Source organism: Actinophytocola sp. (assembly GCF_035634895.1).
Lineage (GTDB): Bacteria > Actinomycetota > Actinomycetes > Mycobacteriales > Pseudonocardiaceae > Actinophytocola.
In genome coordinates this window covers 1-57671 of the sequence record NZ_DASQCC010000173.1, presented here as the reverse complement: position 1 = coordinate 57671, position 57671 = coordinate 1, and the positions used below count along the sequence as shown (strand labels likewise).

At 68.7% G+C, this 57671-nt stretch carries 55 protein-coding genes, 2 tRNA genes, 1 pseudogene and 1 riboswitch (1 of these 59 running past the window's edge); of the genes and pseudogenes, 45 read left to right on the top strand and 13 right to left on the bottom strand.

Features of this window, described 5'->3' with window-relative positions; all coding sequences use genetic code 11:
• Window positions 1-444 carry the 5' portion of an SDR family NAD(P)-dependent oxidoreductase gene (locus VET29_RS25900; protein ID WP_324924979.1) on the bottom strand. The gene continues 312 nt to the left of window position 1, outside the view, so only the first 444 of its 756 coding nucleotides appear in the window; the start codon lies at window positions 442-444; the stop codon falls past the left edge of the window.
• 429 nt (window positions 445-873) lie between these two features.
• Here VET29_RS25900 and VET29_RS25895 point away from each other — a divergent pair, with 429 nt between their 5' ends.
• The 4 genes and pseudogenes from VET29_RS25895 (at window position 874) to VET29_RS25880 (ending at window position 5666) form a co-directional block, all read left to right on the top strand.
• Complete coding sequence (locus VET29_RS25895) at window positions 874-1290, top strand: helix-turn-helix transcriptional regulator (protein ID WP_324924977.1); 417 nt, start codon at window positions 874-876, stop codon at window positions 1288-1290.
• Window positions 1291-1446: 156 nt separating this feature from the next.
• Window positions 1447-2049, top strand: a pseudogene (locus tag VET29_RS44140) (hypothetical protein); the annotation flags it as partial.
• Between the two features lie 1134 nt (window positions 2050-3183).
• Window positions 3184-5001 (top strand): GmrSD restriction endonuclease domain-containing protein, encoded by a 1818-nt coding sequence (locus VET29_RS25885; protein WP_324924974.1) that lies wholly within the window; start codon window positions 3184-3186, stop codon window positions 4999-5001.
• A gap of 113 nt (window positions 5002-5114) precedes the next feature.
• Complete coding sequence (locus VET29_RS25880) at window positions 5115-5666, top strand: HD domain-containing protein (protein ID WP_324924972.1); 552 nt, start codon at window positions 5115-5117, stop codon at window positions 5664-5666.
• Here the strand turns inward: VET29_RS25880 and VET29_RS25875 are convergent.
• Entirely contained in the window at window positions 5657-6127 is a 471-nt protein-coding gene (locus tag VET29_RS25875) for an NUDIX domain-containing protein (RefSeq protein WP_324924970.1), read from the bottom strand. The genes VET29_RS25880 and VET29_RS25875 overlap by 10 nt on opposite strands.
• A 7-nt stretch (window positions 6128-6134) precedes the next feature.
• Window positions 6135-6878 carry a DUF5919 domain-containing protein gene (locus tag VET29_RS25870; protein WP_324924968.1) on the bottom strand — a complete coding sequence of 248 codons (744 nt, stop codon included), beginning with the start codon at window positions 6876-6878 and terminating at the stop codon, window positions 6135-6137.
• 154 nt (window positions 6879-7032) lie between these two features.
• On the opposite strand from VET29_RS25870, the gene VET29_RS25865 reads away from it, so the two are divergent.
• The 9 genes from VET29_RS25865 to VET29_RS25825 all read left to right on the top strand — a co-directional run bounded on the left by VET29_RS25865 (window position 7033) and on the right by VET29_RS25825 (window position 13433).
• Complete coding sequence (locus VET29_RS25865; RefSeq protein ID WP_324924966.1) at window positions 7033-7449, top strand: plasmid replication, integration and excision activator; 417 nt, start codon at window positions 7033-7035, stop codon at window positions 7447-7449.
• Window positions 7446-7673, top strand: a complete 228-nt coding sequence (locus VET29_RS25860) for a hypothetical protein (RefSeq protein WP_324924964.1) — start codon at window positions 7446-7448, stop codon at window positions 7671-7673. Before VET29_RS25865 ends, VET29_RS25860 begins: the two co-directional genes overlap by 4 nt.
• A 3-nt stretch (window positions 7674-7676) precedes the next feature.
• Entirely contained in the window at window positions 7677-7970 is a 294-nt protein-coding gene (locus VET29_RS25855) for a hypothetical protein (RefSeq protein WP_324924962.1), read from the top strand.
• On the top strand, window positions 7967-8224 hold the full coding sequence (locus tag VET29_RS25850; RefSeq protein ID WP_324924960.1) for an AMED_5909 family protein: 258 nt from the start codon (window positions 7967-7969) through the stop codon (window positions 8222-8224). Before VET29_RS25855 ends, VET29_RS25850 begins: the two co-directional genes overlap by 4 nt.
• Window positions 8225-8592: 368 nt before the next feature.
• Window positions 8593-10014, top strand: coding sequence for an FtsK/SpoIIIE domain-containing protein (locus VET29_RS25845; RefSeq protein ID WP_324924958.1), 1422 nt, complete (start codon window positions 8593-8595; stop codon window positions 10012-10014).
• Window positions 10014-10424 (top strand): hypothetical protein, encoded by a 411-nt coding sequence (locus VET29_RS25840; RefSeq protein WP_324924956.1) that lies wholly within the window; start codon window positions 10014-10016, stop codon window positions 10422-10424. Before VET29_RS25845 ends, VET29_RS25840 begins: the two co-directional genes overlap by 1 nt.
• Window positions 10421-12016 carry a replication initiator gene (locus VET29_RS25835; RefSeq protein WP_324924955.1) on the top strand — a complete coding sequence of 532 codons (1596 nt, stop codon included), beginning with the start codon at window positions 10421-10423 and terminating at the stop codon, window positions 12014-12016. Before VET29_RS25840 ends, VET29_RS25835 begins: the two co-directional genes overlap by 4 nt.
• A gap of 11 nt (window positions 12017-12027) precedes the next feature.
• Window positions 12028-12243, top strand: coding sequence for a helix-turn-helix domain-containing protein (locus VET29_RS25830; RefSeq protein ID WP_324924954.1), 216 nt, complete (start codon window positions 12028-12030; stop codon window positions 12241-12243).
• A 134-nt stretch (window positions 12244-12377) separates the two neighbouring features.
• Entirely contained in the window at window positions 12378-13433 is a 1056-nt protein-coding gene (locus VET29_RS25825) for a tyrosine-type recombinase/integrase (RefSeq protein WP_324924953.1), read from the top strand.
• 49 nt (window positions 13434-13482) lie between these two features.
• On the opposite strand, the gene VET29_RS25820 is transcribed toward VET29_RS25825, so the two are convergent.
• Window positions 13483-13553: transfer RNA gene (locus tag VET29_RS25820), tRNA-Gly, on the bottom strand.
• A gap of 71 nt (window positions 13554-13624) precedes the next feature.
• Between VET29_RS25820 and VET29_RS25815 the strand changes: the two genes are divergently transcribed.
• From VET29_RS25815 to clpX, 5 genes are all read left to right on the top strand, one after another.
• A tRNA-Pro gene (locus VET29_RS25815) sits at window positions 13625-13698 on the top strand.
• 118 nt (window positions 13699-13816) lie between these two features.
• Entirely contained in the window at window positions 13817-15187 is a 1371-nt protein-coding gene (tig, locus tag VET29_RS25810; protein WP_324924951.1) for a trigger factor, read from the top strand.
• A gap of 110 nt (window positions 15188-15297) precedes the next feature.
• Complete coding sequence (locus tag VET29_RS25805; protein ID WP_324924949.1) at window positions 15298-15915, top strand: ATP-dependent Clp protease proteolytic subunit; 618 nt, start codon at window positions 15298-15300, stop codon at window positions 15913-15915.
• 31 nt (window positions 15916-15946) lie between these two features.
• A complete protein-coding gene (locus tag VET29_RS25800; protein WP_324924948.1) occupies window positions 15947-16576 on the top strand; it encodes an ATP-dependent Clp protease proteolytic subunit in 630 nt (209 codons plus the stop codon).
• A gap of 232 nt (window positions 16577-16808) precedes the next feature.
• A complete protein-coding gene (gene clpX, locus VET29_RS25795; RefSeq protein WP_324924947.1) occupies window positions 16809-18110 on the top strand; it encodes an ATP-dependent Clp protease ATP-binding subunit ClpX in 1302 nt (433 codons plus the stop codon).
• 58 nt (window positions 18111-18168) lie between these two features.
• Here clpX and VET29_RS25790 read toward each other — a convergent pair whose 3' ends face one another.
• Window positions 18169-18975, bottom strand: coding sequence for an alpha/beta hydrolase (locus VET29_RS25790; RefSeq protein WP_324924945.1), 807 nt, complete (start codon window positions 18973-18975; stop codon window positions 18169-18171).
• Window positions 18976-19009: 34 nt separating this feature from the next.
• On the opposite strand from VET29_RS25790, the gene VET29_RS25785 reads away from it, so the two are divergent.
• The gene (locus VET29_RS25785; protein ID WP_324924943.1) at window positions 19010-19591 is read left to right on the top strand and encodes an RBBP9/YdeN family alpha/beta hydrolase; all 582 of its coding nucleotides are present in this window, start codon (window positions 19010-19012) and stop codon (window positions 19589-19591) included.
• Between the two features lie 20 nt (window positions 19592-19611).
• On the opposite strand, the gene VET29_RS44135 is transcribed toward VET29_RS25785, so the two are convergent.
• Together VET29_RS44135 and fdhD are read right to left on the bottom strand one after the other, a co-directional pair.
• Window positions 19612-20052, bottom strand: coding sequence for an excalibur calcium-binding domain-containing protein (locus VET29_RS44135; protein ID WP_414636604.1), 441 nt, complete (start codon window positions 20050-20052; stop codon window positions 19612-19614).
• Window positions 20053-20123: 71 nt separating this feature from the next.
• Window positions 20124-20948, bottom strand: coding sequence for a formate dehydrogenase accessory sulfurtransferase FdhD (gene fdhD, locus VET29_RS25775; RefSeq protein WP_324924941.1), 825 nt, complete (start codon window positions 20946-20948; stop codon window positions 20124-20126).
• Window positions 20949-21032: 84 nt separating this feature from the next.
• Between fdhD and VET29_RS25770 the strand changes: the two genes are divergently transcribed.
• From VET29_RS25770 to VET29_RS25760, 3 genes are all read left to right on the top strand, one after another.
• The gene (locus VET29_RS25770; protein ID WP_324924939.1) at window positions 21033-21605 is read left to right on the top strand and encodes an ArsR/SmtB family transcription factor; all 573 of its coding nucleotides are present in this window, start codon (window positions 21033-21035) and stop codon (window positions 21603-21605) included.
• A gap of 69 nt (window positions 21606-21674) precedes the next feature.
• The gene (locus VET29_RS25765; RefSeq protein WP_324924937.1) at window positions 21675-21845 is read left to right on the top strand and encodes a hypothetical protein; all 171 of its coding nucleotides are present in this window, start codon (window positions 21675-21677) and stop codon (window positions 21843-21845) included.
• 18 nt (window positions 21846-21863) lie between these two features.
• Window positions 21864-23381 (top strand): NAD(P)/FAD-dependent oxidoreductase, encoded by a 1518-nt coding sequence (locus tag VET29_RS25760; protein WP_324924935.1) that lies wholly within the window; start codon window positions 21864-21866, stop codon window positions 23379-23381.
• Here VET29_RS25760 and VET29_RS25755 read toward each other — a convergent pair.
• Together VET29_RS25755 and VET29_RS25750 are read right to left on the bottom strand one after the other, a co-directional pair.
• Window positions 23362-23619 carry a mycoredoxin gene (locus VET29_RS25755; RefSeq protein ID WP_324924933.1) on the bottom strand — a complete coding sequence of 86 codons (258 nt, stop codon included), beginning with the start codon at window positions 23617-23619 and terminating at the stop codon, window positions 23362-23364. The two genes, VET29_RS25760 and VET29_RS25755, sit on opposite strands and share 20 nt — an antisense overlap.
• A gap of 46 nt (window positions 23620-23665) precedes the next feature.
• Window positions 23666-24640 (bottom strand): hypothetical protein, encoded by a 975-nt coding sequence (locus VET29_RS25750; protein WP_324924931.1) that lies wholly within the window; start codon window positions 24638-24640, stop codon window positions 23666-23668.
• Window positions 24641-24782: 142 nt separating this feature from the next.
• On the opposite strand from VET29_RS25750, the gene VET29_RS25745 reads away from it, so the two are divergent.
• The 5 genes from VET29_RS25745 to VET29_RS25725 all read left to right on the top strand — a co-directional run bounded on the left by VET29_RS25745 (window position 24783) and on the right by VET29_RS25725 (window position 30643).
• The gene (locus tag VET29_RS25745) at window positions 24783-27419 is read left to right on the top strand and encodes a valine--tRNA ligase (RefSeq protein WP_324924929.1); all 2637 of its coding nucleotides are present in this window, start codon (window positions 24783-24785) and stop codon (window positions 27417-27419) included.
• Window positions 27412-28761, top strand: coding sequence for a bifunctional tetrahydrofolate synthase/dihydrofolate synthase (gene folC / locus VET29_RS25740; RefSeq protein ID WP_324924927.1), 1350 nt, complete (start codon window positions 27412-27414; stop codon window positions 28759-28761). The genes VET29_RS25745 and folC overlap by 8 nt, the downstream gene beginning before the upstream one ends.
• Window positions 28758-29138: a DUF4233 domain-containing protein gene (locus tag VET29_RS25735; protein WP_324924925.1), complete on the top strand. Its 381-nt coding sequence runs from the start codon at window positions 28758-28760 to the stop codon at window positions 29136-29138. The genes folC and VET29_RS25735 overlap by 4 nt, the downstream gene beginning before the upstream one ends.
• Before the next feature lie 54 nt (window positions 29139-29192).
• Window positions 29193-29600 carry a nucleoside-diphosphate kinase gene (gene ndk / locus VET29_RS25730; protein WP_324924923.1) on the top strand — a complete coding sequence of 136 codons (408 nt, stop codon included), beginning with the start codon at window positions 29193-29195 and terminating at the stop codon, window positions 29598-29600.
• A gap of 125 nt (window positions 29601-29725) precedes the next feature.
• Window positions 29726-30643: an ABC transporter ATP-binding protein gene (locus tag VET29_RS25725; protein ID WP_324925032.1), complete on the top strand. Its 918-nt coding sequence runs from the start codon at window positions 29726-29728 to the stop codon at window positions 30641-30643.
• Between the two features lie 5 nt (window positions 30644-30648).
• Here VET29_RS25725 and VET29_RS25720 read toward each other — a convergent pair whose 3' ends face one another.
• The gene (locus VET29_RS25720) at window positions 30649-31374 is read right to left on the bottom strand and encodes a hypothetical protein (RefSeq protein ID WP_324924921.1); all 726 of its coding nucleotides are present in this window, start codon (window positions 31372-31374) and stop codon (window positions 30649-30651) included.
• 185 nt (window positions 31375-31559) lie between these two features.
• Here VET29_RS25720 and VET29_RS25715 point away from each other — a divergent pair, with 185 nt between their 5' ends.
• From VET29_RS25715 to VET29_RS25705, 3 genes are all read left to right on the top strand, one after another.
• Entirely contained in the window at window positions 31560-32348 is a 789-nt protein-coding gene (locus tag VET29_RS25715) for an ABC transporter permease (RefSeq protein WP_324924919.1), read from the top strand.
• Complete coding sequence (locus tag VET29_RS25710; protein WP_324924917.1) at window positions 32345-33148, top strand: ABC transporter permease; 804 nt, start codon at window positions 32345-32347, stop codon at window positions 33146-33148. Before VET29_RS25715 ends, VET29_RS25710 begins: the two co-directional genes overlap by 4 nt.
• A 160-nt stretch (window positions 33149-33308) precedes the next feature.
• On the top strand, window positions 33309-35231 hold the full coding sequence (locus tag VET29_RS25705; protein ID WP_324924915.1) for a TIGR03960 family B12-binding radical SAM protein: 1923 nt from the start codon (window positions 33309-33311) through the stop codon (window positions 35229-35231).
• Between the two features lie 145 nt (window positions 35232-35376).
• Here VET29_RS25705 and VET29_RS25700 read toward each other — a convergent pair whose 3' ends face one another.
• Entirely contained in the window at window positions 35377-36843 is a 1467-nt protein-coding gene (locus VET29_RS25700; protein ID WP_324924913.1) for a S8 family peptidase, read from the bottom strand.
• 218 nt (window positions 36844-37061) lie between these two features.
• On the opposite strand from VET29_RS25700, the gene VET29_RS25695 reads away from it, so the two are divergent.
• The 7 genes from VET29_RS25695 to VET29_RS44130 all read left to right on the top strand — a co-directional run bounded on the left by VET29_RS25695 (window position 37062) and on the right by VET29_RS44130 (window position 45620).
• A complete protein-coding gene (locus VET29_RS25695) occupies window positions 37062-37799 on the top strand; it encodes a TIGR03936 family radical SAM-associated protein (RefSeq protein WP_324924911.1) in 738 nt (245 codons plus the stop codon).
• Between the two features lie 225 nt (window positions 37800-38024).
• Window positions 38025-41582, top strand: a complete 3558-nt coding sequence (locus VET29_RS25690) for an Rne/Rng family ribonuclease (RefSeq protein WP_324924909.1) — start codon at window positions 38025-38027, stop codon at window positions 41580-41582.
• A 156-nt stretch (window positions 41583-41738) separates the two neighbouring features.
• On the top strand, window positions 41739-42050 hold the full coding sequence (rplU, locus tag VET29_RS25685; RefSeq protein ID WP_324924906.1) for a 50S ribosomal protein L21: 312 nt from the start codon (window positions 41739-41741) through the stop codon (window positions 42048-42050).
• 13 nt (window positions 42051-42063) lie between these two features.
• Window positions 42064-42321: a 50S ribosomal protein L27 gene (gene rpmA, locus VET29_RS25680; RefSeq protein WP_324924904.1), complete on the top strand. Its 258-nt coding sequence runs from the start codon at window positions 42064-42066 to the stop codon at window positions 42319-42321.
• A gap of 86 nt (window positions 42322-42407) precedes the next feature.
• Entirely contained in the window at window positions 42408-43859 is a 1452-nt protein-coding gene (gene obgE, locus VET29_RS25675) for a GTPase ObgE (protein WP_324924902.1), read from the top strand.
• An 8-nt stretch (window positions 43860-43867) separates the two neighbouring features.
• Complete coding sequence (proB, locus tag VET29_RS25670; RefSeq protein WP_324925030.1) at window positions 43868-44977, top strand: glutamate 5-kinase; 1110 nt, start codon at window positions 43868-43870, stop codon at window positions 44975-44977.
• A 271-nt stretch (window positions 44978-45248) separates the two neighbouring features.
• Complete coding sequence (locus tag VET29_RS44130) at window positions 45249-45620, top strand: FAD-dependent monooxygenase (protein ID WP_414636606.1); 372 nt, start codon at window positions 45249-45251, stop codon at window positions 45618-45620.
• Between the two features lie 377 nt (window positions 45621-45997).
• Here VET29_RS44130 and VET29_RS25665 read toward each other — a convergent pair whose 3' ends face one another.
• Window positions 45998-48106, bottom strand: coding sequence for a RecQ family ATP-dependent DNA helicase (locus VET29_RS25665; protein ID WP_324924900.1), 2109 nt, complete (start codon window positions 48104-48106; stop codon window positions 45998-46000).
• Between the two features lie 124 nt (window positions 48107-48230).
• On the opposite strand from VET29_RS25665, the gene nadD reads away from it, so the two are divergent.
• The 7 genes from nadD to VET29_RS25630 all read left to right on the top strand — a co-directional run bounded on the left by nadD (window position 48231) and on the right by VET29_RS25630 (window position 55003).
• Window positions 48231-48821, top strand: a complete 591-nt coding sequence (gene nadD / locus VET29_RS25660; RefSeq protein WP_324924898.1) for a nicotinate-nucleotide adenylyltransferase — start codon at window positions 48231-48233, stop codon at window positions 48819-48821.
• 77 nt (window positions 48822-48898) lie between these two features.
• The gene (gene rsfS / locus VET29_RS25655; RefSeq protein WP_324924896.1) at window positions 48899-49291 is read left to right on the top strand and encodes a ribosome silencing factor; all 393 of its coding nucleotides are present in this window, start codon (window positions 48899-48901) and stop codon (window positions 49289-49291) included.
• Window positions 49288-49902, top strand: a complete 615-nt coding sequence (locus VET29_RS25650) for a histidine phosphatase family protein (RefSeq protein ID WP_324924894.1) — start codon at window positions 49288-49290, stop codon at window positions 49900-49902. The genes rsfS and VET29_RS25650 overlap by 4 nt, the downstream gene beginning before the upstream one ends.
• A 5-nt stretch (window positions 49903-49907) precedes the next feature.
• Window positions 49908-50627, top strand: coding sequence for a diglucosylglycerate octanoyltransferase (octT, locus tag VET29_RS25645; RefSeq protein ID WP_324924892.1), 720 nt, complete (start codon window positions 49908-49910; stop codon window positions 50625-50627).
• Between the two features lie 35 nt (window positions 50628-50662).
• Window positions 50663-51520 (top strand): DegV family protein, encoded by an 858-nt coding sequence (locus tag VET29_RS25640; protein WP_324924890.1) that lies wholly within the window; start codon window positions 50663-50665, stop codon window positions 51518-51520.
• A gap of 107 nt (window positions 51521-51627) precedes the next feature.
• Window positions 51628-52491: a ComEA family DNA-binding protein gene (locus tag VET29_RS25635; RefSeq protein WP_324924888.1), complete on the top strand. Its 864-nt coding sequence runs from the start codon at window positions 51628-51630 to the stop codon at window positions 52489-52491.
• 166 nt (window positions 52492-52657) lie between these two features.
• On the top strand, window positions 52658-55003 hold the full coding sequence (locus tag VET29_RS25630) for a DNA internalization-related competence protein ComEC/Rec2 (protein ID WP_324924886.1): 2346 nt from the start codon (window positions 52658-52660) through the stop codon (window positions 55001-55003).
• 147 nt (window positions 55004-55150) lie between these two features.
• On the opposite strand, the gene thrC is transcribed toward VET29_RS25630, so the two are convergent.
• Entirely contained in the window at window positions 55151-56410 is a 1260-nt protein-coding gene (thrC, locus tag VET29_RS25625; RefSeq protein ID WP_324925028.1) for a threonine synthase, read from the bottom strand.
• 11 nt (window positions 56411-56421) lie between these two features.
• Window positions 56422-56552, bottom strand: a riboswitch (SAM riboswitch).
• A gap of 148 nt (window positions 56553-56700) precedes the next feature.
• Between thrC and holA the strand changes: the two genes are divergently transcribed.
• Window positions 56701-57671: DNA polymerase III subunit delta (holA, locus tag VET29_RS25620; protein WP_324924884.1), on the top strand; the 971-nt coding region annotated here is incomplete at its 3' end.

Here is a 57671-nt window from a genome sequence, read left to right as displayed (position 1 = left end):
GGTGGCGTTGTAGAGCGAGGAGGCAGGGTTGGCGGTCTTCCCCGAGAGGGAGGAGATGAAGACCACGTGGCCGCTGGCGCGCTGGAGCATCCGCTCCCCAAGCTCCCGAGCCAGCGCGAGCGGAGCGCGCAGGTTGACGTCGATCACCCGGTCAAGCGCGTCGAGGGAGTAGTCGGTGAGCTCCCCGCTCCCAGGCACCCCAGCATTGGCGACGAGGATGTCAACGTCCTGACCAGCATCGACAAGACGCCGAAGATCACCCCGAGAGGCGAGATCGGCAACGACCGCTCGGGCCTCGAGCTCCTCGGCGAGGGAGTTGAGAACGTCCCCCCGCCGCCCGGTGAGCGTGAGCTGACACCCCTCAGCCCGAAGCCGCCGCGCGATGGCCTGCCCCAACCCGCCGGTCGCACCGGTGACAAGAACCGACCGCCCGTGAAGTTCCATGGCCGGATGGTAGTGCGGGACCGCCAGGGGTGAGGTCGAAGGACCTGGTCCCTGGAGGGGGCGCTGACTTCCCTCCCCGGACGCGGACGTGACGTGGACTCGAATGTCTGGAGGTACGTGAACAACCGTGTGAGGTTGACGAAGAGCGCCTGGGGCATAGGTCCCTTGTCCTCGTCGACGTGACGGGTGCTCAGTTCACGTACGAGCGCGTCGCTCACCATATGACCAGAGGCGGGCACGCGGATGCTGAGCGCGGCCATGCACCGCTTCGTGAACTCGGCACGATCGCCGCACTTCCCCTTATTTCCAGCGAATGTCTCGCCGTCGGTGTCAGCCGTGGTGCAGGTCATCGTTGCTGAGGGGTGCAAGTATGCGGTCAATGCGTAGCATTTGTGATACGCATGTTGATCTGAGACGGAGGTGGGTGCCATGGCGGCCGCGCCGACGACCTACTGGGACGACCTGGTCGAGGATCTGAAGGATCCGGAGTTCCTTCGTGCCTACCTCACCGAAAGTCTTCGGGTAGAGACCATTGACCGCCTGGTCAACGCCCTGGACGAGGCCAGGGAGGAACTGGGCTTGTCGAAGGCAGATCTGGCGCGGGCGATCAGCTCGGAACCCGCCGTAATCCGTCGTCTCCTGTCGTCGGGTCATCGCAACCCGACGATCGGCACGATCGCCGAGGTAGCCGCAGCGTTGGGCCTGCGGGTCGCCCTTGTTCCCATGAGTGACGACGAGCGTGAACAGGTCGCTGAAACGCTGCGTGCCGGCGTAGCGAAGGACGTCGACGCCTTGGCTCGGAGCGTTGAGGCCAAGCGACCGTCACCGGACATGGCGGGGGTCTGACTCGACGTCAGCCAAGCGAGCGAGGATTCCGCCGCCGGCCAGGCGTCGCATCGGCCGCATCGTCGTCGGGATGACGCCGAAAGAACACGATGTCGTGCTCATCGTCAGGAGAAGGCCCTTTTCTGACCTTATTTGGTGGCGTTCGTCGGCCTTTGCGTGAAGGCATTGAACGATTTGACGGAATCGCGCGTCGTCATCACCGCGACCGCCGAACAACACGGCGTGTGCGTACGGCCGTTCACAATGGAGGTTGGGGATCTCGACACCGGAGAACCAGCCACGGCAACGTCCCCTGTGGCTCCACTGTGGAGTCACAGTGTGGGCGTGTGCCCGGAAAGCTCGGGACGGTTCCGGCCCTCGATGCGTCACGCTCACCTGCGACAGCTACGGGCGGGTGCGTGATGACGGGACGCCGGTTGATCTGTCCACCTACGACGACCGGCGCGTGGCACGAGATGCCATGACGGTGACCACCACCCGGCCTGGGACGGCGAACAGTTCGTCGATCCAGACACGCGACGGCCAACTCATGACATGGGCTGAGGCGCTTGAGGACGTGGCGGAGCCGGCGCATGTGGCCACCTTCGGGCGGCAGGTGAGGTCGTCGAGGCGGGTACCGACCGGCAGCGTGCCCACCACGACCGGTTACACGCTGAGCTGGCCGTGACGCCGTGCTCGCCCCGCCGCACCTGGTGGCCGCCCTACGGCGTCCAACCGCTCGGAGTGAGCAGTCGGACACAGCCGGTTCACTGCAAGGGGCACTGATGCACCGGACGGGACACGGCGGCATGCTGGCCGCCTTCATCCACCGGCACGCCACGAGCAAGAGGGACCACGACCTCGCCGAACCGGTGAGCCGACAGACACGCAAGAAGGCCAAGAAGACCAAGGACAAGCCCACTGACCAGGGCGAGGACGGTGCGGCCGAAGAACCGGGGCCGGTGGCCCAATGGCCCGTCAATGGCCCAAGCGACCACAAGAGGGGGTCCGGGGGCGGAGCCCACCGGGCGGGGTTTGGGGGCTGCGCCCCCAAGAGACATGGCGAGTGAGCTGGGCGAATGCTCTCCATGCGCAAGGGAGTCCCACGAACGAGCGGGTGACGGGAATCGAACCCGCATGACCAGCTTGGAAGATCTGGCGGTGATCTTGGCTCCGACCTGGCAACCTCCTGACCTGCGGCAGAGCGGGATTGCGGTGCGCTGAGTACCCGTGATTGACCGCTGTTGACCACCACGAAGGGCACGCGAGGGGCACGACTCGTCGCGTGCTTCGTCGTGCCGTCGGAGGAGCATAAGCCTCGGTCAGCTCGTACCTGGCCCAGAGCACGACCTGATGAGGACTGACCGGGAACTGCCTAGCCATCGTGTGCGCCTCCTGACCGCCGGCCGACGAGATCGGCTGAGATCTCCGGCCCCTATTCGCTGCCGTTACCCTCGCCCTGGCTGCAGTTAACGCCGGGTCGACGATGTCAAGGGTCGAACGAAGTGAGATCGCGCCAGCGACGCCGTCAGGCGCCCTTGATAGCGGCGGCCCGGCGTTAACTGCAGCCAGGCGTGTGAGGGGCCGGTCTGGGTGACACAAAGTCACAAAGTCAGACGATGTGATGTTGCATGAGGCGGGGATCACTCGCGCCGTCGCTGGTGGCGCTGCCGTCGCGGGCCGTGGGCTGCACCGCGCAGGCCGGCCGGCGTGAGCGGAGCGGTAGCCGGCCGTGCCGCGATGGATGCAGGCCACATTGCCAACGCGACGGGCCAAGCGCGCCGCCGGCGGCGGCGCGCCTTGATCTCATAGAGCCAAGTTCGACAGCTAGCGGAGTGTTAGGGGGCTATGGTGGCTCTACCCATTGGCAGTGAGGGTGTAGATGCACCCGTGGTTGAACGGAGGTCGGAACAGGTGAGTTCGCCGAGCGGAAATGAGCTTTCAGTTCGCAGCGAGCCTGTTCAGACTCTTTATGGCTACTATTTGAAGGATCGCTTCCGCGTCAATCGACGCTATCAACGCAAGTTGGTTTGGAGCGTTGAGGAGAAACAGCGGCTGATAGACTCGATCCTGAAGGGGATGCCGATACCTCTGTTTCTGGTGGCGGAAATCGGTTCTCCCCCGGATGCGCCGTATGAGCTGATAGATGGCCTGCAGCGGTTGAATGCCATATTCTCCTTTCTGGAAAATGAGTACGCTGTCGGAGGAAACTATTTTGACCTAGATTCTCTTGCTGACACAAAATATCTCAAAGACAAGAATTTGCTTGTTCAAAAGACCCCCGTGCTTGAGCGAGTCGATTCAATCAGAATTGCAAACTATGCGATTGCCCTGTCGGTATTCCGCTCGCTAGACAGCGCTAGCGTTGAGGATGTGTTTCGTCGAATAAATTCTGGCGGACGGCGTTTGTCGCGGCAGGAGTTGCGTCAAGCTGGGACTATTTCGAAACTCGCTGACCTCGTGCGCGTAATATCGTCGCGCATTCGAACGGATACGTCTCCGGGTGACGTGGTTCCGCTCAAGCGGATGCCTCTGCTGAGTATAACGAACCGCGAACTTGCATATGGCGTAGCTTCGGACGACATATTCTGGGTAAAGCAAGGTATTTTGAGACGAGAAGATGTACGTGAGTCTCTCGATGAACAAGCGGTTCTGGATCTGCTCCTTGACTGCCTCTTGGATCCGATGGCGAACTCTGGTACCCGTCATCGTGATGCCTATTACAACTTTAGTGATCTCCAAGTAGATGACACTCCGAGTAAGGAGTCTATCTCGATAGACGCGCTTATTGGCGCTTATGGCCAAGAGAAGTTGGAGCGTGATTTTCTTCGAGTGTATGATGAACTTCGGGCTGTCTTGGAGACTCAAGACCTACGTTTCTCGGCTTTGATCAACGCGGGAAGTGGCGGTCGATCGCAGCGCTACTTCCACGTCGTATACATGGCATTCTACGAGTTGATGTTTCGCGCGCGAATGCAGGTTAAGAATCGTGCCGAAGTGGCCGGGAAGTTGAAGAATATCGGACAAGGAGTGTTGAATGTTCCGGCGGGCGGAGGAGACTGGAATCGGGAGACGAAGAGGCGCTCGATAGATGCGGTTAAAGGTGTGCTGATTTCCTGTTTCGAGCAGGCGGCGGAAGTCGAAGACTTTAGTCAATTTAGCTGGGCTAGTGAACTTGAGACACTTCTAGGTAATGCTGTTATTGAGCAGCAGATGTTCGACTGCAAGCAGGGTTTCTTGGTGCTCAACCAAGGAAGGAACTTTGATGAGCGTTCCTTCGAAAAGATCTGTAAGACGCTCGTGGCTATGGCTAATCGTGGTCCCGGAGCTGTCGGTCACATCGTGGTGGGTATCACAGATAATGAGAACGACGCGGCACGCGTTGCGCAACTCGACGGAATATCGGCTGTCGAGTATCGAGGGTTTGGTATAGTTGGCATAGATCGAGAGGCAGTTGTTGAGCAGAAGTCGCTTAATGACTACTTCGCATGGCTGATCCAACGTATACGAAGTGCAGTAAGACTTGACGAGAGTGTTTCTCAGCAAGTGGCGAGCGACGCGAGAATAGTTGGTTATCATAATCGGGGCGTCTTGGTACTTCGAGTCAGTGGGCGATCAGAGCCAACCTTTTTCGACGGAGCTCTCTACGAGAGGTCAGGATCAGAAACACGTGAGGTTCCGCAAGCGGAGTATATGCGCATATTTAGCCGATTTGCGGGAGGTGGGAGTTGATTCGGGTTGCAGACTTGTCGTTACCTACAACGGTGGATGGCGACTGCGGGGATATTCCTCTGGCATGTACGGACTAGGCTTGCTGTCGATTTGGCTGCGAGGGGAATAATCCAATGGCATCGGCGCGTCAACGGGCGCAAGATCTTCTGAGGGTATCGCTGCCGCGCCGATGGGAACATGTGCAAGGTGTGGCAGAGCGGGCAGAACTAACTGCGCTAACTTTCAATTCTGCTGACCGTGAGCTATTGTACGCGGCTGCCATTCTTCATGACATTGGGTACTCTCCAGCCATCGCGTTGACCGGGTTTCATCCTCTAGATGGCGCTCGCTATCTGCGGGACACCGGAGCGGACCAGCGGCTTTGTGCGTTGGTAGCTCATCATTCGTGCGCTTACCGTGAGGCGGAGTTGCGTGGGCTGTCGGCGGAGCTGACCGAGTGGGTGGACGAAGAGACGCCGCTGCGGGACGCACTGTGGTGGGCGGACATGACCACGTCTCCTGACGGGTTGCCGGTGGCGTTCGATGAGCGGATCAAGGAGATTCAGGACCGTTATGGGCCGCAGGATGTGGTGACGTTCTTTATCCGCCAGGCTGCGCCGGAGCTGCGCGGCGCGGTTGAGCGTACAGAGGAGCGGTTGCGGGCTGCGGGGATCGCTTACGAGTAGTACGGCTCGGCTCGTTGTTCGAGGCCGTGGCGGATGCGTAGGCGGATCGTGGGGTGGATGTTCAGCGCCTCCAGGTCGGTCGGCGCTACCCAGAGGACTTCCTTGCTCTCGTCGCTGGTGCGTAGGTCGCTCCCGGTGGGGTCGGCGCGGAAGCAGATGGAGAACTCTTGTCGGACCTCGCCGTCTGTGAATTCGATCACGTGTTCGGGGTCGCTGTAGACGCCGATCAGGCCGGTGACCTTGACCGCGATGCCGGTTTCTTCCATGACCTCGCGCTGCACCGTTTGGGTGAGGGTGTCGCCGAGTTCGAGTGCGCCGCCAGGGATGGCGTAGAGGTCGTTGTCGGTGCGGCGGATCATGAGGATGCGGCCGGTCTCGTCTTGGGTGAAGGCGGTGACGGCTACGACGATGCTGTTCGCGGCGGGTGCATCGGGGCTGCGGTAGTGATCGGTGCGGGCCATGATCTCCCTACCAGTTCGGTGGCTTGGCGGTGTTCCACACGTTGTCGAAGCTCTCCGAGTAGGTCTCGAACAGGTCGCCGCCGGAGAGCCGGCGTAGGTGCATGAGTGGGGCGTGAGCGGCCATGAAACCGTAGACGTGGGTGTTGACCAGCATGTCGTCGTCGAATCGGTAGATCGAGTTGTAGAGCGTGGTGCCATGACACCGGATGCTCACGCCGGCCACGTCGTCGAGCGGTTTCATGAACGCGAGCATGTTTCGTACTTTGGCTGCGAGGGTGCCTTTGCCGATGCCTTCCTCGTCGCTGCGGCGGGCCACGGCTCGGCTCGCGGGGTCGCCGACCAGGAGCCGGATCTTGACGCCGGCCTCGGCCTTGGCGCGGAGCTTCTTGATCAGTACGGGGTTGTCGGTGAGGAACATGCCGGAGTAGTTCAGTAGCTCGATGTGGGATTCGGCGGCTTCGATGAGGCGTTCCCACAGGTCGGCGGGCACGTCGTAGCGGTGTGGGTAGAGCTTGACCAGCTCGGAGCCGCCGATCTCGGCTTTGCGTTCGGGTGCGATCGCGTCTGGCCAGAGGTAGGTCTCGGTCTCGCGGACCATTGCGGCGATGGTGCGGCGGTGACGCGGGTAGGGGATGCGGCCTTTCGTGATCCAGCGTTCGACGGTCTTGGGGTCGACCTTGGTCGCGGTGGCTACCTGGTCCAGGTCGAGACCGTTGCGTAGCATCGCGTCGCGTAAGCGTTCGTTGGCCATTCTGGCTCGTTTTCCCAGGTGTTGTGACGAGTAGGGACGTCTTCAACGTAGCAGAGACGTCCTGAGAAGTCCCACTGTGTGGTGTGTGCGTCCTGCGTTTCGGACGAGATTGGTAGATGCCCGGAACAGGCCGGGCACTACCCAGGAGGCAGACATGCCGCTCATCCCGACCCGCTTCTCGGTCGACTTCGGGGAGGTGTTTCCCTTCGGCGCGTTCGTGCTCGGTGTGGAGCCATCCATGGCGTTCTCGGCGGACGCCGCCGCCCCCAAGGTGCAGGAGCGGGACAAGGAGACCGGTCAGCTCGTGTGGACCGTCCGCGCGCTGGACGCCAACGAGGACGCGGCCCGGTTCGGCGCGGAGTTCAAGGTCAAGGTCACCGCGGACCATCAGCCGGTGCCACCGGCCAAGATCGCCGGGTTTCCGTTCGCGCCGGTCGAGTTCGACGGGCTCACCATCACGCCTTACGCCAACAACAAGGGGCGGATCGCGCACAGCTTCCGGGCCACGGGCCTTCACGCTCCGGCTGCTGCCGGTCGTGGGAAGTCGACGACTGAGAAGTCGGCGGCGTGAGCGCGGAGGAGGCGGGGGTGCGCGACATCGTGCAGGTTCACATCAGGGCTGACCTGCCGATCCGGTCGCAGGCGCTGCCCTTCGCCGACCGGGTGGAGATACGGCTCGGCAAGGCGTTCCCCGTCGCGTTGATCGTGGACCGTCCCGCCCTCGACCAGCTCGGTGACGCCATCGCCGCTGGGCGGGCCGAGTTGGAGCAGTCCGACAACACGAGGCGGGGCTGAGGCATGGGATTCAACGTCACGTGCACACCAGGCAAGGACGCAGCGGTCGCGTTCATGCGGGTGACTGAGCACCTGCCGGCGCTGGTGATGTACCTCGACCCGGTCAACGTCGCGATCCAGCTGCCGCCGTTCCCCGGTGGTGACGTCATGCTGGCGAAGTTCTGTCGGGAGTTGTCGCGGGAGGCCGCGAAGCTCGCAGCAGCGATCGACCCCGGCCACGAGTCGGCTTCGGGAGGCCCTCGTCACGGCCTACGTGAGGGAACGGTCGGGGAGTTCAGGGACGGTGAGGCGCGGTGAGCCGGGGGCGGTGCGCGGTGCCGGTCACGCTGGAGGAAGCGCACGACCTGCTGTGGCGACAGCGGCCGGCGCAAGACGCCTCCCCAGGGGACTGGGCCGCGTTCCACCGGCACAGTGCCTCGGTCTACACCCAGACGTCCGAGGTGGACCAACGGCACCACTACGAAGCGTTGCAGTGTGCCGGACTGGAGATCCGCAAGGCAGAGGACATTGAGCGCGCCACGCGCGGCGAGGAAAGCCCGCGACCTGAGTAGACCTATTCGTCCACAGTAGACAAACACGCACGCGGGGTCGTGTGGCGATGACGCACGCCCTCGTTGTGCTGCAAGAAGTCCATAGACGCAGAAGCGGAACCCTGGCTACCAACCTGTTCCCGCTTCTGCGCTGCTCACCCCGGAAGGTAAGCAATGACAAGGCTAGAACCTCGTCAGGTGTCAGCGCTAGGTGGGGTCACCCGAACGCGCTGCACCAAGTGCAAACGATTCGCCCGGCTGCTGGCCGGTGAGACCCTGTGCGGCCGGTGCGTCGGCGCACTCCCTCTCGACTTCGGGCGGGGTGGTCGGTGATGGTGCGCGATTCGCGGTGGATTGACCCCGCACCACTGGAAGTCTCCCGGCCTCGGTTGCCGTGGTGGACCCTGCTCCCCGGCTGGGTCAAGCTCGTTCTCTCCCCGGCCGCGCTGGTGGTGCTGCTGTGCTGGACCAGCTACCAGTTCGGCCGGGTCGTGTACCGATACCCACTCTCGCTGACACTGCTGGTCGCCGGGTGGTGGTCATACTCGGGATTCGGGCCGTGGTGGTTCTGCACCCTCCTGGCGGTGCTGCTCGGCGGGCTGGCGTTGTGGTGGTGGCGTCGGCGGGAGTCGTTCGCACGGTTCGCTCTTCCCCGTATCCGCACGGAGTTCCGGCGGCTGTTCGTCTACGCGTTCGAGTGGCGCTCGGTGATGCGGCTCTCGGAGCTGACCAAGGACAAGCGTGGTCGGGAGTACCGGCCCAAGCTCGGCCGGGTCCGTGCTGAGGGCTGGCGGGACCTGGTGCGGGTGAAGATGGTCAAAGGCCAGGCACCAGAACAATGGGAACTACACGCCTCCGGGCTGGCGCACTCGTTCAACGCCGAGTCATGCCGGGTACGGGTAGTCAAGCCCGGTCGGCTGGAGCTGGACTTCATCCACTCCAACCCCCTCGCCCACGCCATCCCCGCACTGGACCTCGCCGACGATCCGAGCGCGGTGGACCTGCGGCGGGTGGTGATCGGTCGGACCGAGACCGGTAAACCCCTGCGTCTGCAACTGCTCGGCACCCACGTGCTGACCGTTGGTGTGTCGGGGGCGGGGAAGGGGTCGCTGGTGTGGTCGGCGGCCTGGGCGCTCGCCCCGGCGATCAAGGCGGGCCGGGTGAAGCTGTACGGGATCGACCCGAAGGGCGGTATGGAGCTGGGGCAGGCCCCGGAAGTATTCGAACAGGTCGTCTACGACAACGGCTCCCACGCCGTGACCCTGCTCGAATGGCTGGCGCAGGAAGTGAAGCGGCGCGCAGTGTCCTACCGTGGCCGGCGTCGCATGTGGACACCCGAGTCAGGTGATCCGTTCATCGTGCTGGTGGTCGACGAGCTGGCCGACGTGATCGCCTACCAGACCGACAAGAACCTTCGGGACCGCGCTACCCGAGCGGTGCAAGCGATCACCTCTCAAGGGCGTGCGCCCGGCGTGTGCGTGCTCGGGCTCCTGCAGGACCCGCGAAAGGAGATCGTCGCGTTTCGACACCTGTTCTCCACCCGGATCGCGATGCGGCTGGACGAGCCGGCGCAGGTCGACATGGTCCTCGGCGACGGCGTGCGCAAACGCGGCGCTGCCGCGCATGAGATCCCGGAGAGCACACCCGGCGTGGCCTGGGTGAAGGAAGACGGCAAGCGCGAACCGATACGGGCGCGGGTCTTCCACGTCACCGACGACCATCTGACCCAACTCGTCGACTACCTCACCGGACGTACCGCGCTGCCGGTATCCGCTGAGATCGTCGACTTCCCGGCTGGGGGTGCGGCCTGATGGCTACCACCACGACGATGATCCGGCTGCTCCACTCGATCCGCGGCCACCTGACCACACACCGGCTGCCGGCTGAGATCGCCTCGATCAAGGTCGACACCGACATGATCAACGGTGACCACGTCGTCGTGCACCTGTGGGCTGTGCAGCTGCCCGCGCTCGCTGCTGCACTGCTCGACTGGGCCGACACCCTGACCGCCATCAGCGCGACCGCATGGCGGCCACCAGGTGGCCACAGTGTCCATCTGAGCATTACCGGTCGACTGGCAGACGAGACTGCCGTGGAGGTGTACGGCGGGGTCGACTACACCGACGAGCTGTTCGGTGACCTCCAACCCGGCGGGCGGCAGAGCGTCGCGCTACCAATTCTGCGCAGCTGGGCGGCGAACGGTTCGGCGGTGGCGGCATGAGCGGCCGCGAGACACGCGCGGAGCGGATGCGGACGCCGCTCGCTATCGACGTCATCACCGCGACCGCTGAACAACACGGCGTGTGCGTACGGCCGTTCACAATGGAGGTTGGGGATCTCGACACCGGAGAACTTCGCCACGTCGCCGTTCCTTGCGGCTCCACTGTGGAGTCACAGTGTGGGCCGTGTGCCCGGAAGGCTCGCGCTCTTCGGATTGCTCAATGCCGTGAGGGGTGGCACCTCACCGAGGAACCCGCCTTCACCCCGGACCCACCGAGCGAGGACCACAAGGCCCTACTGGCGCTGCGGGCTGATCTGGTTGCTGCCTATCAGGACACGGACGACGCGGAAGCGGACGAGTTGCGCGAGGAGATCCGCTCTGTAGATGACGAGCTGCGGGCGCTCGGTATGCGTGGTCGGCTTCCGTCACCGGAGATAGGGACCGCGAAGGTCGGTCCGAAGAGGTCGACCAGACGGCGTCAGGACGCGCCGAACCTACCGCGTAGGCGGGTGGAGCACAGGACTCTTGGGCGCGAGTTCGCGGGCCGGTTCCGGCCGTCTATGTTCGTCACGCTCACCTGCGACAGCTACGGGCGGGTGCGCGATGACGGGACACCGGTTGATCCGTCCACTTACGACTACCGGCGCGCGGCGCGAGATGCTGTCCACTTCGCCTCCCTTGTAGACCGGTGGTGGCAGAACCTGCGGCGCTGTGTCGGATGGGACATCCAATACTTCGCCACAGTCGAACCACAGAAACGCGTCGCTCCGCACCTGCATGCCGCGATCCGCGGTTCCATCCCGCACGAACTGCTGCGACAGGTCACCGCAGCCACCTACCTTCAGGTGTGGTGGCCGGCTCACGATGAGCTGGTTTACGACGGTGACCACCTGCCCGTCTGGAACGGTGAACAGTTCATCGACCCCGACACGCGGCGGCCACTCACGACATGGGCTGAGGCGCTCGAGGACCTGGAGGAACCGGCGCACGTCGCCACGTTCGGACGGCAGGTGCATTCCAAGGGCATCCTCGGCGGCTCCGAGGAAGCCGGCCGGCACATCGGCTACCTCACGAAGTACCTGACCAAGTCGCTCGGCGACGTCGTCGAGGCGGGTACCGACCGGCAACGCGCTCACCACGACCGGCTACACGCTGAGCTGGCCGTGACGCCGTGCTCGCCACGCTGCGCCTTGTGGCTGCTCTACGGTGTCCAACCGCTGGGAGTGAGCAGTAGGACAACGCCTGGTCACTGCAAGGGCCGTGCGCACCGACGCACCACGCTCGGTCTCCCCGGCCGGCGCGTGCTCGTCTCGCGGAAGTGGTCGGGCAAGACCCTCGCTGACCACAAGGCTGACCGTCGGGTCTTCGTCCTCCAGGCCCTAGCCGAGATCGGCATCGACAAGCCGGCGGAGGAACCCCGGCGACTCGTCTGGCACAAGGTCCAGCCCGGTGACCCCCACGTGCCACCACGGGCGCACCTGCTCATGCACGCCATAGCCGAACGCATCCGATGGCGCGCTGAGTACGACAAGGCGTTACTGGCGGCTGGGGAGCCGCCCCCAGATGTTTCAGCAACTCAGGCGGCGGCGTGATGGGGGAGACAGTGAAGGTGCATCTCACGGTCGACGAGGCGGCCGAGTACATGAACACGACAATCCGGTTCGTTCGCCGGCTGATCGCCGAGAGACGGATCCCGTTCCACAAGATCGGCCGGCACGTCCGCCTGAAGGTCCAGGACGTCGATGCGTTCATAGACGCAGGTCGGGTGGAGGCATTCGACGCGACGGCTGTTCACCGGTATGTCAGGCGGGCGTCATGAGCGAGACGCGACGCCGGTTCGGCAGAGTTCGGCAACTTCCGTCCGGGAGGTGGCAGGCGCGGTATCCGGGGCCGGATGGTCAACTCCGGAACGCGCCGCGCACCTTTGCGCGTGAGAAGGACGCCGACCAATGGTTGTCGGAAGTTGAGACCGACCTCCGGCGCGGTGACTGGACCGACCCCGATGCCGGCAAGATCCCACTCGGCCAGTACGCCAAGGTATGGATTGAGGAGCGTGCGGGCCTCGCGGTTCGGTCCAAGGAGCTGTATCACGGGCTCCTGCGGAACCACCTCGATCCGTACCTCGGCCAGCTGATGCTCTCGGAGCTATCACCGGGCAGGGTGCGGCGGTGGCGCAAGGAGCGGTTGGAGGCTGGCGTGGGTGAGGTCACGGTGGCCAAGGCTTACCGGTTCCTCAAGGCGGTCATGAACACGGCGTGGCAGGACGACAAGCTAGTCAAGTCCAACCCGTGCACGATCAAGGGCGCTGGCAAGGAGGACAGTCCCGAACGGCCTACGGCGACTATCAAGCAGGCGCTGAAGGCTGCGGACAAGATCCAGCCGCGATACCGCCTGGTGGTGCTCCTCGCCACCTTCGGGAGTCTCCGCTTCGCGGAGATGATCGGTCTCCAGCGCGGGGACCTCGACCTGGAGAAGTGCGTTGTGCACGTCCGCCGGCAGGCGGTCCAGCCGGATCACGGCGACATCTTCGAGGATGACCCGAAGTCGGAGAAGGGCAAGCGGCTTGTCGCGGTGCCGTCTTTCCTGGTGCCGGAGATCCAGGCGCACCTCGACAAGTACGTCAAGCCGGGCGATGACGCGTGGGTGTTCCTCGGCGCGAAGGGTGCTCGGCCGACTCGGAACAACTTCCACACGATCTGGGACAAGGCGCGCACGGCGGCCGGCATTCCGGGCATGCACCTGCATGACCTACGGCACACCGGCAACACCCTGGCCGCCGAGACGGGCGCGACGCTCCGAGAGCTGATGGACCGCATGGGCCACGCCAGCACCCGCGCGGCGCTGATCTACCTGCACGCGAGGGAGGAGAGGGGCAAGGCGATCGCGTCCGGGATCGACGCCATGGTCAAGAAGGCCACCAAGAAGCCCAGTAAGAAGGCAACGAAGGGGCACGCCAAGGACACGAAGGGGCACGTGGAGGGCACGAAGCCGGAAAAGGAGTCCGAGTGAGGTCCACTCGGACGGCTCGATATGCCGTTGACCTGCGAGAAGAGAGTTGAGCGGGTGACGGGAATCGAACCCGCATGACCAGCTTGGAAGGCTGGGGCTCTGCCATTGAGCTACACCCGCGCACGCCGCTACCCCAAGCCGGCGCGGAGTCAGCCTAGCGTGTCGCGATAGGCTGTGTTCGGTGTCCCCAGCGGGCTGTGGCGCAGTTTGGTAGCGCATTCGCTTTGGGAGCGAAGGGTCGCAGGTTCAAATCCTGTCAGCCCGACTCGACTGGGCCGACCTGCGGATCGTGTATGACCTGCAGGTCGGCCCCGCCTGCGCCCAGATCACGCGAGTTCCATAGACTCGCGAGAGCCCACACCATTGCTACCCAGGAGATCACGTTGAAGAGCACCGTCGAGCACCTGAGCCCGACGCGGGTCCGGATCAACGTCGAGGTGCCGTTCGACGAGCTCAAGCCGAACTTCGACGCCGCGTACAAGAAACTCGCCTCGCAGGTCCGTATCCCCGGCTTCCGGCCGGGGAAGGCACCCGCGCGGGTGATCGAGTCCCGTATCGGGCGCGCACCGATCCTCGATGAGGTCGTCAACGAGGCCATTCCGGCCAAGTACATGCAGGCGATCACCGAGGGCGAGGTCCGGACGCTGGGCCAGCCCAACATCGAGGTCACCAAGCTGGAGGACGGCGACCACATCGCGTTCACGGCCGAGGTCGACATTCGGCCGGAAATCACCGTGCCGGCGTTCGGTGAGCTGTCGGTCACGGTCGAGGACCTGCAGGTCACCGATGAGGAAGTGGGCGAGCAGCTGGATGAGCTGCGTGCCCGCTTCGGAACATTGGCGGGCGTCGAGCGGCCCGCGGAGAACGGCGACTTCGTCTCGATCGACCTGTCGGCCTCGGTCGACGGCGAAGAGGTGGAGGAAGCCAAGACCGCCGGCCTGTCCTACGAGGTCGGCTCCGGCGAGATGATCGAGGGCATCGACGAGGCCATCATCGGCCTGTCCGCCGACGAGGAGCGGGTCTTCACGACCAAGCTGGTCGCCGGCGACCACGCGGGTGAGGACGCCCAGGTCACCGTCAAGATCAACACCGTCAAGGTGCGTGAGCTGCCGGAGCCGGACGACGAGTTCGCCCAGCTGGCCTCGGAGTTCGACACGATCGACGAGCTGAGGACCGACCTGCGTGAGCGTCTCGGCCGCGTCAAGAAGATGCAGCAGGGCGTCCAGGCCCGGGACAAGGTCCTCGAGGCCCTTCTCGAGGTCACCGAGGTGCCGCTGCCGGAGAAGGTGGTCGAGTCCGAGGTCGAGGTCCGCAAGCACGACGCGGTGCACACCTTCGACCACGACGAGGCGAAGTTCGAGGAGTTCCTCACCTCCCAGGGCAAGACCCTGGAGGAGTTCAACACCGACGTCCAGGAAGAGGCCGAGAAGGCCGTCAAGACCCAGCTGATCCTGGACTCGATCGCCGACGCCGAGAACGTCAACGTCAACGACAACGAGCTGACCGAGCGCATCATCTACCAGGCGCAGCGGTTCGGCATCAGCCCGGACGAGTACGTGCAGCGTGCGCAGCAGTCCGGCCAGCTCGGCGCCATCTTCGCCGACGTGCGTCGCGGCAAGGCGCTGGCCTCGGTCGTGCGCCTGGCCACGGTCACCGACGAGAGCGGTGCGCCGGTCGACCTGGACGAGCTGTTCGGGCCGCGCGAGGCGGACGAGACGGCTGACGTTCCGGTCGAGGACGCGGAGACGAAGTGACGCTCTGAGCGAACTAGGGCGGTGTCGGGCATTCGATACCGCCCGCCTTCGTTAATGTCGGACATGACACCAGTTCAACCTCGCAACCAGAGCGGAGAAGGCAGGCAGACGTGACGCAACCACGGCAGACGCCCGACATGCGGTCGGGCACCGCAGGGCTCACCCTGAACGACTCGGTGTACGAGCGGCTGCTCCGTGAGCGCATCGTGTTCCTCGGTTCCGAGGTCGACGACGAGATCGCCAACCGGATCACCGCGCAGCTGCTGCTGCTCGCCGCGGAGGACCCGGAGAAGGACATCGTCTTCTACATCAACTCGCCGGGTGGCTCGGTGACCGCCGGTATGGCGATCTACGACACGATGATGCTCGTCGAGCCCGACGTGCAGACCTGGGCGATGGGCATGGCCGCCTCGATGGGGCAGTTCCTGCTCTCGTCCGGCGCGCCCGGCAAGCGCTACGCCCTGCCCCACGCGCGAATCATGATGCACCAGCCCTCCGGCGGCATCGGCGGCTCCGCCTCCGACATCGCCATCCGGGCCGAGGTGCTCGGCAAGTGGAAGCTCGAGATGGCGGAGCTCACGGCGGAGCAGACCGGGCAGACCGTCGAGCGGATCACCACGGACGCCGACCGTGACCGGTGGTTCACGGCCGAGGCCGCACGCGAGTACGGCTTCGTCGACCACGTCGTCACCCGGGCGAGCCAGACGCCGAACGGCCACGCTCGCTGACGGCGGTCACAGACCTGAGGAGAACACACCAGTGAACAACTACTCTCCGCAGTCGCGGTACGTGCTCCCGTCCTTCGTCGAGCGCACGAGCTACGGGGTCAAGGAGTCGAACCCGTACAACAAGCTGTTCGAAGAGCGGATCATCTTCGTCGGCGTGCAGATCGACGACGCGTCGGCCAACGACGTGATGGCGCAGCTGCTGTACCTGGAGTCGGTCGACCCCGACCGCGACATCATCATGTACATCAACTCGCCGGGCGGCTCCTTCACGTCGCTCATGGCGATCTACGACACCATGCAGTTCGCCAGGCCGGACGTACAGACGTACTGCCTCGGTCAGGCCGCCTCCGCAGCCGCGGTCCTGCTGGCGGCGGGCACGCCGGGTAAGCGGTTCGCGCTGCCCAACTCCCGCATCCTGATCCACCAGCCGGCCATGGAGGGCGTGTACGGGCAGGTCTCGGACCTGGAGATCCAGGCCAACGAGATCCAGCGCGTGCGGCGGCTCATGGAGTCGACGCTGGCCCGGCACACCAACCGGGACGCCGAGCAGATCCGTGTCGACATCGAGCGCGACAAAATTCTGACCGCGGATGAAGCTCGCGACTATGGCATCGTCGATGAGGTTCTTCCGTACCGGAAGTTGTCGGCAAGCCGTCCTTGAGCTGGGCGTCGAGTGGCTCCGGATCGTGAGGTCCGGGGCCACCTGATCGGCCGAATCCGACAACTCGGCGGTCAGGTTCTCCCCCTTAGCGGGGGTTGGCAGGTACCGTCGGAGGCAACAGGCACGACCGGGCCTGGAGTGGCGTGCGCGAGACTGTCACTCAGGGCCCGTCCAGGCCACAGATCCAGGTGTGCACCCGGAGGCACACCGGAGGGGACAGAGGTCAGCGGTCATGGCGCGTATCGGCGACGGCGGAGACCTGCTGAAGTGCTCTTTCTGTGGGAAGAGCCAGAAGCAGGTGAAGAAACTCATCGCCGGACCTGGCGTGTACATCTGCGACGAGTGCATCGACCTCTGCAACGAGATCATCGAGGAGGAGCTGGCCGAGGCCGGCGACGTCAAGCTCGACGAGCTGCCCAAGCCCGCCGAGATCGACGAGTTCCTCGACCAGTACGTCATCGGCCAGGACGAGGCCAAGCGCACGCTGGCCGTGGCGGTGTACAACCACTACAAGCGCATCCAGGCAGGTGACCGGGCCCGTCCGGAGGGACGTGAGGGCCGCGAGGCTCGCGAGGAGACCGTCGAGCTCGCCAAGTCGAACATCCTGCTGCTCGGCCCGACCGGCTGCGGCAAGACCTACCTGGCGCAGACGCTCGCGAAGCTGCTGAACGTGCCGTTCGCCATCGCGGACGCGACCGCCCTGACCGAGGCCGGCTACGTCGGTGAGGACGTCGAGAACATCCTCCTGAAGCTGATCCAGGCCGCCGACTACGACGTCAAGCGCGCCGAGACGGGCATCATCTACATCGACGAGGTCGACAAGATCGCCCGGAAGTCGGAGAACCCCTCGATCACCAGGGACGTCTCCGGCGAGGGCGTGCAGCAGGCGCTGCTGAAGATCCTGGAGGGCACGACCGCCTCGGTGCCGCCGCAGGGTGGCCGCAAGCACCCCCACCAGGAGTTCATCCAGATCGACACGACGAACGTGCTGTTCATCGTGGCCGGAGCCTTCGCCGGTCTCGAGAAGATCATCCAGGACCGGGTGGGCAAGCGTGGGCTCGGGTTCGGCGCCGAGATCCGGTCCAAGGCGGAGATCGACACGGCCGACTTCTTCGCGGACACGATGCCGGAGGACCTGATCAAGTTCGGTCTCATCCCGGAGTTCATCGGCCGTCTTCCGGTGGTCGCCTCGGTGACCAACCTCGACAAGGTCTCACTGGTGCAGATCCTGACGGCGCCGCGGAACGCGCTGGTCAAGCAGTACCAGAAGCTGTTCGAGATGGACGGGGTCGAGCTGGAGTTCACAGACGCCGCTCTCGAGGCCGTGGCCGACCAGGCGATCCTTCGTGGGACCGGGGCCCGTGGGCTGCGGGCCATCATGGAGGAGGTCCTTCAGCCGGTCATGTATGACATTCCTTCGCGGACCGACGTCGCGAAGGTCGTCATCACCGAGCAGACGGTTCGGGAGAACGTGAACCCGACGATCGTGGCTCGGCAGCCTTCCCGGCGCGAGCGTCGCGAGAAGTCCGCCTGAGTTTCGTTGTCTCGTGGTCAGGGGCCGACTGTGTCGGCCCCTTTCCCTTTGTGCGCTCTTACCTCACGAACGGGTCCGCGGCCCTGCGGAACGCCAGTGGTTGCTCGATCCAGGGATAGTGGCCGCAGTCCTCGATCACCAGTGCCTCGCCGTGGGCGAACAGGCGGGCCGCGGCCAGTACCGGGGCCAGGCCGGTGCTGTAGTCCTGGGCGCCGGCGATGACCCGCACCCTTGCCTGCGTCTTTCCCAGCTGCTGGGGGAAGTCCGGGGGTGGGTCCACGCCGAAGTACGCCTGCACCGTCTCCAGGTCGGTCTGTCCCACCTGGGAGTGGGTTCGCTCTCGTTCGGTCCACACCGCGTAGGTCGCCGGGGCCGTGCGGGCCTGCCAGGCCTCGAACTCGAGCTGGTTCGCCGGGCGGTGGCCGAACGCCGCCACCGCGGCGTCGTACGCCGGTTCTCCCCGGCGGTGGGCGGTGATCTCCGCCGCGTCCGACGGGGTGTCCGTCAGGTGGGTCGACGGCGGCGTGATCAGCAGCATGCTCCCGACCGACAGGGGGTACTGCGCCGCGTGCGCCATCGCCAGTCTCGTGCCGGCCGAATGAGCCACCACGTCGAGCTGCCGCAGGCCCAGGTGTTTGCGCAGGTCTTCCAGGTCGTTCGCCTGCTGCCAGTACGACAGTGCGGGGCCCGGGGTCTCACCGACGCCTCTCAGGTGCGGGATCACCAGGTGCCCGGGCAGGCCGCCCAGGTCGCCCAGGTAGCTGGGGTGCCGGCCCGCGCCGCCGGCCAGTACCACCAGCGTCCTGCCGTCACCGGACTCGTCGTAGTGCAGAGCGGCCTGGTCTCCGGCCACAAAGATCGGCATGGTCTGACCATAACCTGGTGCCAGGATGGGGCCTATGCCTTATGTCCTGCTCCTCCACGGTCACATGGGGGCCGCGCCTCCGCACTGGCAGAGCTGGCTCGCCCACGAGCTCGCCGACACCGGCTGCGACGTCGACGTTCCGCTGCTCTCCGAGCCTGACCAGCCGAAACTGGAGGTCTGGCTGGCCGAGCTGCGCTACCAGCTGGAGGCCGCGCCCAGGCACGCCGAGCGGATCGTGCTCGCGCATTCCTGCGGGGCCGCCCTGTGGCTGCACCACGCCACCCGGCTCGCGGACGCCGACCTCCGCGTCGACCGGGTGCTGCTCGTGTCACCGCCCGGTCCGCGGTGGCGGCATCCCGACGTGCACGGGTTCAACCCCGCGCCGCTGGACGCCGCCGGGGTGCGGCGGGCCGCCGGGTGGACGCAGCTCGTCGTCGGGGACGACGACTCCGCCTGCTCCGTCGACGAAGCCGTGTCGATGGCCGCCGCGTTGAAGGTCGACCTCGACGTCATCCCCGGTGGGGCACACCTCGACGGCCACGCCGGCTACGGACCCTGGCCCGCGGCCCGCGACTGGGTTGCCGACCGGCACGCCCGGATGGTCGCCAACCGGTGACGGGCCTCGGCGACCCACGGTCACGTCTCGCACGCCACGCCGTCGTCGTCCCGATCCAGGGCTGACCGGTAGCCGGGTTCGCCGCGATGCAGGGGTGCCGCGCCGGCCGCGCGGGCCTCGGCACAGTTCGCGTAGTACACGCCCGCTGGCGCCGCAGGTGGTGGCGTGTAGGCCGGAGGCGGTGTGTACGCGGGCGGCGGTGTGTAGGCCGGGGTCGGGGGTGGCGTGTAGGGGGCTGGTTCGAGCGGCGGGGCCGTGACCTCGGGGATTTCGGTCGTCGGCGTGACTGGCAGGGATGCCGTGGTCGTCGAGGTTGTGGTGGATGTCGTCGAGGACGTCGTGGTGTCCCGAGCCGTGGCGTCGGAGGTCTCGACGGTCGGGACCGGGTCCGTTGCGGGTGCCTTGCCACCGCACGCGGTCAGGGTGAGCAGGAGGGCGGTCACCATCAGTACACGCTTCATGGCCCGGGGGTCGCGGACGGTTAACGCAGCGTTACCCCGGTCAGGGTCTCTCACCCGGTTGGGTGAGGTGCCTAGGTGGTGATGCGTTCCGGGTGGGTGTAGACGTTCATGCTCGTGCCGCGGAGGAAGCCGATCAGCGTGATCCCCTGTTCCTGGGCCAGCTCCGCCGCCAGTGACGACGGTGCCGACACGGCGGCCAGGACGGGGATGCCGGCCATCGCGGCCTTCTGCACCAGCTCGAACGACGCGCGGCCCGACACCATCAGCACCGTGCCGCCCAGTGGGACCCGGTCGTTCAGCAGCGCCCAGCCCGTCGCCTTGTCGACGGCGTTGTGGCGGCCCACGTCCTCCCGGACCACCAGCAGTTCACCGTCCGCGGTGAAGATGCCGGCCGCGTGCAGTCCGCCCGTCGACTCGAACACCCGCTGCTGTTCGCGCAGCAGGTCCGGGAACGTCACCAGGGTCTCGGGGGTCACCCGGCACTCGTCGCCGGCCGGGGAGAAGCGGGTCTTCAGCTTCACCGCGTCCAGTGCCGCCTTGCCGCACACCCCGCACGACGACGTCGTGTAGAAGTTGCGCTCCACGCCCGTGTCCGGCGGCTCCACGCCCGGCGCCAGAGCCACGTCCAGCACGTTGTACGTGTTGCGGCCCTGGTCGTCGACGCTGTCGCAGTACCGGGCCGTGCTGACGTCCGCCCGTGCGCCGATGACGCCCTCGGTCAGCAGGAAGCCGTGCGCCAGCTCGACGTCGTGGCCGGGGGTGCGCATCGTGACCGCGAGCGCCTTGCCGTCGACCCGCAGCTCCAGGGGTTCCTCGGCCGCCAGCGCGTCCTGACGGCGCCTGGCGCCCTCCGCCGAGAGCCGCAGAACCGGGCGGCGCACGGTCACTCGTCCCATGCATACAGCCTACACCGGCTATCTAAAGAACTCTTTCTAAGGAACTCTTGCGCAAGAAGTCCTTAGCAACGTATGTTGTTAAGCATGGTCAAGGATCGCAGGAACCTCACCGACCCGAAGACGCTTCGGGCGCTCGCCCACCCGCTGCGGTGGAAGCTCATCGAGTTCATCGGGCGTGAGGGCGCTGCCACCGCCACCCAGTGTGCCGAGGAGACGGGCGAGAGCGTCGCCAACTGCTCCTACCACCTCAACCTCCTCGCCAAGTACGACTTCGTGGAGCGGGCCGAGGGCGGGCAGGGGCGCGAGAAGCCGTGGCAGCTCGTCCACCAGGGGCAGAGCATCACCGACATCGGGCTGGACGAGGAGAGCAGGCTCGCCGCCCAGGCCGCCTCCACGGCCTTCCTCGACCACGCCTTCACCATGATCAGGGAGCGGTACCTGGCCTCCCACGCGCTTCCGGAGGACTGGCGTGCCGTGCTCGGCACCAACACCAGCACCGACTACCTGACCGCCGCCGAGACCGAGGAGTTCCAGGAGGCGGTCCGCGCGATCAGCGACCGGTACAAGGAGCGGCGGTACAAACCGGAGCTCCGGCCGGCGGACGCACAGCCGGTCTACGTCTTCCTGTCGACCTCGATCCCGCCGGAAAAGGCCTAGCCAAGCACCGAACCGGCCGTCGTGGCCCACGACGGCTCTCTTCGACCTGCCCAGAAACGGGAGATCATCATGGATCCGTACATCGTCCAGCACCTGTTCACCGCCCGTCACGACGACCTGGTCCGCCAGGCCGAGGACTCCCGGATCGCCCGCGAGAGCAGGGACTCGCACGACGAGTCCCGTCCGGCGCCGAAGCCGGCCTCGCGGGACAGCCGCTCCCGCCGGTTCCGTCTGGCCTGAGCCGGTAGCGTGACCGGGGTGACGGAACGCTTCGACGTGGTGGTGGTCGGCGGCGGCCACAACGCACTGGTGGCCGCCGCCTATCTGTCCCGGGCCGGGAGGTCCGTGCTCGTCCTCGAACGGCTCGACCGGGTCGGCGGCGCGGCCGTCAGCGCCACCCCCTTCCCCGGCGTGCCGGCGCGGCTGTCCCGGTACTCCTATCTGGTCAGCCTGCTACCCGACGCGATCGTCGCGGACCTCGGGCTGCGGATCACCCTCCGCTCCAGGGCCGTCTCCTCCTACACCCCGCTCGACGGGGGCGGTCTGCTCGTCGAGCACGAGCCGGGCGAGGCGACCGCGGCGTCCTTCCGGGACCTCACCGGATCGGATGGCGAACTCACCCGATGGATGTCGTTCTACGACTCACTCTCCGCGATGGCCACGGCCACCGCGCCGACCATGCTCCAGCCGGTGCCCTCCCGCGCGCGGTTCCGTGAGCTGGTGGCCGACGACCGCCTCTGGACGCAGGTCTTCGAGCAGCCGATCGGCACCACGATCGAGGAGACCTTCACCCACGACGTCGTCCGGGGCGTCGTCGCCACCGACGCGTTGATCGGCACGCACACCTCGTTGCTGTCGCCGGAACTGCTCGCCAACCGCTGCTTCCTGTACCACCTCATCGGCGGCGAGTGGCGGGTCCCGGTCGGCGGCATGGGTGCGGTGACCCGCGAGCTTTCCCGGGTGGCACGGGAGAACGGCGCCACCATCAGGACCTCCGCGCTCGTGACCCGGGTCGACGCCGACGGCACGACCGCCGAGGTGACCTACCGGACGGGCGAGCGGGAGGAGACCGTCGCCGCGGGACACGTCCTGGCCGGGGTGGCGCCCGCGGTCCTGGATCGCCTGCGTGGCAGGGAGTCCACGAAACCGGTCGGCGCCCAGCTGAAGATCAACGTGCTGCTGTCGCGGCTGCCGCGGTTGCGTGCCGGGATAGACCCGAGGCAGGCGTTCGCCGGCACCCTGCACCTCGACGAGTCCTACCGGGACCTCGAGAACGGTTACACCGCAAGCGTTTCCGGCAACGTTCCCGATCCGCTGCCCGGCGAGATGTACTGCCACACGCTCACCGACGGGTCCATCGTGGACGGCGAGCTGCACACGTTGACCCTCTTCGGTCTGCACACGCCCGCGGCGCTGTTCGAGAAGGACAACAGCGGCCGTCGCGCCGAACTTGTCGCGCGGTACCTGGCCGGGCTCAACCGCCACCTCGCCGAGCCCATCGAGGACTGCCTCGCCACCGACGAGGACGGCCGCCCGTGCATCGAGGCCCGGACCCCACTGGACCTGGAGGACGAGCTGGCCATGCCGGGCGGCCACATCTTCCACGGTGACCTGGCGTGGCCGTTCAGCGAGGAGGGCGGCGGCTGGGGGGTGGCGACCGACGTGCCGAACCTGTTGCTCTGCGGCAGCGGCGCGCGGCGTGCTGGCGGAGTCAGCGGCATAGGCGGCCACAACGCCGCCCATGCCGTGCTCGACGTCAGTTCAGCTCGGCCTTGACCTGCGCGAGCGTGGGGTTCGTGAGCGCCTTGCCGTTGGGGAAGTGCACCGTCGGCACGGTCTGGTTGCCGCCGTTCACGCTCATCACGAACTCGGCCGCTCCGGGCGTGCGCTCGATGTCGACCTCCGTGTACTCGATGCCGTCGCGCTCCAGCTGCGACTTCAGCCGCCGGCAGTAACCGCACCAGGTCGTCGAGTACATGGTCAGCGTCTCGGGGGCCTCGGGAGTCTGCGTCATGACGAGCACAACGCGAACGGACACGAAATCATGCCCGAACACGCTACTAGTGACGGCAGCCGCCCGCGGGGGGCAGTGGCGAGCGGGGGTCGAAGTACGAGCCCGGCTCGGCCTCGCCCGGCCGCCTGGTCACGGAGTGTCCCGTGGTGACCGGCGCGAGGAAGCCCTTGCGGTACGCGTCACAGTCGATCGAGTAGCCGAACCCGGACGCCGCGTCGAACCAGAGGCCGCGGCTGCTCACCGTCCACTTGTCACCGACGCGCCAGATGTAGTCGACGTCCGCGCGTACCACGACGACCGTGTTCATCGCCTCGGCGAGGCGCAGGTTCGGCGGCGGCTCGAAGGCGTACGCGAACACGTAGTTCGTGTGCACGACCAGCTCGCCCGCCTTGCCCTGCCGCGTCGACATCGTCCCGGACACCTTGGCCTCGACCGGCAGCGGCGTGCTGCCCGGCGCGACGAGGCTCACCAGCGCCTGTACCTCCGGCTCCCGCCCGTCCGCGAACAGCGGCTCCAGCTGCCGCTTCGCGTCCGGCGCCAGGAAGCCCAGGTAGCCGGTGGGGTCGTGGTCCACCAGCAGCTTGCGGTCCAGCCGGCTCGCGACCAGCACGCTCCGCACGAGCTGGGTGGTCGCGGCCACCTCGTCCGCGTCGAACTCGCCGACGGCCCGCGCCTCGGGCAGGACGAGCCCGGCCGCGCCGTCCGCCCAGCTCTCGGCCGGCGTGCCGGCGAACGGTCTGGCGGCGTCGAACGGGGCATCCCTGTCGACCCCGGCCCGCGTGGCGTCCCGGCCCTGGGCCTGGTCACCGGCGACCGGCTCGAAGACGCTGGTCCGCAGGAGCAATGCCACCACCGCGCCGACGGCGAGCACCACAAGACCGCCGGCGAACCAGCGGCCGCGGCGGCGCCTGCGTTCGGCACGCAGCATCTCGCGCACGTCCTCGGTGGCCGCGCGCGCCACAGTGCCCGCCCAGTCGGTCTCGGGGACCGCTGGAGCGGTGTCACGCTGCCGAGCCTTCAACTGCTCCCACCCTGACCCAACCAGGTAAAACAACAACCTTCCGGTGCTCAGCACATCGATTGCGCCGACCCCCGCGTTAACAAATGGCGCTGTGCGGAACTCGAATGCGGGCGGCCGGGCACGGTTCGTAAACTCTTTCGACGTGACGACCAACTCATCGCCCCAGCCCAGAGACCTCCCGCCGGTCTGGGAGCCGGCCTCGGTAGAGGCGGAGCTGTACCAGCGGTGGGTGGACGCGGGCTACTTCGCCCCGGACCCGGCGAGCGATCGTCCCGGGTTCTGCATCGTGCTGCCGCCGCCGAACGTGACGGGCAGCCTCCACATGGGTCACGCGCTGGAGCACAGCATCATGGACGCGCTGACCCGCCGTCGCCGCATGCAGGGCTACGAGACGCTGTGGCAGCCGGGCATGGACCACGCCGGCATCGCGACCCAGAACGCGGTCGAGCGCCAGCTGGCCGGGGAGGGCAAGAACCGCCACGACCTGGGCCGGGAGGCGTTCGTCGAGCGGGTCTGGGCGTGGAAGGCGGAGTACGGCGGCAAGATCCTCGGCCAGATGCGCAGGCTCGGGGACGGTGTCGACTGGTCCCGCGACCGGTTCACGATGGACGAGGGACTGTCCAAGGCGGTCCAGACGATCTTCAAGAAGCTGTACGAGGACGGCCTGATCTACCGGGCCGAGCGGATCATCAACTGGTGCCCGCGCTGCCTGACGGCGCTGTCCGACATCGAGGTCGAGCACTCGGACGACGAGGGCGAGCTGATCTCCATCCGCTACGGCTCTCTCGATGACGCCGACCGTTCCATTGTGGTGGCCACCACACGCGCCGAGACGATGCTGGGTGACACCGCGGTCGCCGTCCACCCCGACGACGATCGCTACCAGCACCTGGTCGGCACCGAGGTGGAGCTGCCGCTCACCGGCCGGATGATCCCGATCGTGGCCGACGAGCACGTCGACCCGTCGTTCGGCACCGGTGCGGTGAAGGTCACGCCGGCGCACGACCCGAACGACTTCGAGATCGGCCGGCGCCACCAGCTGCCGGCGATCACGATCATGGACGAGCGCGCGAACATCATCGTGAAGGGGCCGTTCGAGGGCCTCGACCGGTTCGAGGCGCGGCCCGCGGTCGTCGCGGCACTTCGTGATCAGGGCCGGATCGTCGCGGAGAAGCGGCCGTACGTCCACTCGGTCGGCCACTGCTCCCGGTGCGACACGGTGGTCGAGCCGCGGCTGTCGCTGCAGTGGTTCGTCAAGGTCGAGCCGCTCGCCAGGGCCGCGGGCGACGCCGTCCGTGATGGTCGGACCACCATCCACCCGCCGGAGCTGGCCAAGCGCTACTTCGACTGGGTGGACAACATGCACGACTGGTGCATCTCGCGCCAGCTGTGGTGGGGCCACCGCATCCCGGTCTGGTACGGGCCGGACGACAAGGTCGTGTGCGTGGGGCCGGACGAGGAACCGCCACAGGGCGATGGCTGGACGCAGGACCCCGACGTGCTCGACACGTGGTTCTCGTCCGCGCTGTGGCCGTTCTCGACGCTCGGCTGGCCGGACGAGACCCCGCACCTGCGCACGTTCTATCCGAACAGCGTCCTGGTCACCGGCTACGACATCCTGTTCTTCTGGGTCACCAGGATGATGATGTTCGGCCTGTACGCGATGGACGGCGTCCAGCCGTTCGACCACGTGTTCCTGCACGGGCTCATCCGCGACGCCAGCGGCAAGAAGATGTCGAAGACGCGCGGCAACGTCATCGACCCGCTCGACTGGCTGGACCGCTTCGGCGCGGACGCCACCCGGTTCACGCTGGTCCGCGGCGCGAACCCGGGCGCGGACATGGCGATCTCCGAGGAGTGGGCCGCCGGCTCGCGCAACTTCGGCAACAAGCTGTGGAACGCCACGCGGTTCGCGTTGATGAACGGCGCCACGGTGGCCCGGCCGGTGCCCGCGCGGGACACGCTGACCGACGCGGACCGGTGGATCCTCGACCTCACCGACGCCGTCGTGGCCGAGGTGGACGAGCTGTACGAGGACTACCAGTTCGCGAAGCTGTCCGACGCGCTCTACCACTTCACGTGGGACGAGCTGTGCGACTGGTACCTCGAGCTCGCGAAGGTCCAGATCGCCGAGGGCGGCAGCCGTGCGGACGACACACGAGCGGTGCTGGGACACGTCCTCGACACCGTGCTCCGGTTGCTGCACCCGCTGATCCCGTTCGTCACCGAACGCCTGTGGACGACGCTGACCGGCGGCGAGTCGCTGGTGGTCGCCTCGTGGCCGACGGTTTCTGGCGAGGCCGCCGACGGGGCGGCCGCGCGGCGGATCGCGGGCGTCCAGAAGCTGGTCACCGAGGTCCGGCGGTTCCGCAGCGACCAGGGCGTCAAGCCGGGCCAGCGGGTCAAGGCCCGGCTGTCCGGTGTGGACGAGGCAGGTCTTTCGGCGCTGTCACAGGCGGTCTCGTCGCTGGCGCGGCTCGAGGCGCCGGGCGAGTCGTTCACGCCCAGCGCGTCGATCGAGGTCGCGTTGCCGGGCGGACACGTGCACGTCGAGCTGGACCTGTCCGGCACGGTCGACCTCGCGGCCGAACGCAAGCGGCTCGAGAAGGACCTCGCCGTGGCCCGGAAGGAGCTGGCCGGCACCGAGGCGAAGCTGTCCAACCCGAACTTCATGGGCAAGGCGCCCGAGGAGGTGGTCGCGAAGATCCGGGCGCGGCGCGACGCCGCGGCGGCCGAGATCGAACGGATCACCAAACGGCTGGGGTCGTTCGGTGACTGAGGCCCTCGACGATCTTCGCCAGGTCGAGACGGAGCTGAACACCCGCTGGCCGGAGACGAAGATCGAGCCGACCCTGCGGCGGATCGGCGCGCTGGTGGACCTGCTCGGCGACCCGCACAGGACCTACCCGATCCTGCACGTGGCCGGCACCAACGGGAAGACGTCGGTCACGCGCATGATCGACGCGCTGCTGACCAGGATCGGGCTGCGGGTCGGCCGGTACACCAGCCCGCACCTGCAGGTGGTGACCGAGCGGATCGCCATCGACGGGGCCCCGATCGCGCCTGAGCGGTACGTCGAGGTCTACCGCGACGTCGAGCCGTACGTCGAGATGATCGACCGCGGCGCCGAGGTGCGGATGAGCAAGTTCGAGGTGCTGACCGGCATGGCGTTCGCGGCGTTCGCGGACGCGCCGGTCGACGCCGCGGTGCTGGAGGTCGGCCTGGGCGGCAGCTGGGACGCGACGAACGTCGCGGACGCGAAGGTCGCCGTGGTGACGCCGATCGCCGTCGACCACGTGGAGTACCTCGGTGCCGACCTCGCCGGGATCGCCGGCGAGAAGGCCGGGATCATCAAGCAGGGCTCGATCGCACTGCTGGCCGAGCAGCGGCCCGAGGTGATGGAGGTGCTGCTGCGCCGCACGGTCGAGGTCGACGCGACGGTCGCGCGGGCGGGCCTGGAGTTCGGGGTCCTGCGCCGGGACGTGGCGGTCGGCGGTCAGGTCCTCAAGCTGCAGGGGCTCGGCGGCGCGTACGAGGACATCTTCCTGCCGCTGCACGGTGCGCACCAGGCGGCCAACGCGGCGCTGGCGCTGGCGGCGGTGGAGGCGTTCTTCGGCGCCGGCGCGCAGCGGATGCTGGACGCCGAGGCGATCCGCGAGGGCTTCGCGTCGGTGGTGGTGCCCGGCCGGCTGGAGCGGGTGCGGTCCGCCCCGACGGTCTTCGTGGACGCCGCGCACAACCCCCATGGCGCGCAGGCGCTCGCGGACGCGCTGGACGCGGACTTCGGCTTCCGCAACCTGGTCGGCGTGGTGAGTGTGATGCAGGACAAGGACGTGCGGGGGATCCTGGCCGCACTGGAGCCGGTCCTGCACGAGGTGGTCCTGACGACCAACTCGTCGGAACGCGCGATGCCGGCGGAGGAGCTGGGTGAGATCGCGACGGAGATCTTCGGCTCGGAACGGGTCGAGGTCCAGCCCCGGCTGGACGACGCCGTGGACCGGGCCCTCGCGCTGGCGGAGGAGGACGCGGGGGAGCCGCTGTCCGGAGTCGGTGTCGTCGTGACGGGCTCGGTGGTGACCGCGGGCGAGGCACGCGCGTTGCTGGGCAGGGAACCGGCGTGAGCGGCCCGTCGAGGCCCGACCCGATGCGGTCGTTCGTCGGCGTGATGTCGGCGGCGCTGGTGCTCGAGGTGATCGTCGTCCTGCTGGCGCTGCCGGTGGTGGCCAAGCTGGGCGGTGGGCTGGCCACGTGGCAGGGCGTGCTGGTCGGCGTGCTGGCGCTGCTGCTGTTGGTGACGTGTGCTTTCCTGAAGCGGCCGTGGGGCAGGTGGGTGGCGGCGGGCCTGCAGGTCGTGCTGGTCGCGTGCTGGTTCGCGGTCGTGGCGCTGGGCGTGCTGGGCCTGGTCTTCGGCCTGGTGTGGGCGGTGCTGCTGTGGATGCGCCACGACGTGGCCAGGCGGATGGCCGAGGGCAGGCTGCCGAGCCAGCAGGCGGAGTGACCCCGTTACCCTTTCCGCGCGAGGAAGTTCCCCCAAGAAGGAGTACCTGTAGTCGTGAGCGAGCGCACCCTGGTCCTGGTCAAGCCGGACGGCGTCAGCCGTGGGCTGGTCGGCGAGATCATCTCCCGCATCGAGCGCAAGGGCCTGACGCTGGCCGCGCTGGAGCTGCGCAACGTCGAGCGGAGTGTGGCGCAGCAGCACTACGCCGAGCACGCCAGCAAGCCGTTCTTCGAGTCGCTGCTCGAGTTCATCACCTCCGGCCCGCTGGTGGCCGCGGTCATCGAGGGCGACAACGCGATCGCCGCGTTCCGCCAGCTCGCCGGCGCCACCAACCCGGTGCAGGCCGAGAACGGCAGCATCCGCGGTGACTTCGCGCTGGAGGTCCAGTACAACATCGTGCACGGCTCCGACTCCCCGGAGTCCGCCAAGCGCGAGATCGACCTCTGGTTCCCCGGTCTCTGAACGACCACCGCAGTTCGAGGGCTTGGTCGGATCCGACCAAGCCCTCGACCGGTTCAGGAGCCGGTTCGGCCGCGAGGACTGACAGCGAACACTCGGCACCTGGCGTTACGCTCCGTGATGTGGCGATGGTCATGGCGCGGGGGCTGGTCAAGCGGTTCGGTCGGCTGACCGCCGTGGACGGGATCGACGTGGACGTCCGGCGCGGCGAGGCGTTCGGCTTCCTGGGCCCCAACGGCGCCGGCAAGTCCTCGACCATGCGCATGATCGGCTGCGTGTCCCCGAGGACCGGCGGTGACCTGCGGGTGCTCGACATGGACCCGGACCGCGACGGCCCGCGCATCCGTGCGCGGCTGGGGGTCGTGCCGCAGCAGGACAACCTGGACACCGAGCTGACCGTCCGGCAGAACCTGCACGTGTACGGCCGGTACTTCGGCCTGTCGAAGGCACACGTGCGCGCCAAGGCGGTGGAGCTGCTGGCCTTCGCCCAGCTGACCGAGCGTGCGGACGACGAGGTCGACCGGCTGTCCGGCGGCATGAAACGACGCCTCACGATCGCCCGCTCGCTGATCAACGACCCCGAACTGCTCCTGCTCGACGAGCCGACCACCGGCCTGGACCCCCAGGCCCGGCACCTGCTGTGGGACCGGCTGGTGCGGCTGAAGCACAGCGGCGTCACGCTCATCATCACGAGCCACTACATGGACGAGGCCGAGCAGCTGTGCGACCGCGTGGTCGTGATGGACGCCGGCCGCATCGCCGCCGAGGGCAGCCCGGCCGAACTGATCGGCCGGTACAGCACCAAGGAGGTCGTCGAGCTGCGCTTCCGTCCCGACGAGGACACCACGGCGGTGGAGGACCGGCTCAGGGACCTGACCGACCGCATAGAAGCCCTGCCCGACCGCCTACTCCTGTACACCACGGACGGCGAGGCGGTCCTCGGCGCCGTCCACACCCGCGGCGTGCGGCCCGTGAAGAGCCTCGTCCGCCGCAGCACCCTGGAGGACGTCTTCCTACGCCTCACCGGCCGCGGTCTCGTGGACTGAGGCGTTCACGTCAGCTGGTCCAGTGCCGCCCGGCCCGACTGTCCACTCAGGTCCCAGTCAACCGCGCCGAGCAGCAACGCGATGACCGCGTCCGCGAAGATGTTCGCCTCTTTCCAGCTGTGCCGGGGATGCCCGCCCGGCCGCACCCGGTACCGCAGCACGAAACCGTCGAGCATGGCCTGCAGCACCGACGACAGGCGCTTGAACGTCCACTCCGGACGCAACACGAAGTCGTGCTGTGCCGCGAGAGTCTGGTACAGCCGAAGCCATGCCCGCGTCGTCTCCCGCGCGCCGGGCGTCATCGCCTTCGCCAGCTCGGGGTGCCGGGGAAGCAGCGGACCGAGGTGCAGCACGAGATAGCTCCGCGGATACTGCACCAGGCTCGTCAGCAGCTCCTCCGTGACGTCCGCGATGTGCTGTGACATCGTCGTTTCCTGGCTGTGCCGGGGCGACGGGATCTCCGGCCGCGCCGGCTGCGCGCGGAGCATCGCGAACACCACGGCGTCCGCGAGGAAGTCGGTCCGCGTCTCCCACCGGTTGAAGAACGCCCGCCGCCGCGCCGCCTCACCCGACGACCACTTCGGGGCCAGCCGGATCACGTCGTCGGTACGCAGCCAGTCCAGCGCCGTCGGAAACGTGATGTGCCCCAGTCGAACCGCCTGGTCAGCGCCGATCGGCTCCGCTTGGAGGTAAGCGTCCATGAGATCGGCCGCCACGGAAAGAAACCCCATCGCCACCGTGTCGTGGCGGGAAGGGCCTGCGCGTAGCACCACCTTGTCGTGGCCTTTCGTCCATGGCGAAACCAACAGAGAATATTGCCTTATTTCAAGGAAAAACGCAGCCCTGCGAACGAGTGAAGCTTGCCGCCACGGACTGTGTTTTCCATCCGAGGCGTCACTTGGCTGTGGGGTGCGAAATGGCACGCGTGGTCAACCCCGTGCACGCGGCACTGATCGTCGTCGAGGGAATGTGGACCTGGTACCGGCGCAACTGGCGTGCCACCTTCGTGTCCAGCGTCGTCCAGCCGGTGCTGTTTCTGCTGGCACTGGGCTTCGGCCTCGGCTCGCAGATCCGGCCCACCGAGGCGACCGGCGGACTGCGGTACGTCGTGTACCTGGCCCCGGCCCTGCTCGTCGCCACCGCCGTGCAGATCGCGGCCTTCGAGTCGACGTACCCGATCCTGTCCGCGTTCAAGTGGCAGCAGACCTACCTCGGCATCGCCGCCTCACCCATCACACCCGGTCAGATCTTCGGCGGCCACCTGATGTGGGTGGCGTTGCGGCTCGGCGTGGCCGGCGGCGCCTACCTGGCGGTCGCCGGCCTGCTCGGCACGCTGACAAGCGTCGGCGTGCTCTCGTCCCTGCTGGCCTCCGTGCTCGCCGGCCTCGCGTTCTCCGCGCCCGTCGCGGCGTACTCCGCGACGCTGCGGAGCGAGGGCCAGCGGTTCAGTGCTTTCTTCCGGTTCGTCGTCGTGCCGATGACCCTGTTCGCCGGCACGTTCTTCCCGATCACGCGACTGCCGGCGTGGCTGCGTCCCCTCACCTGGGCAACCCCCCTGTGGCACGGCACGGAACTGTCCCGCGGCGCGGCGTTCGGCGACCTGTCGCCGCTCGCGACGATCGGGCACCTGGCGTTCCTGCTGGCGATGCTCGTCGCCGGCACGTGGTTCGGCGTGCGGACCTTCACGAGGAGGCTCGCGGCGTGAGCACCGGGGTGCTGCTGCGGGTGCTGCCGCCGGGCCTGTACGCGGGCCGCGCGCACGTGCTGGTCGAACGGTCGTTGCTGGTGAACCGCCGGCTCTGGCTCACTGTCGTGTCCGGTTTCTGCGAGCCGCTCTTCTACCTGTTCGCCGTCGGCATCGGGATCGGCACGCTGGTCGGAAACGTCGCCGGGCCGGCGGGACCGGTCAGCTTCGTGCAGTTCCTGGCACCCGCGCTGCTGGCCGCGTCCGCCATGAACGGCGCGGTCTACGACGCCACCTTCAACGTCTTCTTCAAGTTCAAGTACGCCAAGCTGTACGACGCGATGCTGGCGACCCCGCTCGGTCCGGTCGACGTCGCCGTCGGCGAGATCGCGTGGGCGCTGCTGCGTGGCGGCCTGTACGCGGCCGGCTTCCTGACGGTGATGCTGGGCATGGGCCTGATCTCGTCGGCCTGGGCGGTCCTCGCGCTGCCCGTGGCACTGCTGGTGGCGTTCTCGTTCGCCGCGGCCGGCATGGCGTGCACGACCTACATGCGGTCCTGGCAGGACTTCGACCTCATCCAGCTCGTACTGCTGCCGATGTTCCTGTTCTCGACGACGTTCTTCCCGCTGACGGTCTACCCGGGCGCCGTCCGCGTGGTGGTCCGGTGCCTGCCGCTCTACCACGCGATCGAGCTGATGCGGAACCTGTGCGCCGGGGTGGTCGGGTTGGGACTGCTGGGGCATGTCGCGTACTTCGTGGTGATGGCCGGGGTCGGTGTGGTGGTCTCGACCCGCCGGCTGGGGGTCCTGCTGCTGAGATGAGCGCGGCCCACATCGCGCCAGCACCCAGGTCGCGCCTGGAACAGCGGGCCGGTGATCGTGATGCCGAGGTCCGCGCCGTAGCAGGAATGGTTCAGGGCTCAACTATCCCGCCCGGGGGATCACGTCCGCAAGACCGGCGAGGGTTACCCTTGGACCCACTATGAGCGTTGAGTCCGTCTTTCCTGAGCTGGAGCCGTTGCTGCCGAGGGTGTCCAAGCCGGTCCAGTACGTCGGTGGAGAGCTGAACTCCACGGTCAAGGACTGGGACGCCACCACGGTGCGCTGGGCGCTGATGTACCCGGACGCCTACGAGGTGGGCCTGCCCAACCAGGGCGTCATGATCCTCTACGAGGTGCTCAACGAGCTGGCCGACGTGCTCGCCGAGCGCACCTACGCGGTGTGGCCCGACCTCGAGAAGCTGATGCGTGAGCACGGCGTCCCACAGTTCACCGTGGACGCGCACCGGCCGGTGGGCGCGTTCGACCTGCTGGGCGTCAGCTTCTCGACCGAGCTGGGCTACACGAACCTGCTGACCGCGCTCGACCTGGCCGGCATCCCGCTGCACGCGGCCGACCGGACCGCCGACCACCCGATCGTGGTCGCCGGCGGGCACGCCGCGTTCAACCCGGAGCCGATCGCCGACTTCGTGGACGCGGCCGTGCTGGGGGACGGCGAGGAGGCCGTCCTGGAGATCACCGCGCTGGTCCGCGCCTGGAAGCAGGAGGGCCGTCCCGGTGGCCGGGACGAGCTGCTGACCCGCCTCGCGGAGACCGGCGGCGTGTACGTCCCGAGGTTCTACGACGTGGGGTTCTCGCCCGACGGCTCGCTGAACCCGGTGGTGCCCAACCGCGACCGCGTCCCGGTGACGGTGGCCAAGCGCACCACGATGGACCTGGACGCCTGGCCGTACCCGAAGAAGCCGCTGGTGCCGCTGGCGGAGAGCGTGCACGAGCGGATGAGCGTGGAGATCTTCCGCGGCTGCACCCGGGGCTGCCGGTTCTGCCAGGCCGGCATGATCACCCGGCCGGTGCGGGAGCGGTCGATAGAGGGCATCGGCGCGATGGTCCACAGGGGACTGGAGGCGAGCGGGTTCGAGGAGGTCGGCCTGCTGTCACTGTCCAGTGCGGACCACTCGGAGATCGCGGAGATCACCAAGGGCCTCGCGGACCGGTACGAGGGCACGAACACGGGTCTGTCACTGCCGTCGACGCGCGTCGACGCGTTCAACATCGACCTGGCCAACGAGCTGTCCCGCAACGGCAGGCGTTCCGGCCTGACCTTCGCCCCGGAGGGCGGCAGCGAGCGCATCCGCCGCGTGATCAACAAGACGGTGTCCGAAGAGGACCTGATCCGGACGGTGAGCGCCGCGTACGCCAACGGCTGGCGCCAGGTGAAGCTGTACTTCATGTGCGGCCTGCCGACCGAGACCGACGACGACGTGCTGCAGATCGCGGCGATGGCGCAGGAGGTCATCCGCGCGGGCCGGAAGGCCAGTGGCCGCAAGGACATCCGCTGCACGATCTCGATCGGCGGCTTCGTGCCCAAGCCGCACACGCCGTTCCAGTGGGCCGCCCAGTGCGACCCGGACACGGTGGACAGCCGGCTGCGCAAGCTGCGGGACGCGGTGAACTCCGACCGCGGCCTGGGCCGCAACATCGGCATGCGTTACCACGACGGCAAACCGAGCCTGATCGAAGGCCTCCTGTCCCGCGGTGACCGCCGGGTCGGCCGGGTCATCGAGCGCGTCTGGCGCGAGGGCGGCCGCTTCGACGGCTGGAGCGAGCACTTCTCGTACGAGCGCTGGACGGCCGCGGCGGCCGCCGAGCTGGAGCCGCTCGGCGTGAGCCTGGCCTGGTTCACCACCCGCGAACGCGCCGAGGACGAGATCCTCCCGTGGGACCACCTCGACTCGGGCCTGGACAAGCAGTGGCTGTGGGACGACTGGCAGGACGCCCTGTCCGAACAGGAACTCGACGACTGCCGCTGGACCCCGTGCTTCGACTGCGGCGTCTGCCCGGCCATGGGCACCGACATCGAGATCGGCCCCACCGGCCGAAAACTCCTCCCCCTGACCCCCGTCTAACCCCGCGAGACCCGCGTTCACACACACCGAACTACGGTTTCGCACACACCGAACTGCGGTTTCGTGCAGGTACGTGTGCACGAAACCGCAACTCATGGTGTTTGAACGCGGGACTCGCGCTGTGTGAACGCGGGACTCGCGGGGGTCAGCGGGCGCCTACGGCGGCCATGGCGTCCGTGAGGCCGTGGCCGTAGAAGCTGTTGTACGGCTGATAGCCCGTGCAGTAGGCGTCCTGCGCCCCGGTTCCGTCCAGGTCGTAGTCGGCCGGGCACGGCAGCGGGTCCGCCTGCTCCGTCAGCATCTTCGAGAGCGTCTGCGGCGTGGCCTCCGGGTGCTCGGACGCGAGCAGCGCCGCCACCCCGGTCACGTGCGGCGCGGCCATCGACGTGCCGCACATCTTCTCGTAGCCGCCCGGCACCGTGGACAGCACGCAGGTGTCGTCCTGCTGCTTGCCGCCGGACGGGTCGTAGGCCTGCGGCTTGGTCTCCCCGCCGGGGGCGGTGACGTCGATGACACCCAGCCCGTAGGAGCTGTAACTGGCCTTCAGCGCGTTGCGGCCCACAGCCGACACCGCGACGACCCCACGCAGCCCCGCCGGCAGCACCTTGCAGCTGGCGTCCAGCGTCCGCCGGCCCGACGTCGACGGGTCCTCCGCCGCCCGGCCGTTCGGGTCGGCCAGGTCCGCGCCCTCGTTGGTCGCCGCCGCGACCGTCAGCACGCCGTGCGAGGTCGCGTAGTCGACGGCGCGCCGCACCGACTCGTACACCACGTGCTCGCTGTCCCGGTCGCACGTCATCAGCCACGGGTCGACGAAGTAGCTGTTGTTGGTCACCCGCATGCCGTTGGCGGTGGCCCACATCAGCCCGCACACCGCGTACTCCGGGAGGATGAACCCGGCATCGTCCACGACCTTCACCGACGCGATCCGCACCCCGGGCGCCACGCCCGTGATCCCGCGGCCGTCGTCCGCCGCCGCGATCGTGCCGGCGACGTGCGTCCCGTGCGGCGACGCCGTCGGCTCCCACGCCGCGGGCGACGGGTCGGCCCTGCCGGACAGGCATCCCGCGGACGCCGACCGGTCCAGCGCGTTCGTCAGGTCCGGGTGGTTGGGGTCGACACCCGAGTCGAGCACCCCGACCAGCACGTCCCCGCTACCCGGCGTGATCCGCCGCGCCCGGTCCGCGCCGATCATGGTCATGTCCCACTGCTCGGCCGTCCGGTCGGAGTCGTCGACCTCCGCCGGGTCGGTCGTGACCGTCGCCTCGCCGCTCCGGCCGGCGTCCCTGAGCACCCGCTGGGCGCTGAACGCCCGGTCCGTGCCCAGCCGCGCCGCGAACCCGGCGTCGGCGGAGTTGGCGACCCCGACCGCGATCTCCGGGTAGTACACGGTCATCGCGCCACACGCGGAGCCCACCTCGGAGGTCGCGGCCGGCTCGGCCGTCCCCGGGGCGAAGAGGACGAGGTAACGCAGCTCCGCGTTGCTCGAGGGCGCGCAGGCGTCGCTCGGTGGGTCCACGACCACGGCGCTCGCGTTCGCACCGGCCGTGACCAGGGATGTCGCGAGCACCACGGCACTGACCGCTGCCGCCGGTAGACGGCGCAGCAGAGGCACGGGTGACCTCCAGTTGTTGGGGCGGCCGGTTCTCCGACGCCGGCACTCCAATGTCCGGACGGTAGTCAGGCAGCCGCTGCCCAGACAAGCTCACCGACCGAATTGGACCTGGGGGTACGGTGCCAGCAACGTCCGGTGTACACCACCGGAAGAGCCCACTTCCACCAGAAGGAGTAACGCTGACCAGCGACGATCGCCCGAACCCCTCCGCCGCGGCGGTGCAGAGGCTACGGCTCCGGTACGCCAAACGCGGCCCGCTGCGGTTCACCTCACACCGGGACGTGGCACGCGCGTTCGAGCGCGCGCTGCGCCGGGCGAAGGTGCCGATGGCGTACTCCCAGGGCTTCAACCCGCACCCGAAGATCTCGTGGATCGGCGCCGCGCCGACCGGGGTGGCGAGCGAGGCCGAGTACGTGGAGATCCAGGTCGTCGAGGAGCAGGACCCCGACACGCTGGTCCAGATACTGGACTCGGCGATGCCACCCGGGCTCGACCTGCTGGAGATCGTCCCGGCCGACGGGGGCGCGTTCGCGGACCGTATGGAGGCCAGTAGGTGGCGCCTGGAGCTGCCCGGCGTGTCGCCGGACACACTTCGTGCGGCGTTCGCCCAGCTCATGGCCGCCGAGGTCATCGAGGTGGAACGGCTGACCAAGAACGGGATGCGCACGATCGACGCACGGGCCGCGGTCATCACCGGGTGGGTCGAAACCGACCCGGTCGAGTCTCCTTCCACACCTCCTGTCGACCCGTGTGGGATACTCGTCGTGGTTGTGCGACAGCTGACACCTGCCGTGCGACCGGACGACGTGCTGAGCGCGCTCCGCGTCATCGCCGCTCTCGAACCGCCGGTGCCCGCGAAGGCGACCCGGATGGCCCAGGGACGGCTCGACGACGGCGGAGGTCTGTTCGACCCGCTGGCCCCGGATCGGGCCGCGCGGGCTTCGGCGTCCGGGTGACGCCCGGCGCGACGTCATGACTGACCTGCCGTGGTCGCCGGGCTAGCGCCCGGTACACACGGCGTAGAGGCGAGGATTGCCGTCGCCACGGCGACGGAGAAGGACAGCACGCTTCACCGAAGGAGCACGGTGGAGCTGGACAACGAGGCCCTCGTGTGGCCGCGTCTGGAGGAGCCGGTGCTACTGCGCCGGCCCTACGGACGCGCCCGGGGGTGAAGGAGCTACATGTCGGATACGTCCACCCCTGCCGGAAACTCCGGCGGGGACGCCACCACACCCGTCGCCGCCGCACTGGCGGCGCTACCGGCCCGCATTCGCGTGCACGCGCTTGCCAAGTTGCTGGACCGCAGCAGCCGTGAGGTGCTTGCCGCCGTCACAGAGCTGGGCGCGGACGGGCGCAGCGTGCAGTCGAGCATCGACCGTGAGCTGGCCCTCCGGGTCGCCGAGCACCTGGGCGTGACCGCGCCCGACCCGAACGCCGCGGCCGAGTCCGCCGACGCTCCCGCTCCGGCGGCCGGTGCCCGGCAGCCCGCGGGCGGCGTGCAGGTACCCGGGTTCCGGCAGTCGCCCGCCGCGCGGCAGGCGCCGTCGCCGGGCTTCAGCGAGCCACTCCCGGCCCAGGCCGCCGAATCCCCCACGCGGGCTACCCCGCCGACGCCGGTGTTCGCGTCCGCGTCGCCGCTGTTCCTCCCGCCGGAGCCCACCGCGGCCCCGGCGCGCCCACCGCGTCAGGCGCCGGCACCGGCGCCGGTCGCGGAGCCGGAGGTCGTCGAGGAGGAGGAGGAGACCGAGGACGCCTTCGCCGAGGACCTCGACGAGGGCCGGCCGCGTCGGCGCCGGGGTCGCCGTGGCCGTGGCCGCGGCAAGGGCGGCCAGGACGACGCTGGTGACGAGTCCGCCGAGGACGAGCCCGACAGGTCCGAACGGCCGGAGAGGCCGGAACGAGCGGAGAAACCGGACAAGCCGGCCAGGCGTGCCAAGGCCGAGAGCGAGCCGGAGGAGGCCGAGGAGGAGCCGGCCGACGGCGAGGACGCCGCGTCCCGCCGCCGTCGTCGCAGGCGCCGCCGCCGCGGGGGCGACAGCGACGAGGCGCCCGGCAACGCCACCGAGGACGACCCGCCGAACACCGTCGTCCACGTGCGCGAGGCACGGGACGACAAGGAGAAGCCCGAGTCCGACGGGCGGGACGAGGTGCGCAGCGTGCGCGGCTCGACCCGGCTGGAGGCCAAGCGCCAGCGTCGCCGGGACGGCCGTGAGGCCGGTCGCCGCCGCGCGCCGATCCTGTCCGAGGCCGAGTTCCTGGCCCGCCGCGAGGCGGTGGACCGGGCCATGGTCATCCGTGAGCGCGGCGACCGCATCCAGATCGGCGTGCTCGAGGACGGCGTGCTCGTGGAGCACTTCGTCACCTCCGCCGGCAGCGGTTCCCTGGTCGGCAACGTGTACCTGGGCCGCGTCCAGAACGTGCTGCCGTCGATGGAGGCCGCGTTCGTCGACATCGGCCGTGGCCGCAACGCGGTCCTGTACGCGGGCGAGGTGGACTGGGACGCCGCCGGTCTCGAGGGCAAGGCCCGCAAGATCGAGCAGGCCCTGTCCACCGGCGACAGCGTGCTGGTGCAGGTCACCAAGGACCCGGTCGGCCACAAGGGCGCCCGGCTGACCACGCAGATCTCGCTGCCGGGCCGTTTCCTGGTGTACGTGCCGGGCGGCGGGGCAACGGGCATCTCCCGCAAGCTGCCCGAGAACGAGCGCAGGCGCCTCAAGGACGTGCTCAAGCGTGTCGTTCCCGAGGACGCGGGCGTGATCATCCGCACCGCGTCGGAGGGCATCAGCGAGGAGGAGCTGGCCCGCGACGTGCGGCGGCTGCAGGCGCAGTGGCAGGTCATCAGGGACAAGACCGAGGGCACGAACAACACGCGCAAGGTCGGCGCGCCGTCCCTGGTGTACGAGGAGCCGGACCTGCTGGTCAAGGTCGTGCGCGACCTGTTCACCGAGGACTTCTCGGCCCTGGTGATCCAGGGCGACATCGCGTGGGAGACGGTGGGCGCGTACGTGCAGCACGTGGCTCCGGAGCTGGCGGACCGCCTCCGCAAGCACGTGGGCAACAGCGACGTCTTCGCCGAGTACCGCATCGACGAGCAGCTGCTGAAGGCGCTGGACCGGAAGGTCTGGCTCCCGTCGGGCGGCTACCTGGTGATCGACCGCACCGAGGCCATGACGGTCATCGACGTGAACACCGGCAAGTTCACCGGGTCGGGCGGCAACCTCGAAGAGACGGTGACCAGGAACAACCTGGAGTCGGCCGAGGAGATCGTCCGCCAGCTGCGCCTGAGGGACATCGGCGGCATCATCGTCATCGACTTCATCGACATGGTCCTGGAGTCCAACCGGGACCTGGTGCTGCGCAGGCTGACCGAGTGCCTTGGCCGGGACCGCACCCGGCACCAGGTGGCGGAGGTCACATCGCTGGGCCTGGTGCAGATGACCCGCAAGCGCGTGGGCACGGGGCTGCTGGAGGCCTTCGGCACGACGTGCGAGCACTGCAAGGGCCGAGGCGTCCTGGTGTCGACGGAGCCGATGAGCAAGCCGAACGGCTCGAACGGGCACACGGAGCCGGCCCGAGGCGGCAACACCCGCCGGTCGAGGGGCCGCAACGAGGAGCCCAAGGAAAAGCCGGTCAACAAGGACGCGGCGAAGGAGGCGGCGGCCCTGGCGGCCAAGGAGGCCGTCCGCGACATCGCCAAGGCCACGACCAAGGCTGTGGACGCGAAGCCGGACGAGGACTCGCCCGAGCCGGACGTCGCCACGTCCCGGCCCACCGAGCCCGTCGAGCCCACCGAGGCGGCACACGCCACCGACGCCGAGCCGACCGGCGCGTCCCGGGAGCGCGGCCACACCCGTCACCGCACCCGCGACCGCTCCCACCGGGGCGCGTCCCGGAACGGCACGTCCCACGCCACCGAGGCAACGGGCTCTGTCGAGACAACGGACTCCGCCGAGACAACGGACTCCGCCGAGGCGACGAGCTATGCCGAGGCGACGGACGACACCGCCCCCGCCGGCCCGCAGGAGCCCATCGCGGCCCCCACGCCGGACGCTGAGCCCCTGCCGGCCGCCCAGCCCACCGGGACGGCGTCCGGCCCGGACGAGCACTCACAGGCCGCCACGAACGGCAGTTCTCGTCGCGCGGCACCGGCCTACGAGCCCGCCGCCGCGACGGCGGAGCCGGCCGAGTCCACCGGGCACACCGTGAGCGGCCCGACCGCGGCCACCGAGTCCGACGCGACGTCGACCGCCTCGGCCAACGACGCCGACGCGGCACCGACCGGTTCGACCGCTGGTTCGACAACCGAGCCAGGTACGCGGACCGCCACCGACGGGACTTCGGCCGGTAGTTCCACCTGGGCGGCGACCCCGTCCGGCTCTGCCACGTCGGATTCGGCCACCTCCGGTTCGGCCCCGTCGGGCTCCGCCCCGTCCGGTTCGGCCCCGTCCGGCTCGGCCACCTCCGGTTCGGCCCCGTCGGGCTCGGCCACCTCCGGTTCGGCGACGTCCGGTTCGGCCACGTTCGGCGCCACCGGCCTCACCAGGCCGTCGGCGGAGCCTGCGGTGGAAGGGACACCGTTCGGTTCCCCGCCAGCCGACACCGCGGCCGAGCACACCGCGGCCGAAGAGGCCACGGAGGAGCCGTCCGTGCCCGCCCCGGTGACCCCGCCGAGGCGTCAGCCGCGCCGCGCCGCTTCCCGTCCCGCGGGGCCCCCGGTGTCAGCGAGCCACGATGGCTGACCCCCGGTTGGTCCGCCTTCCGGAGGGCACGTATCCTGTAGGTCGGCCCGCCGCAGTGGTGGGCCGACTCGTGCGCGAGCCCGGTGTCATCTCACCCGGTCGCCGCGTCGCCCCAAGGTTTTCCGAAGCAGTCGAGTAGCAGGAGAGTTGCGTCCGATGTACGCGATCGTCAAGACCGGCGGCAAGCAGTACAAGGTCGCCGTCGGCGACATCGTCGAGGTCGAGAAGCTCGACGGTGAGCCGGGCGCCGAGTTCACCTTCCCCGCGCTGCTCGTCGTCGACGGCGATGACCTCACCACCGACGCCGATGAGCTGGCCAAGGTGTCGGTGACTGGCAAGGTCGTCTCCCAGACCAAGGGCCCGAAGATTCGGATCCACAAGTTCAAGAACAAGACCGGCTACCACAAGCGGCAGGGGCACCGGCAGAAGCTGACCCGTGTCGAGGTCACCGGCATCAAGACCAAGTAGGAGCTGAGCAGATATGGCACACAAGAAGGGTGCGTCCAGCTCCCGCAACGGACGCGACTCGAACGCCCAGTACCTCGGCGTCAAGCGCTTCGGTGGCCAGGCTGTCAACGCCGGCGAGATCCTGGTCCGCCAGCGCGGCACCAAGTTCCACCCGGGTGTCAACGTCGGCCGCGGCAAAGACGACACGCTGTTCGCCCTGGCCGCGGGCGCGGTCCAGTTCGGCGAGAAGCGCGGTCGCAAGACCGTGAACATCGTCCCGGTCGAGGGCTGAAGCCCGCGACCTAGCAAGACCCCACGAGGGGCGGGCCGGCGATCAAGCGGCCCGTCCCTCATTTGCGTTCCAGGAAGGTTCCAGCGGTGTCCCGATTCGTTGATCGCGTGGTCATCCACGCGGCCGCAGGCAGTGGCGGCAACGGTTGTGCCTCGGTGCACCGCGAGAAGTACAAGCCGCTCGGCGGCCCCGACGGCGGCAATGGCGGCAATGGCGGCGACGTCATCCTGGTCGTCGACTCCGGCGTGCACACGCTGCTCGACTTCCACTTCCGCCCGCACGCGAGCGCGTCCAACGGCAAGCAGGGCCAGGGCAGCAACCGTGACGGTGCCGCGGGCGAGTCGCTGGAGCTGAAGGTGCCCGAAGGCACCGTCGTGCTCACCGAGCACGGCGAGATGCTGGCCGACCTGACGGGCAACGGCACCCGCTTCGTCGCCGCCCGGGGTGGCCGGGGTGGCCTCGGCAACGCCGCACTCGCCTCCAAGGCCCGCAGGGCCCCCGGCTTCGCCCTCCTCGGCGAGCCGGGCGACGAGGTCGACCTGGTCCTCGAACTGCGGTCGGTCGCCGACGTGGGCCTGGTCGGGTTCCCGTCGGCCGGCAAGTCGTCGCTGATCTCGGTCCTGTCGTCGGCCAGGCCGAAGATCGCCGAGTACCCGTTCACGACCCTCATGCCGAACCTGGGCGTCGTGACGGCCGGCGCGAGCACGTTCACGGTCGCCGACGTGCCTGGCCTCATCCCCGGCGCGAGCCAGGGCAAGGGCTTGGGCCTGGACTTCCTCCGGCACATCGAACGCTGCTCGGTGCTGGTGCACGTGGTCGACTGCGCGACCTACGAGCCGGGCCGCGACCCGGTGTCCGATGTGGAGGCGCTGGAACAGGAACTGGCGCAGTACACGCCGGCACTGGGCGGCAGCCTGGCCGAGCGCCCACGCGTGATCGTTCTCAACAAGATCGACGTGCCGGACGCCCGCGAGCTGGCGGAAATGGTCCGTCCGGACTTCGAGAAGCAAGGCCTACCGGTCTTCGCCGTGTCCACGGCCAGCCACGAGGGCCTGCGTGAGATGTCATACGCACTGGCGAAGATCGTCGAGGAGGACCGAGCGACACGCCCGACGCTGGAGGCGAGCCGCATCGTCCTGCGCCCGGTGGCCGTCGACGACGCGGGCTTCACCGTGTCGGAGGACCCGGACGAGGAGGGCGGCTTCATCATCCGAGGCGAGCGCCCGGAGCGTTGGGTCCGCCAGACCGCGTTCGACAACGACGAGGCCGTCGGCTACCTGGGCGACCGCCTGGCGCGCCTGGGCGTGGAGGAAGTACTGGCCAAGCGCGGCGCCAAGCCCGGCTGCCCGGTGACGATCGGCGGCGTGACGTTCGACTGGGAACCGTCAACCCCGGCCGGCATAGACATGGTGATGCACGAGCGAGGCGCGGACCCAAGGCTGGACCGCAACGCGCGAGTGGGCGCCTCGGAACGCAAGGCCGCGAAAATAGCCCGCCGCATCCCGTCCACCGACGAGGAAGCCGAAGAACAACAGTGACCGGCGTGCTGTCCGCGACAAGGTCGCAGGTGGCGGCCGCCAAGCGAATCGTGATCAAGGTCGGTTCGTCGTCACTGACGACCGCGGAAGGCGGACTGGACCCGGCACGCCTGGACGCGCTGGTGGACGCGCTGGCCGCCCGCAGAACGGCGGGAAGCCAGGTGGTGCTGGTGTCGTCGGGCGCCATCGCGTCCGGCCTGGCACCGCTGGGCCTGGGCCGCCGCCCCAAGGACCTGGCGACACAACAGGCGTCGGCGAGCGTGGGCCAGTTGGTGTTGGGCCACGCGTACGTGTCTTCGTTCGCCCGCTACGGCCTACGAGTAGGCCAGGTCCTCCTGACGTCGGACGACGTGGTCCGCCGCTCCCACTACCGAAACGCCCAACGAACCCTGTCGCGACTACTGGCACTGGGCGTCGTCCCGGTGGTGAACGAGAACGACACGGTGGCAACGGAGGAAATCCGTTTCGGCGACAACGACCGCCTGGCGGCCTTGGTCGCCTACCTGGTGGGCGCGGACGCCCTGGTCCTACTGTCCGACGTGGACGCCCTGTACGACGGCGATCCACGCCGCACGGACGCCAAACGCATAGCGGAGGTGCTGGACCACAAGGACGTAGCCGAGGTCCAGGCCGACGAGGGCGGCTCCGACCTGGGCACCGGCGGCATGGCGACAAAGTTGGCGTCGGCTCGGCTGGCCTCGGCAGCAGGCGTCCCAGTACTACTGGCAGCGGCCCATGACGCAGCACGGGCACTGGGCCCAGCCGATGTGGGCACAGCCTTCGCAACGGGCGGCCGCCGCCTTACCCCACGGCGCTTCTGGCTGGCGTACGCAGCAGACCCGGCCGGCAAACTCCGGCTGGACGAGGGCGCGGTAAGAGCCGTGGTGGATCGCCGCAGGTCACTGCTGGCAGCCGGCATAACAGCGGTAACCGGCAACTTCGAAGCCGGCGACGTCGTGGAACTGACCGACCCGGGCGACAGAGTGGTGGCCAGGGGGGTAGTGGCCTTCGACGCAACAGAACTCCCAGCCCTCATGGGCCACTCGAGCCAGGACCTGGCCCCAGAACACCGCCGCGAAGTAGTCCACGCCGACGACCTGGTCCCACTACGCCCCTAGTCACAACCCCGACGAGCCAACCCGCAAGCCCCGACCAGCCAACCCACAACCGGACGGGCCAACCCGCAAGCCCGACGGGCCACACCTCGACAACACCACCAGCTGCCTGATGTGGGCCACGCCGCCAACAGCGGCAAGTACCCGTGAGGCGACGCCGAACTGTCCGAATTGGACGGCCCCGATCTGCGTGACCCGGCCTGCCGCCAGATCGCCGCCTGGCACCCCGACCTACGCCGCATGGTCGCCGACCACCCCTGAGGAAGCCGTCAACCTGCTACCAATCCGCACCTCCATTCCGATTGAACAGCGGGAAACAACGAACGTCACCGTTCCGGGCGACGCGATCCACAGCATGACTCCCCTCCGCGGCATCAGCGCGAACACCGCACTCCGAGACGCACAACTGTTGGCACGCAGCGTCATCGCGACCGCAGACGGCCAGCGAGACCTGCGAGGCCATCCGCCACTGCGAGACGCAAATGATCGACTACGGCTTCGCCGCGTGCGCCCGTCGGTGCGCACCGCTGAGCAGACCATCTCCACCAACTGGCTGGGCCGGTCGATGTTCCGGTCAGCACTGCGACTCTTCGCAGCCGATCCCTTCGCTCAACCGCAAGGCGTTCGCCGATCCGACAACGACTGAGAGTCGGTGCCCGGGCCAGTCCCATAACAAGACCGGCCCGGACACCGCCACCTCCACCGCGCCGCGGGCGGTGGGATCGGCAGTCCGCATGCACGTCAGGCCCACCGAAACTTGACGGGGCATGAACGTCCGTGCCCGAACCAACCGTGCAGGGCACCACTCCTGACACGGTTCCTCTCCGCCGTGCACCGTCCTCCGCCGGAGCACGCGTCCACTCCGGACAGAGCAAACGCATCAAACTCCGCACAGAGCACACGCGTCGACTCCGGACAAAGCAAAGGACAACACGTCCTGCTGACGGCAGCACTCGAGTCGCGATCTGGAGGCGGTCTGTGATGGTCTCCTATCTTCTCGGGCCGAGACCGCGATCAAGATGGTCAGGACGTGACGGCCAGTGCGAACGGTAAGACCGTGGGCACCCCCGTGTCGCGCAGGAGCTTGGCCGCCACCGTCATCGTCCAGCCGGTGTCGATCCGGTCATCGACAAGCAGGACGGGGCCGTTCACCGCATAGAGACGTTCGGAGAGTGGAGCGTCGACGGTCAGCTTCTGCCACACCTGCGCCAGGCGTAACGCGCTGTTGGCACGCGGCTCTCCAGACGGTTCGGACCCGATCTCACCGAGCAGCGTCAGCTTGCCGATCGTGGCGAGCCGTTCACCTAAACTGGCGACCAGCTTCGGTCGGCTCTGCGAGCCGATCGTCACCACCCCGACAGGGCGCTGTTCCCACTCCCATGACGCCAACACCTGTACGCATGCGTTGAACATGTCATCAGGCACCGGACCGTCCGGCGCCTCTGACGCGGGCGAGAACAGGTCACGCAAACGATTGCCCCAGCCGACGTCCGTGAGTCGCCCCAACGCCCTACCTGTCGCGGCGACCATGTCTGCGCCAATTCGACCGGAAAGTGGTACGTCCAGCCCCGCCATACCGCTCGGCCACTGGCGGCGGGGCTCGACGTCGACGCCGGGGCGAAGTAACCGTTCGCGCGCCAAAGTGACCCGGTCCAACGACACCTCGGTGCTCCACCGTGGTCCCGCACAGTTGTCACACCGCCCACAACGCGCCGCATGCGGGGCATCCAGCTGCCGCAGCAGGAACTCCATCCGGCAGTCGCTGGTCGTCTGGTACTCGAGCATCGTCCGCTGCTCAGCCTGCCTGGCCTCGGCGATGCCCTTGTACCGGTCCCCGTCGTAGCCCCACTCCGCCCCGGTCGCGAGCCAGCCACCCTTCACGCGCTGCACCGCACCGTCCACGTCCAGGACCTTGAGCACCATCTCCAGCCGCGACCGGGACAGGTTGCATCGTGGTTCGAGCGCGACTGTGGACAGTGGCCGACCTGCGTCCACCAACGTGTCGACCACCTGTCGGACGACGGGTTCCGGCGGGAAGGCCAGCGACGCGAAGTACTTCCAGATGGCCCGGTCCTCGACACCCGGCAGCAACAGCACCTCGGCCCGCTCCACCCCACGGCCCGCGCGACCGATCTGCTGGTAGTACGCGATCGGCGAGGCGGGAGAGCCGAGATGGATCACGAAGCCCAGGTCCGGCTTGTCGAAACCCATGCCCAGCGCCGAAGTCGCCACGACGGCCTTGATCCGGTTGGCCAGCAGGTCCTGCTCGATCCGCTCCCGCTCGGCCGGCTCGGTCCGGCCGGAGTACGCCGCCACCTCGTAGCCGTTGTCCCGCAGGAAGGACGTCGTCTCGTATGCCGACGCCACGGTGAGCGCGTAGATGATGCCTGACCCCGGCAACTCGCCGAGATGTTCCGCGAGCCACGCCATCCTGGCCTGCGGGCTCGGCAGATCGAGCACACCCAGATGCAGGCTCGCCCGGTCCAGCTCACCCCGCAGCACCAGCGTGTCCTTCCGACCGAGGTCGAGTTGGTCCGCGACGTCCCGGACCACGCGGTCGTTGGCCGTGGCCGTGGTGGCCAGCACCGGCACGCCGGCCGGCAGCTTGGCCAGCAGCGTGCGCAACCTGCGGTAGTCCGGCCTGAAGTCGTGGCCCCAGTCGGAGATGCAGTGCGCCTCGTCGACCACGAGCATGCCGGCCGACGCGGTCAGCTCGGGCAGCACGGACTCACGGAAGTCCGGGTTGTTGAGCCGTTCCGGGCTGACCAGCAGCACGTCGATGCGTCCGGCGAGTACGTCCTGTTCGACCTCGTGCCACTGGTCGAGGTTCGCGGAGTTGATGGTCGCCGCCTGGACGCCGGCCCGGGCCGCCGCCTCGATCTGGTTGCGCATCAACGCGAGCAGCGGCGAGACGATCACCGTCGGCCCGTTGCCCAGCTCTCGTAACAGTGCGGTGGCGAGGAAGTACACGGCCGATTTGCCCCACCCGGTGCGCTGCACGACAAGGGCGCGCCTGCGTTCGACGACCAGCGCCCTGATGGCGGTCCACTGGTCGTCCCGCAGCGCGGCGCCGTCTCCGGCGAGGGCTCGGAGTCGGGTCTCTGCTGAGTTGCGAAGTGCTTGCTCGTCCACGGGGTCCACGATGGCGCATGGCGGGCGAGTGGGCCAGGAGAAGGCCGAGCGAAAGGGACTTTCGTACGGGAAAGTGGTGGGTGACACACGCTGCGTGCACCCCTTACACGTACGCTGACCAGCTATGACAGGTCTTCGGATCGGGATCATGGGTGGCACGTTCGATCCCGTGCACCATGGGCATCTGGTCGCGGCCAGCGAGGTTCAGGTGCGGTTCGGCCTCGACGAGGTGATCTTCGTGCCGACGTGTCGGCCCTGGCAGAAGACGGACCGCAAGGTCAGCGCCGCCGAGGATCGCTATCTCATGACCGTGATCGCGACCGCGTCCAACCCCCGCTTCTCCGTGAGCAGGGCGGACATCGAGCGCGGCGGGACCACCTACACCGTCGACACCCTGCACGACCTGCACGCCGCCTATCCGGACGCGGACCTGTTCTTCATCACCGGCGCCGACGCGCTCGAGCAGATCCTGTCCTGGCGGCAGGCCGAGGAGCTGTTCTCGCTGGCCCATTTCGTCGGCGTGACCAGGCCCGGCTACCGCCTGGACGACACACACCTGCCGAACGGCTCGGTGAGCCTCATCGACGTGCCGGCGATGGCGATATCCTCGACGGCGTGCCGGGAGCGGGTCGCCTCCGGCCTGCCCGTGTGGTACCTGGTGCCCGACGGGGTGGTTCAGTACATCTCCAAACGCGATCTGTACCGGAACGCGTGACCCGAACGGTCTCCGCACGGGTATTCTCCCAGGGTTGAACGAACCGGTTCCACCAATAGACAGTATCGAGGAGTGACGTGGCCGCAACGCACGACGCACGTGAGTTGGCGCTGGTCGCAGCCAATGCGGCAGCCGACAAGAAGGCCAGCGACGTGATCGTGCTCGACGTCTCGGACCAACTGGTCATCACAGACTGCTTCGTGATCGCCTCCGCACCCAACGAGCGGCAGGTCGGCGCCATCGTGGACAACGTCGAGGAGAAGATGCGCGACGCCGGCACCAAGCCGGTGCGCCGCGAGGGCGCGCGCGAGGGCCGTTGGGTCCTGCTCGACTTCGTCGACGTCGTGGTGCACGTCCAGCACGCCGAGGAGCGGGCCTTCTACGGTCTCGAACGCCTGTGGAAGGACTGCCCCCGTATCGACTTCGACCTGGAGGCCGGCGTGGGCGAGACGAACGGCGGGACGACGTGACCCTCCGCCGGCTCGTCCTGTGGCGACACGGCGAGACCGACTACAACGCGGCCAGCAGGATGCAGGGGCAACTCGACTCCGTCCTCACGGACGTGGGCCGCAACCAGGCCAGGTTCGCGGTGCCCGCGCTCGCCCGGTTCTCCCCGGACGTGGTCGTCGCGTCGGACCTCAAGCGGGCGACGGACACGGCGACGATCTTCACCGAGGCCACCGGTGTCCCACTGCGGTTCGACAAGCGGTTGCGGGAGACGCACCTCGGCCTGTGGCAGGGCATGACCGGCCCACAGGTGGACGAGCAGTGGCCCGGCGCACGGCAGATGTGGCAGACGGACCCGGCATGGACCCCGCCCGGCGGCGAGGCCCGGGTGGAGGTCGCCGCGCGGGCCTCCGAGGTCGTCGCCGAGCTCGACGAGTCCACTGAGGACACGGCGGTTCTGTGCGCACACGGTGGCCTGATCACGGCGCTGACCGGGCATCTGCTGGAGCTGCCGATCGCCGCGTGGGCGAAGCTGGGCGGCATCGGCAACTGCCACTGGGTGGTGCTCGCCCGGCGTGTCTCGAGCGGTCTGGCCTGGCGCCTGATCGCGTACAACGCGGGGATCACCGGCTGACCGGGATGACCAACCTGCTGGTGTTCGGGGACTCGTTGAGCTTCCAAGGACCGGATGGCCCCCGACCGGCCGATGACGAGCGGCTCTGGCCCAACCTCGCGGCCGCCGCGCTGGGTGGGCGCAGCGAGTTGTTCGCACGGTCCGGCTGGACCGCCCGGGACGCGTTCTGGGCGCTGACCGGCGACCCCAGGCTGTGGACCCAGTTGCCCAAGGCCGACGTGCTCGTGCTGGCCGTCGGCAGCATGGACACCCTGCCCTCCCCTTTGCCGACGTACCTGCGGGAAGGGCTCCGCTACCTGCGGCCGGATCCGCTGCGGCGATGGGTCCGGGACCGCTACGTTGCCGCCCAGCCCTGGCTCGCCAGGGCGACGAACGGCCGCCCGGTCGCGCTGCCGCCCGCGCTGACGGTCCACTATCTCGACAGGATCCTCGGGTCGATCAGGGCGTTGCGGCCGGACCTGCCCGCCGTCGGGTTCCTGCCGCCCCCACACAAGGCCAGCTCGTACGGCTACGTCCACACAGGCCGGTTGCAGGCGACCGCCGCGGTGCGTGCCTGGGGTGCACGGGCGGGGGTGTCACTGCTGGATCTGACCGCCCTGGTCGGCGACCATGTGCGGGCCGGGCGGGGCAACCCGGACGGTATGCACTGGGGCTGGGAGGCACACGAACTGGTGGGCAAGGCGGTCGCCGACGAGGCCGGCACGCTGCTGCGCCGGCCGCGATGACGGTCATTTCCCCACCGACCACGTAGGCTCCGTCCGTGCCGGTCGCCGTGGTCACCGATTCCAGCGCGTATCTGCCGGATGGCTTCGCCAGCCGGCACGCTGTGCATGTCGTGCCGCTCCACGTGCTGATCGACGACTGCTCCGGACGGGACGGTGTGGACATCGGGCCCGTCGAGGTGGCCGCCGCGCTGACCGGGCGGCACGCGGTGACGACGTCGCGGCCCAATCCCGACGAGTTCAGCCAGATCTACCGTCGGCTGCTGGACCAGGGCGCGGACGGGATCGTCTCGGTGCACCTGTCGCGCGAGCTGTCCGGTACCTGGGAGTCGGCCTGCCTTGCCGCGCGTGAGATCGGCGTCGACACCGTGCGGGTCGTGGACTCGCGTACCGCCGTCATGGGGTTGGGGTTCTCGGTGCTGCGTGCGGCGACGGCGGCGGGTGGCGGCGCCGACGGTGCCGTGGTGGAGGAGGTCGCCGTGGCGGCCGCCGCACGGACCAGGACGTTCTTCATGGTCGAGACCCTCGAGTACCTGCGCCGTGGCGGTCGGATCGGCTCCGCCGCGGCGTTCTTCGGCACGGCGCTCGCGGTCAAGCCGGTGCTGCACGTGAAGGACGGCCACATCGTGCCGCTGGAGAAGGTGCGCACCACCAACAGGGCACTGGCACGCCTCGTGGACCTTGCCGAGGCAGCCGCGGCGGAAACCGGGGCGGACGCCGTGGAACTCGCCGTGCACCACCTCGCCGCACATGACCGGGCCGTCGATCTCGCGACGAGGTTGGACGAGCGGATCTCGTCGGCGTCCGGCTGTGTCGTGTCGGAGCTCGGCGGCGCAATCGGAGCTCACACCGGCCCCGGCATGCTCGGCGTCGTCGTCTGCCCAGCGGACCGCTGACACCCTCTGACCAGCGGCTATCGCAAGTTATCCACAACTCGACCAGTTATCCACAATCGGCGCCCGTCCCGAGGCTCCCAAGCCCCCGCCGACATAAGGTCGAACCCGTGATCGAAACAACCTCGCGGCCCGACCGAACCCGACAGGACCGCCAACGCCACGACCAAGCAACCACCGAGCCCGGGGAGCGCCTCTTCCGCCTGTCCGGCGAGGCACACGCCGAGCCTCGCGAAGAAGACGTGGAACTGCCACCGGACCAGCGGTGGGTGGACGTCTCGATGGATCCGCCGGATCCACCGGACCCGCCGCCGAGCGACCCGTGGTGGCGGTCCGGCCGAGTCGGCAGGCTGGCGGCCGACTGGATACCGGAGGTGTCCGCAGGCGGACGCCGCAGGCTTGCCATCGTGCTGGCCGGTGGCCTCGTGTTCGCCGTCGCGGTGGCGCTCTGGATGGTGACGTCCTCGCGCGGGGTCGAGCACGAGACGCCGCCTGTGTTGCCCGTCGCGGCGGCGTCCCAGGCGCCTTCGGCCGCTGCGGAGGCGTCGATCGTGGTGAGCGTGGTCGGCAATGTCACCAGCCCCGGCCTGGTGACATTGCCCGACGGGGCACGGGTCGCCGACGCCTTGCGAGCGGCGGGCGGACCGGTGCCGGACGCCGATCTCGGCGCGCTCAACCTCGCCCGCAGGTTGACCGACGGAGAACAGATCTACGTCGGCGTCCCGGCGCCGCCCGGCGCCGAGCAGCCTCCGGCGGCGCCAGGAGTCCCGGGCGTCGCGGACAAGGTCGACCTGAACATGGCGACGCTCGCCGCGCTGGACACGCTGCCTGGCGTCGGGCCGGTGACCGCGCAGCGAATCGTCGACTGGCGAACGGAACACGGCCGGTTCGACAGCGTGGAGCAACTGCGCGAGATCGACGGGATCGGCCCGAGCCGGTTCGCACGACTCAAGGATCTGGTGGTGGCCCGATGATCGAGTACCGCAGGGTGCACGAGGAACGAGTCCGCTCCGGGACAGGTCCGGGCATGGCCGGCGGATACGTTCGCCATCGGGCGATGCGGCGGTCCTCGATGGCCTTGGTGGTGTCGTGATCGGCCGGCTCGGAGTGGACACCGGCCGTCGACCGGACGCTCGGTTGGTGCCTGCTGCGCTTGTCGTGTGGCTCTCGACGCTGACCGGTCTGTCCTTCGGCTGGTGGTGGTCCGCGGTCGGTGGACTCGTCGGAGCTGTGCTGGGGCTTGTGGTGTTGGCCCGGTCGCGGGGACGTCCGGCCGTCGTCAGGTGGTGGCGGCTGGGAATCGCCTGGTCGGTGCTCCTGTGCGGGATGTCGGTCGGCGTCGTCGGCACCATGCGGTTGCGTGCCGCCTCGGATGATCCACTTCGGACACTCGCCGGCGCGGATGTCACCGGCATGTTTCGAGTCGAGATCACCGAACGCGCGAAGCCGGTGGTCTCCACCGGGTTCGGTGGGCAGCAGAGCGGGGTGCGTGCCGTCGTGCTGCCCGCGCGGGTGGTGTGGGCCGTCGTGGCTGGTCGTCGGGTGTCGTCGACGGGTGCGGTCATCCTGGTCGCTCCGGTCGACCGCTGGCGGACACTCCTGCCGGGACAGCAGGTCACGGCGACCGCGGCGGTCGCGCCGGCCGACCCGGGGCAGCTCACTGTCGCGGTGTTGAGAGTCCGCGGGCCGCCGGACGCGTTGAGTGAGGCGGCCGAGTGGCAGCGGGTCGCGCAGAGGCTGCGATCGGGCTTACGGGACGCGTCCGGTGTGCTTGGTCCGGAGCCGCGCGGCTTGGTGCCCGCGTTGGTCGTCGGCGACACCGACGATCTGTCGCAGCGGGTGACCGACGAGTTCCGTGCGGCCGGACTGGCCCACCTGTTGGCGGTGAGTGGCGCCAACTTGGCTGTGGTCGGTGTGGCGGTGCTGTTGCTGCTGCGCGTGCTGCGTTGTGGCCCGCGGACGGCGGCGGCCGGGGCGATGGTGGCGCTGGTCGGGTTCGTCGTGCTGGCCGGGCCCGAGCCGAGCGTGTTGCGGGCCGGTGTGATGGGTGCGGTCGGGCTGCTGGCGTTGGCGATCGGACGTCAGCGCGCGGCCTTACCGGCGCTCAGCGTCGCGGTGATCGTGCTGGTGCTGTGGGATCCCGCGATGGCGGTGAGCATCGGGTTCGCGCTGTCGGTGCTCGCGACCGGTGCGCTCGTGCTGATCGCGCCTCGTTGGGCGGAACGACTCGCCGACCGGGGTGTGCCGCGAGGGCTGGCCGAGGCGCTGGCGGTGCCGGCGGCCGCACACCTGGTCACCGCGCCGGTCGTGGCCGGGTTCGCCGGTCAGGTGAGTGTCGTGGCGATCGGTGCGAACCTGCTGGCGGCACCTGTGGTCGCGCCGGCGACCGTGCTCGGGGTGCTGGCGGCGGTGGTCGCGCCGGTGGCGCCCTGGCTCGCGGAGTTGCTGGTTCGGCTGGCCGGACCGGAGGCGAACTGGCTGGTCTTCGTTGCCCGGCACGGTGCCGGCCTGCCGGGTGCGGTGATCGGGTGGCCGACTGGCTGGCTCGGCGGGCTGCTGCTCGCCGGGTGCATGGCGCTGCTGGTGGTGGCGTTGCGCCGGCGGCAGCTGCGGGTGCTGATCGGCATCGTGCTTATCGGGTTGTTGATCGTGGTGATCCCGGTGCGGGTGATCGCGCCGGTATGGCCGCCGGACGGCTGGGCCATGGTGGCCTGCGACGTGGGGCAGGGCGACGCGATCGTCCTGGCGACCGGTGAGGCCGGGCGTGCGGTCGTCGTCGACACCGGGCCGGAGGTGGCGCCGCTGGCCGCGTGCCTCGATCGGCTGGATGTGTCGCGGGTGCCGTTGGTGGTGCTGACCCACCTGCATGCCGATCACATCGGCGGGCTGGACGCGGTGCTGGCCGACCATGCGGTCGGTGCCGTCGGAGTGAGCCGGGCGCGAGTGCCGCGCTGGGCGTGGGAGGAGGTGCGGGACGAGGCATGGGACGCCGGGGTGCCGGTGGTCCAGCTGACCGCTGGGCAGCGGTTGGCGTGGCCGGGACTGGTTGTCGAGGTGTTGGCGCCGGATGACGAGGAGGTGATGCCGGCGGTCCAGTCCGATGGGACGGAGATCAACAACGCGTCGTTGGTGTTACGGGCGGTGACGCCGGCCGGGCGTGTGCTGCTGAGCGGAGACGTGGAGCTGGCCGCGCAGGCGCATCTGCTGGACGAGCGGGTGGACCTGTCCGCCGACGTGATCAAGGTGCCGCATCACGGCTCCCGGTACACGTCGCCCGAGCTGTTCGCCGCGGTTCGGCCGCGGATCGCGGTGGTGAGCGTCGGAGCGATGAACCGGTACGGGCATCCCAGCCCGTTCACGCTCCGCGTGCTTGCTCACCTGGGTGTGTTGGTGCTGCGGACCGACACCGCCGGTGACACCGCGATCGTGGCGACCGCGGCGGGGCCGCGCGCCGTGACTCGCGGGCCGTCGAGATCACCGCCGTGATGTCCGACGTGGCCGGTGGGATCTCGCTGTCCACATCGGACGCTCGTGTACGTCGTGCCCGGCCTTTGCTGCCGCTTTGGTTCGCGTGGTTGGGGATCGTGGTCGGCGCGTGTCCGGGGCCGATCCCCAACCGGGCAGGCCGCGTGCTCAGTCGGCCAGTGCGGCGCGGACCGCGTCGGCTGACGGGGGAACCGTCGCGCGGGGGCCGATCTTGCCCTCGACGGCGTCCAGGGTCTTGAGGCCGTCGCCGGTGATGAGGAGGACTGTTTCGGCTTCGGTGTCGAGTTGGCCGGTCTCGATGAGCTTCTTCGCCGTGGCGACGGTGACGCCGCCCGCGGTCTCGGCGAAGATGCCTTCCGTCCTGGCCAGGAGGCGGATGCCCTCGACGACCTCCTCGTCGGAGACGTGCTCCACCGCGCCGTTGGTGCGGCGGACCACGTCCAGCACGTAGGGGCCGTCGGCCGGGGCGCCGATGGCGAGGGAGCGGGCGATGGTGTCCGGCTTGACCGGCGTCACGACGTCCTGGCCCGCCTTGTACGCGGTCGCGACCGGGGAACAGCCCGTGGCCTGCGCGCCGAACACGCGGTACGGCTTGGCGTCGACCAGACCCAGGTCGGTCAGCTCGCGGAAGCCCTTGTCCACCTTGGTGAGCTGGGAGCCCGAGGCGACCGGCACGACCACCTGGTCCGGCAGGCGCCAGCCAAGCTGCTCGGCGACCTCGAAACCGAGGGTCTTGGAGCCCTCCGCGTAGTACGGGCGGACGTTGACGTTCACGAACGCCCAGTCCTCGTGCTCCGCGGCGAGCACGGTGGCGAGGCGGTTCACGTCGTCGTAGTTACCGTCGACGGCGATGAGCGCGCCGTCGTACACGGCGGTCGTCAGCACCTTCGCTCGTTCGAGTGACGACGGGATCAGCACGACCGACTCCCAGCCGGCTCGTGCGGCGGCCGCCGCCACGGCGTTGGCCAGGTTGCCCGTTGACGGGCAGGCGAGCACGCGGAACCCGAGCTGGCGGGCGGCGGCGAGCGCGACGGCGACCACGCGGTCCTTGAACGAGTGTGTCGGGTTGCCCGTGTCGTCCTTGACCCACAAGGACTTCACCCCGAGCGCGGCGGCGAGGCGGTCGGCCTTCACGAGCCGGGTCAGGCCCGGATCGGTGTTGGGATGTGCGTCCACATCGGACGGCACGGGCAGCAGCTTGCGGTACCGCCAGATGGACTTGGGACCCGCTTCGATCTCGGCTCGGGTGACGTTCCCGAACTCGTATGAGACCTCGAGCGGGCCGAAACACTCGGCACAGGCGAACTCGGGTGCCAGGGGGATCTGGTTGCCGCACTCGCGACAGCTCAGGGCGCGTGCGGGCCCGAGGTCGAGCGTGGTGGTGCCGGCGTCGGCGGTGATCGTCATCGCGAGGTATCTCCTCATCTGTCCCGCGTACGGGTCGGAATTGGCACCGTGGTCGTCGCCGTTCTCGCGGTCGCGAATGGTGTGGCTGACGCTGGTTGCCGGGGCTTCTTCGGGCCGATCCCTCTGCCCCTCTGGATGAGCGGTATGAAGTTGTCTGTCCGACACGTTACGGCACAACACGGTCACTCTGCCAATGTGAGGTCCACCATTCGAGACCACGGTGACCAGGACTCATGGGCCGTAGCAGGCCAGTCGCGCCGCTTGTCGGTGGGTGATGCGAGGATGACGGGGTGAAGGCGCCCGCCGTGACCCCGCCCGCGTTGCAGCTCGTGCTCGGGGACGAGGAACTGCTGGTAGAACGTGCGGTCCGGACAGCGATCGAGACCGCGCGGCTGGCCGACCCGTCCGCCGAGATGACTCGCGTGAAGACGACCGAGCTGACCGGGCCGGAGCTGACCGAGCTCGTCAGCCCGTCGCTGTTCGCCGAGCGGCGGGTGATCGTGCTCGAGGGTGCGCAGGAGGTCGGCAAGGACATCGGTGCGGTGATCACGGGGTACGTGAAGGCGCCGGCGGACAGCGTGCAACTGGTTGTGCTGCACAACGGCGGGGGGCGCAAGCCGGGCAAGGACCTGGTCGCGGCGATGAAGTCGGCGGGTGCGCAGGTCGTCGAGTGTCCCAGGATCACCCGGCCGCAGGATCGGGAGTCGTTCGTCCGAAACGAGATCCGGCAGGCGGGTGGGCGCTCGGACGCGGAGGCGGTCCGTGAGCTGATCGACTCCGTCGGCTCCGACCTGCGGGAACTGGCTGCTGCGGCCGCGCAACTGGTCGCGGACGCGGACGGCCAGGTCACGGTCGAGGCGATCCGCCGCTACCACCGCGGCCGCGCGGACGTGACGGGCTTCACGGTGGCCGAGAAGGCGGTCACCGGGGACGTGGCCGGGGCGCTGGAGATGCTGCGCTGGGCCATGCAGCTCGGGGTGCCGCACGTGCTGGTGGCCGACGCCCTGGCGGACGCGGTCCGCACGGTGGCGAAGGTCGCGGGTGCGGGGCGGGCCGACCCGTATCGGCTGGCGGGTGAGCTGGGGATGCCGGCGTGGAAGGTGCGCAAGGCGCAGTCGCAGTCGCGGGGGTGGCATCCGGCGGGGCTCGTGGTCGCGATGCAGGTGGTTGCCGAGGTCAACGCGGACGTGAAGGGCGTCGCGGTGGACGCGGGTTACGCGCTGGAGCGGGCCGTGCTGCGGCTGGCGGAGGCTCGTCGGCG

What these genes read in the sequence shown, in the direction of transcription:
- VET29_RS25895 (WP_324924977.1), top strand. Translation starts at nt 874, where the DNA reads ATGGCGGCCGCGCCGACGACCTACTGGGACGACCTGGTCGAGGATCTG.
- VET29_RS25880 (WP_324924972.1), top strand. Translation starts at nt 5,115, where the DNA reads ATGGCATCGGCGCGTCAACGGGCGCAAGATCTTCTGAGGGTATCGCTG.
- VET29_RS25875 (WP_324924970.1), bottom strand. Translation starts at nt 6,127, where the DNA reads ATGGCCCGCACCGATCACTACCGCAGCCCCGATGCACCCGCCGCGAAC.
- VET29_RS25870 (WP_324924968.1), bottom strand. Translation starts at nt 6,878, where the DNA reads ATGGCCAACGAACGCTTACGCGACGCGATGCTACGCAACGGTCTCGAC.
- VET29_RS25865 (WP_324924966.1), top strand. Translation starts at nt 7,033, where the DNA reads ATGCCGCTCATCCCGACCCGCTTCTCGGTCGACTTCGGGGAGGTGTTT.
- VET29_RS25855 (WP_324924962.1), top strand. Translation starts at nt 7,677, where the DNA reads ATGGGATTCAACGTCACGTGCACACCAGGCAAGGACGCAGCGGTCGCG.
- VET29_RS25840 (WP_324924956.1), top strand. Translation starts at nt 10,014, where the DNA reads ATGGCTACCACCACGACGATGATCCGGCTGCTCCACTCGATCCGCGGC.
- VET29_RS25835 (WP_324924955.1), top strand. Translation starts at nt 10,421, where the DNA reads ATGAGCGGCCGCGAGACACGCGCGGAGCGGATGCGGACGCCGCTCGCT.
- clpX (WP_324924947.1), top strand. Translation starts at nt 16,809, where the DNA reads ATGGCGCGTATCGGCGACGGCGGAGACCTGCTGAAGTGCTCTTTCTGT.
- VET29_RS25790 (WP_324924945.1), bottom strand. Translation starts at nt 18,975, where the DNA reads ATGCCGATCTTTGTGGCCGGAGACCAGGCCGCTCTGCACTACGACGAG.
- VET29_RS25785 (WP_324924943.1), top strand. Translation starts at nt 19,010, where the DNA reads ATGCCTTATGTCCTGCTCCTCCACGGTCACATGGGGGCCGCGCCTCCG.
- VET29_RS44135 (WP_414636604.1), bottom strand. Translation starts at nt 20,052, where the DNA reads ATGAAGCGTGTACTGATGGTGACCGCCCTCCTGCTCACCCTGACCGCG.
- fdhD (WP_324924941.1), bottom strand. Translation starts at nt 20,948, where the DNA reads ATGGGACGAGTGACCGTGCGCCGCCCGGTTCTGCGGCTCTCGGCGGAG.
- VET29_RS25770 (WP_324924939.1), top strand. Translation starts at nt 21,033, where the DNA reads ATGGTCAAGGATCGCAGGAACCTCACCGACCCGAAGACGCTTCGGGCG.
- VET29_RS25765 (WP_324924937.1), top strand. Translation starts at nt 21,675, where the DNA reads ATGGATCCGTACATCGTCCAGCACCTGTTCACCGCCCGTCACGACGAC.
- VET29_RS25755 (WP_324924933.1), bottom strand. Translation starts at nt 23,619, where the DNA reads ATGACGCAGACTCCCGAGGCCCCCGAGACGCTGACCATGTACTCGACG.
- VET29_RS25725 (WP_324925032.1), top strand. Translation starts at nt 29,726, where the DNA reads ATGGTCATGGCGCGGGGGCTGGTCAAGCGGTTCGGTCGGCTGACCGCC.
- VET29_RS25720 (WP_324924921.1), bottom strand. Translation starts at nt 31,374, where the DNA reads ATGGGGTTTCTTTCCGTGGCGGCCGATCTCATGGACGCTTACCTCCAA.
- VET29_RS25715 (WP_324924919.1), top strand. Translation starts at nt 31,560, where the DNA reads ATGGCACGCGTGGTCAACCCCGTGCACGCGGCACTGATCGTCGTCGAG.
- VET29_RS25705 (WP_324924915.1), top strand. Translation starts at nt 33,309, where the DNA reads ATGAGCGTTGAGTCCGTCTTTCCTGAGCTGGAGCCGTTGCTGCCGAGG.
- VET29_RS25690 (WP_324924909.1), top strand. Translation starts at nt 38,025, where the DNA reads ATGTCGGATACGTCCACCCCTGCCGGAAACTCCGGCGGGGACGCCACC.
- rplU (WP_324924906.1), top strand. Translation starts at nt 41,739, where the DNA reads ATGTACGCGATCGTCAAGACCGGCGGCAAGCAGTACAAGGTCGCCGTC.
- rpmA (WP_324924904.1), top strand. Translation starts at nt 42,064, where the DNA reads ATGGCACACAAGAAGGGTGCGTCCAGCTCCCGCAACGGACGCGACTCG.
- nadD (WP_324924898.1), top strand. Translation starts at nt 48,231, where the DNA reads ATGACAGGTCTTCGGATCGGGATCATGGGTGGCACGTTCGATCCCGTG.
- octT (WP_324924892.1), top strand. Translation starts at nt 49,908, where the DNA reads ATGACCAACCTGCTGGTGTTCGGGGACTCGTTGAGCTTCCAAGGACCG.
- thrC (WP_324925028.1), bottom strand. Translation starts at nt 56,410, where the DNA reads ATGACGATCACCGCCGACGCCGGCACCACCACGCTCGACCTCGGGCCC.